Raw genomic sequence first — 57394 nt, 5'->3', positions numbered from 1 at the left:
CTGCTCGTGATTCTCGTGAGCATGGTCGGCAACTGGTTGCTTGTGGCCACCGTGGTCACCAGTCCGTTTATTGCCGTATTCATGACCGTGCTCTACGAGCAGTCGCGCGGCCCGGCGGGGCTGTTCGCTGATCCCAGCTCCCCCTATGCTGGCGTCGCCACCAACGCGACGCAGCCGCAGGGCTACTACCAGCACAATGGCGGGGCCTATCCGGCCTATGGCCAGCCCGGCCAGGATGGCTATCCGCAGCAGGGCTACCCGCAGGGCGGCTACCAGCAGTACCCAGAGCAGGGCTATCCGCAGCAGGGCTACCAGCAGCCGCAGGAGGATTACTCCCAGTACAACGACGGCGCGACCGGCTCGGGGCCGAGCAGCTGGCAGGGCTATAGCTCGCCCGAGCCCACTGCGCAGCCGGAGGCGCACTCGGGATCTGAGTACCAGCATCCGGAGGGAACCTCGGAGTGGCCGGAGCAGCCGGAGAAGCGTGACATGCGCTTCAAGGAGCCCGGAGACGGGGAGGATCCCCGGCCGCAGGGATAAATATCACAGTGTGGGCTTAGCACAGCGTCGCCTACACTAAGGCCTGTGAATACTTCATCATCACGGTTCTCCGCCCGCGCGGACGCCGCACCGCGGCGCCGCACACCACGGCCCAAGCGCAATCGAGCCTGGGTGCCAGATCAGCACGGCGCTTGGGTGATGGTGATTCTTCCCTTCCTCATTGGTGTGTTCCTCGCGGGGGTGCATCCCTTGCATATTCCGCTCGCCATCGCATGGTTGAGCGGATACTTTTGTTTCTTCGCCGCCGGGCTGTTTCTCAAGGTCCGCACCGCTACCCGCGGTGATCGGCGCGCTCAATACGCCACTCCCATGTATGTCTATGGGGCGATTTCGGCGCTCGCATCCCTGATAGTGCTGGTGTTCCAGCCCCAGCTCATTGCCTTCGCGCTGCTCTTCGGCCCGCTCGTGGCTATCGCCGTGTGGGAGGCATGGAATAAACGCGGCCGCTCCTTGGCCTCGGGACTGTCGACGGTCGTGGCCTCGAGCCTGTTGATTCCCGTGGCGTGCGCCATCACTGATCAGCTCGACCGCAGTGTGTGGATCACCACCTTATTGCTGGCCCTGTATTTCGCTGGCACGGTGCCCTTGGTGAAAACACTGATCCGCGACCGCGGCAGCCGCCGCATGCTGGCTATCTCGCTGGGCATGCACGTTGCCGCCGCTGTGGTGGCGGTGGGATTGTTCTTCGCCGGTGAGGCATCGTGGTTCACGGCCATCGTGTTCTGCCTCCTCGTGGTACGAGCAGCCGTGCTGCCCACAATCAACAACCGCCGCATCGCTGAGGGCGAGGCCCCTCTCAGCGCCAAGAAGGTGGGCCGCTGGGAAAGCCTGTGGACACTCCTTGTCACCGTGGCGATACTGCTGCCGGTTTAAGAGCGCAGTACCCGCCGCAGCGTTTTGCCCGCCGCCGATCGGGGAATGGATTCCACAAAGCGCACCTGCCGGATACGTTCGAAAGGGGCGACCCGCTCGGCCACAAAGCGCATGAGCGCTGCCGCTTCCACACCGGAATCATCGGCCACCACACAGGCCACGGGCATCTCCTCGCCATCGTCTCCGACACCGGAGACCACGGCGCAGTCGAGGACCCCAGGGCAGCCCAGGACGATCTCCTCGAGTTTCACCGGTGAGACCTGGAAGCCGTGGGATTTAATGATGTCTTTCAAGCGGTCCACGATAAACACCTCACCGCGATCATTGGCATAAGCCATATCTCCGGTGCGCAGCCAGCCATCGACGAGTGCCCCATAAGAATCGGGCCCCGCCCCGGAATAGCCGCGCATCACCTGCGGCCCAGCAACCCATAGCTCGCCCACCTCGCCGGGCTCACGTTCCTGCAGGCTCAACGGATCAACGATGCGCTGCTGGGTATCGCGCAGCGGCGGGCCGATAGAGTTCAGCGGCGACCCCGCCACGCAGAGGTGCGTCACCGGCGAGGCCTCGGTGAGCCCATAGCCTTGGCGGATCGGCACGCCCGTGCGCTGCATGGCGGCGCGCGCCATGGTGGACGGCAGTGAGGCCGCTCCACTAATCATCTGGGTGCAGTGGGAGAAATCAATCTCGTCCACCACGGGGTGCTGTGCCAAAAGACGCGCCAGGGGAGGGGCGATGAAAGTCGTGTTCACCTGCCAGCGCTCGTGGTTGCGCAGGAATTCCATTGCGGAAAAAGGTGCGGTGACCACGCGGGCACGGCAGTACAGCGGCACGGTGAGCAGCGCCGTGAGCCCATAGATATGGCTCAGCGGCAGCATCGACAGGCAGGTCTCGCCCGCGGCGATGCCCACCCGCTCGGCGAATTGCAGCACATTAGCGCATAGGTTGCCGTGGGTGAGCTCCACGGCCTTCGGCGCCCCCGTCGTGCCCGAGGAAAACGGCAGGCAGGCGAGATCCTGCTCGCGTGCGGCGGCGAAGTTGGCCAGTGCTGTGTGCGGCTGCTCCACGAGGGCGGCGATATCAGCGCCGCTGCGCAGCGCCAGCTGTGCCCCCGCCTCTCGGAGCTGGGCGGCGGCATCCTTGTCGGAGAGATGGGTGCCCAGAGGGGTAGCCACGGCCCCGGCGGCGAGAACAGCGAAGAAGCTCCGGGCGAAGTCGATCCCATTCGGCAGCTGGATGCCCACCACATCCCCCGCACGGACACCGCTGCTCTGGAGCGCGCCGGCAAGGTCGAGAATATCCGCGCGCAGCTGCGGGTAGCTGATACTGCGGTCGGGGTCCACCACGGCGGTATGAGAGGGGAGGGTGGCGTCGAAAAGCAATGCTGCAAGATTCATGAGCGCACCAGCCTCTGCAGCGCCCCGCGCACCACCGCCGGATCGGCGGTTTCCCACATCGGCGGCAGCGAGCGCCGCAGGAAAGAGCCATAGCGTTTGGTCACAAGCCGCTGATCCAGCACGGCCACCACACCGCGGTCGGTGACCGAACGCAGAAGCCGGCCCGCGCCCTGGGCGAGCAAAAGGGCGGCGTGGGTGGCCGCGACCTCCATGAAGCCATTGCGGTGTTCTGCGTCGGCAGCCTCCTTACGAGCCTGCAAGAGTGGATCATCGGGGCGGGGGAAAGGAAGCCGATCAATCATCACCAGCGAGAGCGACCGTCCCGGCACATCGACACCCTGCCACAGGGTGAGAGTGCCAAAAAGACACGTGTTCTCGTGTTTGGCGAACTCGGATACAAGCGCCCCAATGGAGTCATCGCCCTGCAGCAGAATGTCGAAGGGCAGCACAGGGCGCAGTTTTTCGGCCGCTTCGCGGGCGGCCCGCCTCGAGGAGAACAACCCCAGGGTGCGGCCGCCGGCAGCCATGATGAGCTCGCGCATCTCTTCGAGCGTCTGTGGCGATATGCCGTCGCGGCCTGGGGCGGGCAGATGGGTGGCGCAGTAGAGAATGCCCGAGGAGCGGGTATCGAAAGGGGTTCCCGCATCCAAGCTGTCCCAGCTTCCCTGCTTCAGCCCCCAAGAGGCTGCCATCGCGTTGAAGTTGCCGCCCAGCGCCAAGGTGGCGGAGGTGAGCACAACGGTGGAGGTGGCAAATAGCTTCTGCGCCAGCAGCGGCGCCACCGAGAGCGGGGCCACGTTCAGTGAATCGCGCCGAGAGCTGGAGGAAAACCCAGCCGCCTCCGGGGAGGAAGCATAGGGGCGATCGAGCCACACCACATCCTGCTGCCGGGCGGGATTATCGGTATCGAAGACCTCCATGATGCGGTCGATGGCATGCACCAGCTCGCTCACGTGATTGCCCAACGAACGCCGCTCGGCCGCAGTCTCCTGATCTTCGCCCAGCTCGCCGCCTTCGAGAGAGGAGAGCATGCTGCGGCACTGCTTGCGCACGCTCAGCAGCATTCCCGACGCCTCCTCGCTGATCTCTAACCAGCGCCCTGCGTCCTCGGCCTCGAGGGTGCGGTCCCATTCTTCGGCGAGCTCGGTGAGCTTCTGTTCCTTGCCGTCCACGCCCACCTTGCCGGCGCGGGTGGCGGTGAGTTTCAGCGCGGTCGAGGACAACGAGTTCGTGGAGACTGCGGTGATGCGCCCATCGAGTTCGTGGGCCTCGTCGATGATCACCGCATCATGCTCGGGGAGGATATCCACATCGGAGAGCGCATCAATGGCTAAGAGGGCGTGGTTGGTCACCACCACATCCACATCGGAGGCGTGGTGGCGGGCCTGCTCGGCAAAGCAATCCTCGCCGAAGGGGCAGGTGGCCGCGCCCATGCAGTCTTTTGAGCTCACACTCATCAGATTCCACACCCGGTCGCTGACCCCGATGTCGAGATCATCGCGGTCACCGGTCTCAGTCTCATTCGCCCACTCGGTGATGCGGCGCACCTGCTGGCCGAGCTCCGAGAGCTCGGTGGGCTGCTCCTCTGCCTCACCCATCGGCAGGGAGGGGTCCTCGGCATCGAGCTTGTGCAGACAGAGGTAATTATTGCGGCCTTTAAGGATGGCGAAGGTGGGGTCACGCTGCAGCTGGGGGCGTAGGCCCTCGACGAGCGCCGGTAGATCGCGGCCCACGAGCTGCCGCTGCAGGGCGATCGTGGCGGTGGAGACGATGACGGTGGTATCGGTCTCGTGCGCATAGCGAAAGGCCGGTACCAGATAGGCCAAGGATTTGCCGGTGCCGGTGCCGGCTTGGACGGCTAGGTGCCGCTGGCGAAAGAGAGCAGAACTGACCGCGTGGGCCATCTTTTCCTGTCCCTCGCGGCGTGCCCCGCCGAGGTGCTCGACGGCTGCGCTGAGCAGGCCACTGACATCGTCCGTGGGCGAGGCGGTGCTGTCGGGGGAACTCATAACGCTCATAGTAATGAGCGCCCCATGCGGGGTGGAGAGTCAGCTCACCCGAGAACACCGCCGCGCCCGCAGTGGGGCAGCGCGGCCGGTGGTGCGCGCTTAGTTCTCGAAGCCGTAGAAACGGGTATTCACCGCGGGTTCTCCCCGCGAGAGCGCCAGACCCTCCCACGGCAGCGATTCGATTTCTCGCGCCAGATAGTCGCGGGATTCCTTCAGCGTGGGCAGGCCATCAACGATGGCGCCGCCGCGCATCAGCGGCTGAGTCAGCTCCACGTGCTCGAGGCGTCCGGTGGCGGGGGTGTCGTGGTCGAAGGGGTAGATGATCTCCTCCACGGCGGTGCCGGTGGCGCGCCGGGTACGGATGGCACGCTTGGTGCCGCCGTGGGAGCGCTTATTGGAGGAACGCTTGGACACAGGGTGGCCGTCGACCTCCACGAGTTTGTACACCAGACCTGCGGTGGGGGCGCCGGAGCCGGTGACCACCGAAGTGCCCACGCCGAAGACGTCCACGGGATCACCGCGCAGACCGGCGATGGCGAATTCATCCAAGTCGGAGGACACCACGATCTTGGTATCGCTGGCGCCGGCAGCGTCGAGCTGGTCCCGCACCCGTCTGGTGAGCATGCCGAGATCGCCGGAGTCAATGCGCACTCCGCCGAGCTGTGGCCCGGCCACGGCGAGGGCGGTTTCTACGCCCTTGGTGATGTCGAAGGTATCCACCAGCAGGGTGGTGCCCACACCTTGGGCGGCCACTTGCGAGCGGAAGGCCGCTTCTTCATCCGGCTGGCCATTCTCGTCCACGTGCAGGAGCGTCCAGGCGTGCGCGGCAGTGCCGGAGGCCGGCACACCATAGCGGTGGGAGGCCTCCAAGTTCGAGGTGGCGTAGAAGCCGGCCAGATACGCGGCGCGGGTGGCGGTGACGGCCGCATATTCGTGGGTGCGGCGGGAGCCCATCTCGAGGATCGGCCGGCCATCGGCGGCGGTGACCATGCGTGCGGCGGCGGAGGCTACCGCGGAGTCCGCGTTGAGGATGGAGAGAATGACCGTCTCTAAGATCACGCATTCACCAAAGGTGCCGCGCACCGTGAGCACAGGGGAGTGGGGAAAATACAGCGATCCCTCGTGATAGCCGTCGATATCGCCGGAGAAGTGATAGTTCCGCAGATAATCGAGAGTCTCGGCACTGAGGAAGTCGAGGCTGTCGAGCTGCGCTTCGGAAAACACGAAATTGGTCACGGCATCCAGCACACGGGGTGTACCGGCCACCACGCCATAGCGGCGCTCGCTGGGGAGGCGGCGAGAGAAAACTTCAAACGTGCATTGCCGATTCACCGAGCCGTCCTTGATGGCAGCTTCCAGCATGGTCAATTCATACATGTCGGTGAGCAGCGCCGAGGACAGACTTTTCAGGTTCTCGTGTTCTACCATGCCTTTACCATACGCGTTCGTGCAGCGTTTCTCGCTTATCGACGCCGTCTCCTTGTCCGCAGCTCAGCAGCTGCTCAGGCAGAGAAGTCCCGTGGGCGCTGCTTTATGACTACCCTATGGAGTATGGATGCAATGAGTACCCCCTCGGCGCCGATGGCTACGCCTGAGCTCGACGAAGCGATCGACGTGGATGTCACCACCAGCGAGAATCTGCCATGGCTGTGCATCTGCTGGGACGATCCCGTGAATCTGATGAGCTATGTCTCCTATATCTTCCACACGGTATTGGGCTACGACAAGAAACGCGCCAATGAATTAATGATGCAGGTCCACACCGAAGGTAAAGCCGTAGTCTCCTCCGGTGAACGAGACAAAGTCGAAGCCGATGTGAAGAAACTGCACACGGCGGGCCTGTGGGCCACGATGCAGCAGGCAGGCTAAGCCGCACCGTCGTCATCGCGCCGCCGAGAACCGAGTTCGCCTCGTAATTTAAGAGAACAAGAAAGCCGAAATGGAATCCTTCAAGCGCAAGAAAGGGCTGATGCGCAGCCCAAAGTACACCGCCGTGTTTGAGCCACTCGAGCGCGAAGTGCTGGGAAATCTCACCGCCACGGTGTCGGAGGCGCTTATTCAGCGCGCCCAATCCGCGCCGAAGGATGAGCTTGAAGAGCTCGTGGGCATGACAGGCGGGCATAAAGAAGCGCCGAAGGATCCTGGGTTGGCTCGTCTTTTGCCGGATTTTGAGCGCGAAGGCGATGAGGAATTCGAGGGCGATAATTCCCTGCTGCGCTCTTTGCACGAAAACGATATTTGCCGAGACAAACTACGCAACCTGCAAGTTATTAATAGCGCCCTCGGCCCCGATGGTGGTGTGAACGTGACCGTGGACGATAGCGAGGTACACGCTTGGCTATCGGGGTTGAATGATCTGCGCCTCTATATTGCGTCTTCGGAGATGGGTAACTACGAGGGCGCGGAAGAAGAACGCGATCAACTGGTGGAGTGGTTGGGATTCGTCCAAGACTCCCTGCTCCACGCCTATATGAGCTAAGACTGTTCATCCACCCACTGCAAGGAGAGTACGAGCGCCGTGGCCGGCCGATTGTGTGATGTGGCGGGGCTTCGGGCCGCCCACTACAGCGATAGTGATACCGGAGTCACGGTGATCGTGGCCCCCGAGTCCGCCACCGGCGCCGTAGATGTGCGTGGCGGCGGCCCCGGCACCCGCGAAACTGATCTGCTGGCGCCGCATAACACCGTGGAGGCCGTGCACGCAGTCTGCCTGAGTGGGGGTTCGGCCTTTGGTCTGGCCGCGGCAGACGGAGTGATGGCATATCTGGAGGAGCGCTCGCTCGGTTTCCCCGTGCTCGGGGAGGACAGCGAGGGCCCGCGCGTGCCGATCGTTCCCGCAGCGGTCATCTTCGATCTTCTCGTCGGTTCCGCTCAGGCGCGGCCGCGGCCACTCGACGGGTGGATAGCAGCCCATCGGGCACTCAGCGGCACCGAGTTACTCTCGGGCACGGTGGGAGCAGGCACCGCCGCGGCGGCAGGGCGGCTCAAAGGTGGCTTCGGCCAATCCTCCACACAGGTGGGGCAGTATGTGGTGGCAGCAGGCATCGTGGCTAACCCAGTGGGAGATGTCGTCGATAAGCATGGGCGACTCTATGGGGATCCGGACGCCCCCGCCGTCGACTGTGAGGTCTATGCCACCCTGCGCGGTCCGGCCAGCAAGCTCAACACCACGATCGGGGTGGTGGCTACCGACGCGCCGCTCACCAAAGCGCAGGCCACACGGCTGGCGCTGGCCGGCCACGATGGTATCGCCCGCGCCGTGCGCCCCGCCCACTCTCCCCTCGACGGTGACACGCTTTTTGCCCTGGCGACAGGCCCGCGCACCGGAGTGGATGTCGAGCAGTTAACGCAGCTATCCGCCGCGGCCGCCGATGTAGTGGCGGCGGCGATTGTGGACGCGGTGACCTCCGCCGAGTCCACGCATGGAATGCGCGCGTACCGCGATATTCTTCGCTGAGCCCACGTGGTGCCGCCATGGCGCGTGCGTACAATCGTGAGCACACATAATCCGATGCAGCACGAGAGTGAAAAGAGTCGCCCCTCATGCCCCACGGCTATTCGAACTACTCGCACCCGACCTCCTATGGCACGGGCGCTCAGCCCGGCCCAGCGTGGAGCCCGGCGCCGCGGCAGACAGCGCAGCCACCGCAGCGCCGCTCCCGCGGTGGTTTCGGCACCGGCCTGCGGATCGCTCTCGGTTACGTGCTCGTGATCTGGGCGGTGTTCGTCGTGCAGCAGATGGGGATACTCAACCTGTCCTGGTTCGGAATCCATCCCCGCGATACCTCCACGCTATGGCATATCCTCACCTGGTCATTTCTCCACGCCAACCTGGATCACCTCATTGGCAATACGGTGACGGGAGCTCTCTTCGCTTTTTTGGTGGGTGTCACCGGCAGGCGCACCTTCTGGGAAGTCACAGTGATAGCGGCCATCACCGGCGGGCTTGCAGCATGGTTTTTGGGCTATCCCGGCACCAACCACATCGGCGCCTCGGGAGTGATCTATGGCTGGCTCAGCTATCTCATCGTCCGGGGCGTATTCAATCGCTCTCTGCGGCAGATCATTCTCGGCGTGGTGCTGGCCTTTAGCTATTCCGGTTTCGTCTGGGGCGTGATCCCCACAGAAGCCGCGGTGTCGTGGCAGGCGCACCTCGGCGGGGCGCTGGGTGGTGTGCTCGCGGGGGCTGTGATTAGCTCCGACGATCCGGTGAAGAAGATCGCCGCTCGGCCGAACTCGAGTCTCGGCTACTAGCCCCACCACGGGCGGCAGTCTGTCTGCTCCCGCCTTTGAGTGAACTTTCCTCACCCCGCGGTGCACGCATCGCGGGGTGTCTATGTGCTCGCCTTCGCCCGCCACTCTGCGCGTGCCCCACAGCATGATCCGCGCAGCATGATCAGCGGCGAGAGGGGGTTGTGACAGGGGGGAACCGCATACAGTAAATAAGGCAAGGTTAAGACGGCCGATATGGAGGAATGATGGGTTTCTGGGTGATGCTTCTCGCCATCGTGGTGGGTGTTGTTCTCCTCGTGGCCGGAGTGCGACGCCGCACACAGTCGCCGCTGGGTTGGGTACTGGCCGTAGCGGGGCTGGTGTGTATCGGTGCGGGTATCTGGCTGGCGCTACCTCAGTAGCGGCGAGCGCGCGGTGGCCAGCTGCGCAACGCAGCGCCCGCTGTGAATCACGCGCGGCTGTGAATTACGCGCGCTCTGGACCACGCGCGTGGGGCCGCTGCTAGTGTTCCCGCGCCCGCCTCGCTAGGCTTGCGTGCTGTGGGTACCAGTGAGGAACGAGACAGCGCAGAGCAGCTAATGGTGGACAATCCGTGGAACTTCCGCACCGTGGTGGATGAGTTCGGCCACGAGCGAGTGCTGGCGGATCAGACCAGCAATAATGCCCCCATCGGCATCTTCGATTCCGGATTGGGCGGGCTCACTGTGGCGAGGTCCATCGTGGACCAGCTGCCCCATGAATCGATTATCTACATTGGGGACACCAAGAACGCCCCCTATGGCCCGCAACCACTGTCGAAGGTGCGGGATCACTCACAGCGGATCGCCGACGAGCTGGTCCGGCGCGGTTGCAAGATGATCGTGATCGCCTGCAATACCGCCACCTCCGCTTTTGTGCGGGATGCCCGCGAACGCTACGACATTCCCGTGGTGGGCGTGATTCTGCCGGCCGTTCGGCGCGCCGTCTCCACCACGCGCAATAACAAGATTGGTGTTATTGGCACCCAGGGAACCATCACCTCGGGGGCCTATCAGGAGTTTTTCGCCGCCTCGCCCCAGGTGGAGGTCACGGCCACCCCCTGCCCGCAGTTTGTGAACTTCGTCGAACGCGGAATCACCTCGGGGCGCCAGATTTTGGGGGTAGCGGAAGGCTATCTCGCACCGCTGCAGGCCGCGGGCGTCGATACTCTCGTGCTGGGCTGCACCCACTATCCCTTGCTCTCTGGCGTAATCCAGCTGGCCATGGGCGATGATGTGACGCTGGTGTCCAGCGCGGAGGAAACCGCGAAGGATGTGCTGCGGGTACTGAGCCACAGCGACAAGCTGGCCGATCCTGAGCACGCGGTGGAACGCTCCTTCGAATCCACTGGTGACCCCGCTATTTTCGCCATGCTCGCGCAGCGCTTCCTCGGCCCGCATGTGACTGAGGTCCAACACGTACAGGGTCTGTAACTTTTCAAACACCACCGCGGCTTTTTCCACACGACCGCGGGTTTAGTGGCAAAGTGATGGTATGAAGTTGACCATCATTGGATGCACCGGCAGCATGGGCGGCCCTGGGGGGCCGGCGTCGGGATATCTCCTTCAGGGCGAACGCGGACAGTCCATCATCATGGATATCGGCCCCGGTGTGCTGGCCCAGCTGATGCAGATGATCAACCCCTCCGAGGCGCATGTGGTGTTTTCTCACCTGCACGCGGATCATTGCCTCGATTTCCCCTCGCTGCTCGTGTGGCGGCGTTTCCACCCCGAGCTGGCTGCCCAAGGGCGCAATCTGTGCTTCGGCCCCAGCGATGCCGAGCTGCGGCTGGGGCGTATCTCCGCAGATGAGACCGATGGGGTAGACGATATGTCGGATACCTTTGCCTACGCCCCGTGGCGGCTGGGCGAGGCGGAGCATCTCGAGGGCATCACCATTACCCCGTTTGAGGCCATTCACCCGATCGAGGCCTATAGCCTGCGCATTGAGGAAGAGGCCACGGGGACCGTGTTCGCCTACTCCGGCGACACCAGCTTCACCAACTCCACCCTCGAGTGCGCCCGCGGCGCGGATGTCTTTTTCTGCGAGGCGACCTGGGGCTACACCTCGGAAGGCAAGCCGGAGGGGCTGCATATTTCGGGGCGCGAGGCAGGGCTGCTGGCCCGCGAGGCCGGTGTAGGCACCCTAGTGCTCGTCCACATTCCGCCGTGGGGCGATGTGGAGGGCGCGGTGCGCGCCGCCGCCGAAGAGTTCGACGGCCCCATCGTGGTTGGCGCCCCGGGGCAGGTCTATACCGGCTAGGCCCCAACGTCTGAGGGGATGAGGCGCGCCTGCGGTGTACCCTGAAGCCCATGACTACTAGCTTTCAGCGCGCAGATGGGCGCGCCCTCGATGAGATGCGTCCGGTCCGAATCACCCGTGGTTTCACCACCAATCCCGCTGGCAGTGTGCTGGTGGAGTTCGGCAATACTCGCGTGATGTGCACCGCCTCGATCGAGGAATCGGTGCCGCGTTTCAAGCGGGATTCCGGCGAAGGCTGGCTCACCGCCGAATATTCCATGCTTCCCGCCGCCACCCATGACCGCATGCCGCGCGAGTCCATGCGCGGCAAGGTCAAGGGCCGCACCCACGAGATTTCCCGCCTCGTCGGGCGCTCCCTGCGCGCCGCTGTGGATTTGTCCCAGCTGGGCGAGAACACGATCTCCATCGACTGCGATGTGCTCCAGGCCGATGGCGGTACCCGCACCGCCGCAATCACCGGGGCCTATGTGGCGCTTGCCGACGCCATCTCGGTGCTGCGCGAGCGTGGCGTGCTCAGCGGTGACCCGCTGCTGCCGCCCGTGGCCGCTGTCTCGGTGGGCATCATCGATGGCCACGTGTGCCTCGATCTGCCCTATGAGGAGGATTCCCGCGCCGATGTGGACATGAACGTGATCATGACCGAGTCCGGCGAGTTTGTAGAGATCCAGGGAACCGGCGAGCACAACACCTTCAGCCGCGCGGAAGTCACCGCCATTTTGGACATGGCGGAGAAGGGCTGTCGCGAGCTCATCGACGCCCAAAAGCACGCCCTTCAGGCCTAGCAGAGACGATCAAAGGAGTGATGCGATGCTGCTGCATGTAGCTACTCACAACCCCAAGAAACTCGTCGAGCTGCGCCGTGTCTTGGATGTCGCAGGCATTGAGAACTGCGAGCTGGTGACCTCCGAGGACCTGCTTGGTTATGAGGAGCCGGTAGAAGATGGCCGCACCTTTGCCGATAACGCGCTGATCAAAGCCCGCGCCGGGGCCAAGGCCACCGGCGAGGTGACCTTGGCCGATGATTCCGGTTTGTGCGTGAAGGAAATGAACGGCATGCCGGGTGTACTCTCTGCTCGGTGGTCCGGTGAGGGCGATGATGACGCCAACAATGAGCTGCTGTTGAAGCAGATGAAAGACGTTCCCCTGGGGCGCCGCGACGCCAGCTTCGTGTCGGTGTGCGCCATCGTCACCCCAGAGGGTGAGGAGTTCATTGAAAAGGGTGAGTGGGCTGGCCGCCTGCTGCGTAACCCCGTGGGCGAGAACGGCTTCGGCTATGATCCGCTGTTCGTGCCGGCCGAAGAGGATGAGCGCGTGGACGGCACCGATGAGCGCCCCCGCAGCTCCGCCGAGCTGAGTGGCGAAGAAAAGGATGCGCTCTCGCACCGCGGCAAGGCCCTCGAGGCCCTGGTTCCGGCGATTTCCTCGCTCGTGGCCCAGTGGGAGGCCCGCAGCAGCGAGGACTCCGAGGACAATGACGACGACACCTCGAGCTAAACAGCTGTAAAGCACACACCACACCGCCGAGTCCGATCACAGTGATCAGGCTCGGCGGTCGTGCGTGCGGCGGTGCGCTGCCGCGGGGAGGGCGGCGTCGTCAAGCGTGCTGCGCTAGAGCTGGAAGGCCTCGGTGACTTCCTTGCGGCGGCGGGACTCAGCCACAAAGGAGAGGAAGGGGATCGTGCCGGCGAGGGCGGTGAGGATCCAGCGCAATGGCTCCCAGCGGGCCTTCACGCCGAGGTTCAAGGTGGCGATGAGATAGAGCATGTAAAACAGGCCGTGGAGCTGACCAATGATGCGGGTCCACTCCGGCATGTCGATGCCCACCAGATACTCGAGAACCATGCGGGTGGTGAGGATCAACAGCCACACACCGGTGACCCAGGCGGCGATAGAAAAGAGCTTCAGGGCTTGGCGTACCCGCGCCTGACGCTGCGGGGTGGGGGCGGGGCGCTGGGACTGAGAAGAAGAAGTCATGGCTAGGAAGAGCTTTCGTTGGTGTCGGTAGAGGGGGAGCTGGAGCGGCGGCGGTGCTGCTCGTTGAGTGCGTTGAAGGTAGTCACATCCATGCTCGGACGCTGGGGAAGGAAGTCCTCGTCGATCTCGGTCATCTCGCCGCGTTCGGCGATACGCCGATCAACGGGGGAGACCTCCTGGTCATCCTCGAGCAATTCATTCTCGTATTTGAGGTAGCTCCGGTAGGCGTAGACGATAAACGCGCCGAAGAAGGGCCACTGCAGTGCATATCCCAAGTTTTGGAACGTGCCCGAGCCGGACTGAAAACGAGTCCACTGCCAATAGGCCAATCCGAGCGTGGCGGCCACCGCGAGGGCGACGAACACAATCATTCCCACCGACGCGCGCTTGCGGGGCCGTGGTGGTGTGGTTGGCTCACCCTGATTAGTACTCACACCCCTCTACGATACCCAAGATGCTTCACGACGCCGCGCTGTGGGGGCGGTGCGAAGCATGTGGCGAAAACCCCGTGCCAACAGTGTTGTTGGCGATCCCCATAGGCGCTGGATACAATACCCGCAGCGCCGTGTACGCGGTGCGGGCGCCTGTGGCGGAATTGGCAGACGCGCTGGATTTAGGTTCCAGTGTCTTAGGACGTGGGAGTTCAAGTCTCCCCAGGCGCACGAACACCCACCTACAGCAGTAGGTGGGTGTTGGTGTATCTAGGAGAAACTAGAGGGCAGGGGAGAGGCCGGCATCGCTTTGATCGCTGACGCGGTAGAGGTGCTCATTCACAAACTCGCCCACACCCCAGCGGGCCAACTCGCGGCCATAACCGGAGCGGTTAATGCCGCCGAAGGGCAGGTTGGCGGCGGTGACCGAGGATTCGTTGACGAAGGTCATGCCGTCCTCGAGTTGCTGCGCCACTGCATAGGCCTGCTCGAGGTCTGTGCCCCACACCGAGGAGGACAGGCCGTAGTCGGAGTTATTGGCCAGGGCAATGGCCTCGTCCACATTAGCCACCTTGTACACGACGGCGACGGGGCCGAAGATCTCGTTGCAGCCGATCTCCGAGTTGGGGTCGACATCGGTGAGCAGGGTGGGCTCCATGTAGGCGCCGTCGCGATCAATGGCGCCGCCACCGACACGCACCGTGGCGATGCCGTCGCGGGCCGCCTTCTCGAGTCGTTCGACGATCTCATCACGGGCGCCGATAGACGACAGCGGGCCGATATCGGCGTTCTCGTCATCGTAGGAGCCCACCGTCATCGCTGCGATCTTCTTCTCGAGGAACTCGACCGTGCGATCGTAGAAGTCCTCCATCACAATAAGCCGCTTCGGGGCGTTGCAGGCCTGGCCGGTGTTGTACATGCGGATCTTCACAAACTGCTCCAGCACCCAGTCCAGGTTCTGCTCATCCAGGACGATGAAGGGATCATTGCCGCCCAGCTCCAACACGGACTTCTTGTAGTGCTTGCCGGCGGTGGTGGCCACGGCGGAACCGGCAGCCTCCGAACCGGTGAGGGAGACACCCTTGATGCGCTTATCCGCCACGAAGGCATCCATCTGTGAGCCGGAGGCATAGACGTTGATATAGGCATCCTTCGGCAAACCGGCCTCCTCCAGCAGGTCTTGGCAGGCTTGGGAGGACAGCGGGCAGATGGAGGCGTGCTTGAGCACGATGGTGTTGCCCAACAGCAGGTTCGGCGCGGCAAAGCGGGCCACCTGGTAGTAGGGGAAGTTCCACGGCATGACGCCGAGCAGCGGGCCGAGCGGCTCCTTTTTCACCACAGTCTGCTGTGCCCCGGAGGCCGGCAGATACTCGTCGGCGAGCAGCTCGTGGGCGTGCTCGGCGTACCAGCGGTAAATATCGGCCACAAGCTGGATTTCGGCCTTGGCCCAGCGGGTCAGCTTGCCCATCTCTCGACCGATGTGGTCGGCCAGCTCATCGATGCGCTCCTCATAAAGATCGGCGGTGGCGTTCAATACCGCCACACGCTCCTCGATGGAGGTGGTGCGCCACGAGGTATAGGCGGCGGTGGAGCGGGAGAGAATATCATCCCGCTCAGCATCCGTGATGCGGTCAAACTCCTGCTCGGAACGGCCGGTGTTCGGGTTTTCTAATGCGAAAGTACTCATATCGCCCTGTATAGTCCTGCCCACCAGTAGCTGCAATGCTCTGGGCGCACACCACAGAGATATCGGTCTATCAGTGCCTAAGCTCACTCAATAACTGGCCCCACACAAGGGTGGCGGGCAGGTGCGTGCCGGCGCTGTGCGGCGGCTAGCCGGTGTAGCGCAGCCACGCGAGCACAGCCTTGACGCGGCGGTTGTCGTCCTCGGGCTGGAAGCCGAGTTTCATGAACACATTGGCCACATGCTTGCTCACCGCCGAGGGGCTAAGAAACAGGGTCTTTTCCATATCGCGGTTACTCAGGCCCTGAGCCATGAGCGCGAGCACATCTTTCTCCCGCGGGGTGAGGGTGGTGATGCCGCTGCGCTTGGCATTGAGCAAGGTGGCGATCACTTCCTGATCCACCACTGTCTTTCCCGCAGCCACATCCTCGATTGCTCGGACAAACTCCTCCACCTCAGAGACGCGTTCTTTGAGGAGATAGCCGAAGCCGCCGCCGTCCATGAGCTGATCGAGGTAGCTGGCGGCCACATATTGGCTCAGCACAATCACCGGCAGCCCCAGGCGTTCGCGGCGCAGCTCCGAGGCCGCCTTGAGGCCATCGTCGCGCAGCAGCGGCGGCATGCGTACATCCGTGATCACGAGGTCGATATCTGCTCTACGGCCCTGGTCCCGCAGGGCGTCGGCGTCCGCGACGGCGATCACGCTATGGCCCAGGGTGTGCAGGAGTTGTTCGATGCCCGCGCGCAACAGCGTGGAATCCTCGGCGAGAAGAATATGCATGTGGCTACTTCCTTAGTAGTGGCACCGTGAGGTGCAGCAGCGTCCCGGTGTCAGTGGTGCGCAGCGTCACGGTGCCATCGAGCACAGCGGCACGCTCCCGTAGTCCCATGATCCCCGTGCCCGCACTAGCGGTGGGGGAGTCCGCGCTCAGACCGTCGCCATTGTCGCGCACTGTCACGTGCAGTGCAGAGCCTGTGGCGTCGATGCCGATATCGGCGTGGGTGGCGTGACCGTGCCGAGTGGCGTTCGTCAGCCCCTCGCTGATGCAGTGATAGGCCAGCAAAGCCGTGGTCTCATCCAGCGGCGGCACGGCGGCTGTGTCGGTGTGCAGCGTGGTGTCGATGCCGGCGTGGGCGAGTAGTTCCTCCACCGCTGCCACGACGCCGTTATCGTAGAGCACCTGCGGGGCAATGCCGCGCACCGTGGCCCGCAGGGCGGCCAAGGCTTGGGCCGCGTTTTCTTCGGCCTTGCGTATCGCTGGCTCGGGATCCGCGGCGAGGCGAGCCGCCGCGAGATTGAGTTTCAGCGCAGTGAGGTGCTGCTGGGGGCCATCGTGGAGTTCCCTTTCGATGCGGCGTCGTTCGCCCGAGAAAGCGTCGGCAAGCAATGCTCGCGAAGCTTCAACCTCCCGCACGGAGGGAGCGAGGGTGAGTTGGGAGGCCCGCACCGAGAGCCAGGTCATGGCCCAGCTCAGCGCGAGCAGCAGCACCAGCGCCACCGCGACGAAGGAGAAACAGAGCGCCACATTCACCGCGCGATTCGAGCTCTGCCAAGAATTGAACTCGAGCGTATCCACCATGAAGGGCGCGATCGCAACGAAAACAATGAACGAGCCCAGCATGGTCCACAGCATCAAGCTGAGAACAGACACCACGAGCTGCAGAAAAAGATGGAGCACCTGCCGCCAATCGAACCAGCGAGATACCGTGCGCTGGCGAATGGGGCGAGCAAAGATCCGTGCGCCGCAGCGGCCATAGGCATCCACTGGGCGGGCGAGTAGCGGCAGCCACGGCAGCAGCACGAGGGTAACGGCCAGCGCCGGAATGCACGCTAGTGCGAGCAGAATATTCCAACCGACTGAACGCAGAACTGACATAAGTAATAAGCCTAAGCGTTGCAGCCGTGCGAGTAAGTGGAGCTAGCTCCACCATAGATTCGGCAGCCAGTTCCCTCGTGGCAGGCGTGGTGCGCGCGGTGTGATGAGGGCATGTTGACAGCAGAGAACCTCAGCAAGAAGTATGGTCGCCGCCTCGTGTTTCGCGATCTTAGCCTCACGATCGCGCCGGGCGAGTTCGTGGCCATAATGGGGCCCTCGGGCTGCGGTAAGTCCACCTTGCTCAATCTACTCTCGGGGCTGGATAAGCTCAGTTCGGGCACGCTAAACGCGCCGGAGCGCACGGAACGGGCCTTCGTGTTCCAGGACTATAACCTGCTGGAATCGCTTGATGCCCGGACCAATGCGATGCTCACGGCGAAGTTCTCTGGGCGCCCGTGCACTCGCGCGGAGGCGGATCGGGTATTTCACGATCTCGGACTGGATGGGTGCCAGCGCCAGATGCCCGCGGAGCTTTCCGGTGGGCAGCAGCAGCGCGTCGCTGTAGCGCGGGCGTTGCTGGCCACGCCCGCGTTCATCTTCGCCGATGAACCCACCGGGGCGCTGGATGATGCCACTGCCACGACCGTGCTGGAGCACCTGCGGGCCGCTGCGCACAGGGGGGCCACCGTGGTGATGGTGACGCACTCGCATGCCGCCGCCGCAGCCGCGGACCGGATCATAGACATGGAGGCAGACCATGCGCGTATGGCTTAAGGATGTCTGGGCCAACCGCGTGTCGTGGCTGGCGGTGGTGTTAACGCTCGTGGTCTCCGCTGCGAGTTGCGGGCTCGCCCTGACCCTGATTACTGCGGGTGGGGGCGATGCCGGACCGCTGGGAGGGACGATCCTCGCCATGTCCTTGTGCTCCATCGTGTTGGTTGTGTCGATGCAGATGCGGTTGCTTATCGACGAGCACTGGGAGGTGTATCGCAGCTGGCGCTTAGTGGGCATGCCGGGCTGGATGATCGTGGGATTCGCGCTCGGACAGGTGGTGGTTGTGGCACTCGCCTCGAGCTCCTTGGGTCTAGTGCTGGTGCCGCCGCTGCTTAGCCCGACCGAAGAGGCGCTGCGGGCGGATTGCCTCAGCCTCGACGCGCTGGCGTTCAGTAGCACGTCTGCGCTCGCCGCAGTGGCTATCTGTTCGACGGCAGCGGTGCTGGCGGTGCTGTGGCCCGTGCGGCGCATCTTCCGCCCAGTGGTGGTGCGTTCCTCGTGGTGGACAACCCCGGTGGCGGCGCTACTGGTAGCTGCGGTGCTGGCGCCTTCTATAGCCGCCACGATGGAGCCGGATGCTTTTCTCAGCTGGTCTATGGGGCTGATCGTGGTGGTGTCCTTGGTCATGCCGTGGCTGCTGCCGCTGCTGGATCAGTGGACGCGAGTTGTGGGGATTGCAGGGGCGAATGTGCGCAATCGCCGCCGTTTCAGCGCCCCGCAGATCGTGCCCTGGGTGATCTTTGGTGGGCTGATCGTGGTCGTTGGTTCTGGGATGCGGGCGATGATGATGGCCAGTGGGTCCTGGCATGTCTCCTCGTGGGAGGTGTTCGTGGTGCTGCTTGGGCCCTCGATCATTCCGAGCGTGGTGGCGGCACTCGCTATCTCTTTACTCATGCGCCACCGCATTGCGGCGGACGTGCGCGCCCTTCGGCTAGCTGGGGCGCCGCCGCGGGCCCCGCTCACCATTCAAATAGGCGAGGCGTTCGCGCACACCATTACTGCCGCCGCGGTGGTGGCGCTCATGGCTATCTATGTGGTGGTGCGGCTCAACGGGCTACTCGGCGTGGAGGATCCCTTCACGGGGCTGTGGTGGCAGGCATGGCTGGTCATGTTCTTCGTCATGGCAGCGGTGACGACGCTACTCAAAATCGTGCTCGCCCGGCGGGTCATACATCTGTGTATTAGCGAGGACGGCTACGTCTAGCTGTGCCGGATGCCCGCGGCGGAGTGGGTGGGCACGCCGGAACCATAAAGATGACGAAATCCTCATGATTACGTGGTAGGTTATTTTCCCACGAGATACCTGTTTGATCCCAAAAGGCAGTGTGTCCCGCGTAGCACCCTGTTCCCCCAAGTTTGAGAAGAGCCGACGACATAGCATGATCACTCCTAACTCCACCCCCTCTCAGCAGGACAGTTCCCCCACTGCAGGGCCGCGCACCCTCAGTGATCGGCTAGAGAACGAGCGCTTCGCCTTAAGTTTTTCGGGCCAAGGTTTTGACTGGCTGCGCCCCCTCGCCGAGGCCACCGAAGCCGGGGCTGATGAGTCCCGCTTGCGCGGGATAGTCGCCGACGCCGAGCAGCGCCTCAGCGAGCTCAACGAAGAACTCGCCGGTGTGCTCCCCCTCGGTTTCACCCCCTTCCGCTGGGCGGGGCTCGATGATGTTCCTGCCGGATCGGATCACGGATATAGCGCCAACGCGGCGGTGTCCGTGCCGGGCATTGTGCTCGCCCAGATCGCCACTCTCGATGCGCTGGGTGCCCAGGACGTGCCTTGGCAGCGCGCCGAGCTGTCCATCGGCCACTCTCAGGGACACCTCGGCGTGGAATATGCCCGCACCCCCGAGCGCGCCAGCGAGCTGCTGGTGATCGCTCGGCTCATCGGTGCGGCGATTACCCGCACCGCCCAGCGCAGTGGTGTGATCAGCGAAGGGGAGCGTCGCCCGATGCTCGCCATCGGTGGTGTCGAGCGCTCCATCGTGGAAGAGGAGCTGCACGGCACCGAGGCCGTCGTGGGGCTGCATAATGCCCCCGATGCACAGGTAATTGTGGGCACCCCCGCCGAGTTGGAGCTGGTGCAGCAGCGTCTGAGCCGCCGCGCCGAGAAGGAACAGCAGGCGCTGGAGAATAAAGAGCGCGGTGGCTCCGCCCTGCGCCCCACGTTCAGCCCCATTGCTGTGACCGCCGGCTTCCACCACCCGGTCATGGAGGATGCTGTTCAGCTCACCCTCGACTGGGCCCGTCGCCTCGAGGTAGATGAGCAGCTCGCCGAGCGCTGCGCCCGCGCCGTGCTGGTCGATAGCGTGGACTGGCCCCGCGAGCTGCGTCGGGTGCGTGAAGCAGGCGTTTCCTGGCTGCTCGAAATCGGCCCGGGGGAGGGCGTGGCGAAGCTCTCGGCACCGCAACTCGCCGGCACCGGCATCGCTGTGGTGCGCGCCGGCACCGCCGAGGGGCAGGGCCAGCTCTCTGACCCGCATGCTGCTACTCCGCAGGCTGTGGACTACACCGACTTCGCCCCGCGCCTCAGCGCCGATGGCCGCCGCGTTGAAACCGCCTTCACGCGGCTGACCGGTCGCTCGCCGATTCTCTTGGCCGGCATGACCCCCACCACGGTGGATCCGGAGATTGTTGCTGCCGCCGCGAATGCCGGCTATTGGGCAGAACTCGCCGGCGGTGGCCAGGTCACCCCGGAGATCCTAGATGAGAACCTCACCCGTTTGGGCGAGCTGCTCGAGCCGGGAGTCAATGCCCAGTTCAACTCCATGTTCCTCGATCCCTACCTCTGGGGCATGCACATCGGCGGTAAGAAGCTGGTGCGCAAGGCCCGCGCCCATGGCGCCCCGATTGATGGTGTGGTGATCACCGCCGGTATTCCGGAGCGCGAGGAAGCCGTGCAGCTCATCCACGAGCTGCGTGCCGAGGGCATTCCGTGGGTGGCCTTCAAGCCGGGCGCGGTCAAGCACATCAAGCAGGTTTTGGCCATTGCCCGCGAGGTTCCCGAGGTGCCGGTGATCATGCACGTCGAAGGCGGCGTCGCTGGCGGTCACCACTCCTGGGAGTCCCTCGATGACTTGCTGCTCAACACCTATGAGCAGATCCGCCGCCAGCCCAATACCGTGCTGGTTGTCGGCGGCGGTATTGGCACTCCCGAGCGCGCCGCGGATTACATCACCGGCCGCTGGGCCGAGGCCTATGGTCGCGTCGCGATGCCGGTGGACGGCGTGCTCGTCGGCACCGCTGCCATGGCGGCGCGCGAGGCCTGCACCTCCCCGCAGGTGAAGCAGGCTCTGGTGGATACCGCAGGCCCGAATGATTGGGTTCCCGCCGGGTCCGCCAAGGGGGGAATGGCCTCCGGTCGCTCCCAGCTGGGCGCCGATATTCACGAGATTGATAATTCCTTCGCCCGCGCCGGACGTCTGCTCGATGAGGTCGCTGGCGACGCCGAGGCCGTGGCCGCCCGTCGCGAGGAGATCATCACCGCCATCAACGCCACCTGCAAGAAGTACTTCGGCGATCTGGAGGAGATGAGCTACCGCAGTTGGTTGGAGCGCTATCTCGAGCTGTCCGGGCCCGATGGCTCCGGCTGGGTGGATAAAACTTGGCACACCCGCTTCCAGCACATGCTTCAGCGCACCGAGGCGCGCCTGAACCCCGCCGATCATGGCGAGCATCCCTCGCAGCTCTCCCCGCTGGAGCTGGAGGATGACCCGGCCGCCGCCGTGGCTGAGGCCGCCGCGGCCTATGATCTCGACCGCCGCCTCCACCCTGCGGATGTGGATTGGTTCATCGCCGAGCTGCGCACCCCGGGCAAGCCGGTCAACTTCGTGCCCGTGATCGACGAGAACGTCCGCCGCTGGTGGCGTTCCGATTCGCTCTGGCAGGCCCACGACCCGCGCTATAGCGCCGATGAGGTGTGCATCATCCCCGGCCCAGTGGCCGTGGCCGGCATCACCATCAAGGATGAGCCCATTGCCGAGCTGCTCGGCCGTTTCGATGCTGCCGTGGTCGAGGCCGCCCGCGATCGCGAGGCAGCTACCGAAGACACCCCTTCGCGCTTGTCGACGCTGCTCTCCAGCCCCACCACCTACTGGGCAGGCCGCAACGTCTCCTCCATCCTGCACGCGCTTGCCCCCGCTGCCGAGTGGGAGATTCTCTCGGCTGATTCCGCCCGCGAGCCCCGCACGGGTGCCCGCCTGCAGGTGCTCGACGATACGAGCGCTGAGCTGGTCGTCAGCCTCGCCGGCGAACGCCGCTGCGAGGGCCTCGAGCTGCGCGTGAAGCTCGAGCTGCCGCAGGTCGATGGTGCCGCCCCCGTGGTCACCCAGCGTGCCGCGGAAGAGGCGATGGATACCCTCACCGAGATTGCCGCCGGCGGCTCCGTGGCGGAGCTGGTGGAGGGTGCGGCCACCCACGAGTTCACGATCGACGCCGATAGGGCCGCTGACTATCACAACCTCACCAGCGCGGCGCTGCGCGATGTCACCGTGGGCGGTAGCGATTCCCTCGCCCCCGATGTGTTGGTGGGTGCCTGCTGGCCGGCGATCTTCGCCGCTGTGCGCGGCGCCGAGATCCCGGGCCGCCCCGGCGAGCGCGTGGTCGAGGGCATGCTCTCTCTGGTGCACCTCGAGCACCACCTCACCCTGCGGGACGAGCAGGCCTCCACTGCGGCGCTGATCGGGGTGCCGCTGACCGCCACCGCCCATGCCGATGAAGTCAGTGACACCGATATCGGGCGTGTCGTGGTGGTGCGCGTGTCCATCAGCGATGCCGAGGGACGCGTGCGCGCCACATTGACCGAGCGTTTCGCTATCCGTGGCCGCCGTGGCCCTGCGACGGCGCGCACCAATACCTCTGCACTGCCCTCGATCAGCCCCGTGACCCACTCGGCGCGCACCCGCGCGCAGGTGGTGGCACCGGAATCCATGCTGCCCTTCGCCGCCGTGTCTGGGGATCGCAACCCGATCCACGTCTCGAGCACCGCTGCGCATCTGGCAGGGCTGGATGATGTGATCGTGCACGGCATGTGGACCTCCGCGGTGGCGGAGCTGGTTACCGCCGCCGCCTATGCCGACGATGCCGTGCACACCGAGTCGGCCGCGATCACCGAGTTCACCGCCACCATGCTGCGGCCTATTGCCCCCGGTGAGACCGTGGACTTTAAGGTCGAGCGCACCGGTGTGGATAACCGCCCCGGTCGCGGCGAGGTGCGCGAGGTCACTGCCAGCGTCGATGGCGAGACTGTGCTCACCGCAGTAGCCGTGATGGCAACACCGACGACCTTCTACGCCTTCCCCGGCCAAGGAATCCAGCACGAGGGTATGGGCATGGAGGCCTATGCCTCCTCTCGCGAAGCCAAGCAGGTATGGGATCGCGCCGACGCCCACACACGCGCTGCGCTGGGCTTCTCCGTGCTGGAGATCGTGCGCACCAACCCCCGCGAGGTAGTGGTGGGCGGAGAACGCTTCTTCCACCCCGACGGCGTGCTCTTCCTCACCCAGTTCACCCAGGTGGCCATGGCCACCCTTGGTGTGGCACAGGTGGCGCAGATGCGCGAAGCAGGAGTGCTCGACGATACCGCTTTCTTCGCTGGGCACTCCGTGGGCGAGTACAACGCCCTAGCCGCCTACTCGGGGGTGCTGTCCCTAGAATCTGTGGTGGAAATCGTCTACGCCCGCGGGCTGACGATGCACCGGCTCGTAGAGCGCGATGAGCAAGGCGTATCCAACTATGGCCTCGCCGCCCTGCGCCCCAATAAGTTTGGTTTGGCAGCAGATCAGGTGGCCGACTTCGTGGCCGAGGTATCCCACAGCACCGGCGAGTTCCTCGAAATCGCCAATTACAATCTCAAGGGCAAGCAATACGCGGTGGCCGGAACTCGCGCCGGTCTCAAGGCCCTCGCCGCTGCCGCCGAGCAGCGCGCCCCCGGTGCCCGCGGGCTCATCCTCATCCCCGGCATCGATGTGCCCTTCCACTCCTCCGTCCTGCGCGACGGGGTGGATGACTTCCGCGATCACCTCGACAGCCTGCTGCCCGCAGAAATCGACCCCGAGGTGCTGGTGGGACGCTATATCCCGAACTTGGTGGCTCGCCCCTTCGCGATCACCGCGGAGTTCGTGGAGTCTATGCGGGAGGTCGTGGATTCCCCGATCTTGGACCGCTTGCTCGAGCGTTTCGATGCCGCGGTGGCGGAGAACACCGCCGCAGTGGCACGCACCATCCTGATCGAGCTGCTCGCATGGCAGTTCGCCTCCCCAGTGCGCTGGATCGAAACCCAGGACCTCATGCTCGCGGAGCTTGGTGTCGAGCGCTTCGTGGAGATCGGTGTGGCCAACGCGCCCACCCTGGCCAACATCATGGCCCAGACCGCAGCCGTGACCCCCGGTGGGGAAGGGCTGGAGGTGCTCAATATTGAGCGCGATCGCGGCATCGTCTTCGCCGAGGACAGCTTCTCCTTCGCCGCCCCGGAGGAGGAAGAAGCACCCGCCGAGAGCGCCGAGGATATCGAGCCCGCACCCGCAGCCCCGGCCACTCCGCCGGTGGCAGAGCCCGAGCCCGCCCCGGCCCCGGCTCCCGCTGCGGCCGCTGGCGATACCCCGGAGGTGGAGTTCACCCCGGCCCATGCCACCACTGTGCTGCTGAGCTTGTGGACGAAGGTGCAGCCGGGCCAAATCACCGCCACCGACACCATCGAAACCTTGACGGATGGCGTCTCCTCCCGACGCAACCAGCTCTTGCTGGATCTCGGCGTGGAGTTCGGCCTCGGGGCCATCGATGGCGCCGCCGATGCCGAGATCCCGGACCTGCAGGACACCGTGAGCCGCATGGCCAAGGGCTACCAGGCCTTTGGTCCGGTCCTCGGCGATGCCATCAGCGATGGGCTGCGCAAAGTCACCGGCCCTGCGGGCGCGAAGCCCGCGGCTGTCGCCGAGCGCGTGAGCCAGGTATGGCAGCTCGGCGAGGGCTGGCGTCTCCACGCCGAGGCCCAGATGGTGCTCGGTACCCGCGATGGCGACTCCGTGCGGGGTGGCGCGCTGGCAGAGCTCAGCCCCGCCCAGCCCAGCTCGGCCAGCGAGCTGGATCAGCTCATCGATAATGCTGTGCTCGCTGCGGGAGAGCGCCTGGGAGTGAGCGTCGCTAAGCCCGCGGCGGCAGGAGGGGAGCAGACCGCGGTGGATTCCGCCGCCCTCGGCGCCTTCGCGGAGCAGGTCACCGGCAAGGCCGGCGTGCTCGCCGAAACCGCGCGCATGATCCTCAAGCAGCTCGGCCACGATCACGCCCCGCAAACCGTGGGGCTGGATGATCACAGCGCCGACGAGAAGCTCTTCGAGTTGGTCTCGGCGGAGCTCGGCCAGAACTGGCCGCGTATGGTCTCCCGCAATTTCGATCCGCGGCGCGCGGTGCTTCTCGACGACCGCTGGGCCTCGGCGCGCGAGGACATCACCCGCGCCGGGCTGGGCTTGGTGGATCCCGAGAGCATTGACGTCAGTGGCGCAGGCGAAACCGTCGCCGCCCACGCCCGTCACTTCGGGCTCGACTCCCTCGCCCACCAGGCCCTAGAGCAGGGCCGCGGCAGCTTCGCTGAGGACGTGGCTGTGGTCACCGGTTCCTCGCCGCAGTCCATCGCCGCCGCCGTGGTGGGAGAGCTGCTGGCCGAAGGCGCCACCGTGATCACCACCACCTCGAGGCTGAGCCATGAGCGCTTGGAGTTCTACAAGCGGCTCTACGCGGAGCACGCCCGCTTCGGCGCCACCCTGTGGGTGATCCCCGCCAACTTGGCCTCCTATGCGGACCTCGATGCGGTCGTGGAGTGGATCGGCTCCGAACAGCGCGTCACCGTGGGCGCATCCTCCGTGGTGACGAAGCCGGCGCTCGTGCCGAGCCTGATCTTCCCCTTCGCCGCCCCGCCGGTGCAGGGCAGCATCGACGAAGCCGGCCCGCAGGCAGAAAACCAGATGCGTTTGCTCCTGTGGTCGGTGGAACGTCTCATCGCCGGGCTCTCCGCTCTGGGCCGCGATACCCACGTGGGCCAGCGCACCCACGTGGTGCTGCCGGGCTCGCCCAACCGCGGAATCTTCGGCGGCGACGGCGCCTATGGAGAGTCCAAGGCCGCCCTCGACGCCCTGGTGAATCGCTGGAGCGTGGAGGAGAACTTCTCCGCCCGCACCACCCTGGCCCACGCCCTGATCGGCTGGGTGCGCGGCACCGGGTTGATGGGCGCCAATGATCCGCTCGTCGAGCTGGTCGAAGCCAAGGGCGTGCGCACCTACTCCACCGACGAGATTGCCCGCGAACTCATTTCTTTGGCCTCGCAGGAGTCGCGCCAGGCTGCCGCCGATACGCCGCTGCTCGCCGATTTCACCGGTGGGCTCGCCGAGGCGCAGCTCAACCTTGCGGAGCTGGCACGCTCCGCGGCCGGCAACCCCGACGCCGAGCAGCTGCAGGAGGTGGACACCACCCCGCGCTTCCACGCGCTGCCGAATGTGCCGGCACTACCCGCGGCACCGGCCACGGCCGCCGCAGCCTTCCACGGTTCGGTGAGCGCCTCCCTGGAGAACATGGTGGTCATGGTCTCCGCCGCGGAGCTGGGGCCCTATGGCTCCTCGCGTACCCGCTTCGAGGCCGAGCTGAGTGGCGATCTCAGCGCCGCCGGCGTGGTCGAGTTGGCCTGGTCCATGGGGCTGATCTCCTATGAGGACGGCGCTTGGCTCACGGCCGAAGGCGAGGAGATCGCCGAGGACGAGATCTTTGACGCCTATCATGACGAGGTGCTCGGCCGCGTGGGCGTGCGCCAGTACCACGATGATTTCTCCATGGTGTCGAACCTCGCCCCGCAGCTGAGCAAGATCTACCTCGAAGAGGACCTCACCTTCGCCGTGGCGACCCGCGAGGAGGCCGAGGGCTATGCTGCTGAAGACTCCAACACGGTGGTGCGCTTCCATCCAGAAACCGAGGAATGGCTGGTCACCCGACCCGCTGGTTCCGAGGTGCGGGTGCCCACCCGCGCGGTGATGTCGCGCTTCGTGGGCGGGCAGATCCCCGAGGGCTTCGATCCCACGCGCTGGGGCATTCCCGCCGAGATGGTCAATAACCTCGACCGCGTGGCCGTGTGGAACCTCGTGTGCACCGTGGACGCCTTCCTCTCTGCGGGCTTCACTCCCGCCGAGATCCTGGCGCACGTGCACCCGGCGAAGGTCAGCTCCACCCAGGGCACCGGCATGGGCGGCATGTCCTCCATGCGCTCGCTCTACGTGGACGGCTTGCTCAACGAGGCCCGCGCCAACGACATCCTGCAAGAAGCCCTGCCCAATGTGGTGGCGGCACACGTCATGCAGGCCTATGTGGGCGGCTACGGCCAGATGGTGCACCCGGTGGCGGCCTGCGCCACGGCGGCCGTGTCGGTGGAAGAAGGCATGGATAAGATCCGTCTCGGCAAGGCCGATGTGGTGGTCACCGGCGGTATCGATGATCTCTCCGTGGAGGGCATCACCGGCTTCGGCGACATGTCCGCTACCGCTGATTCCCAGGCGATGCGGGATAAGGGCATCGAGGATCGCTACTTCTCCCGCGCGAATGATCGACGCCGCGGTGGGTTCGTGGAATCCGCTGGCGGCGGCACGCTGCTGCTCATGCGCGGCTCGGTGGCCTTGGAGCTGGGTATGCCGGTGCAAGCGGTGGTGGGCTATGCCCAGTCCTTCGCCGATGGCCTGCACACCTCCATCCCCGCGCCGGGGCTCGGTGCTTTGGCCGCGGCCCAAGGTGGCACGCATTCGGCGCTGGCTACCCAGCTGGCCGAGCTGGGCGTGCACGCGGATGACATCCGCGTGGTGTCGAAGCACGACACCTCCACCAACGCCAATGACCCCAACGAGTCTGAGCTGCACGAGCGTATCCAGCAGGCACTTGGTCGCGATGCGGGCAGCCCGCTGTATGTGATCTCGCAGAAGAGTCTCACCGGCCACGCCAAGGGTGGTGCCGCAGCCTTCCAGCTCACCGGCCTCGCCCAGGTGTTGCGCTCCGGTGTGATCCCGGCGAACTTCTCGCTGGACTGCGTGGATCCCGTGCTGGCCGAGCATCCGCACCTTGTGTGGCTGCGCCAGCCGCTCAAGATGCCGGAGCAGGACGTGCTCAAGGCCGGGTTTGTCTCTTCGCTCGGTTTCGGTCACGTCTCGGCGCTGGTGGCCCTGGTCCACCCAGCGGCCTTCTATGAGGCGGTTCGGGCCCAGCGCGGCGAGGACGTGGCAGCAGAGTGGGCCGCACAGGCCGCGGCGCGGGAGCAGGCGGGTGCCGAGCGTATCCTCGCCGGCATCTACGGTGCCGCGCCGCTGTACGAGCGCACCTCCGGCCGCAACCTGGGCGGCGATGGCGATGCCGCCCACGATCGGGAGATCGCCATGCTGCTCGACGCCGACGCCCGGCTCCGCGACGGCCGCTACCGCCTGTCCACCGAGGGCTAAGGCAGTGGACACAGCCCAGCAGCCGAGAGAGATCCCGCACCTGCCGGTGCGTGGGTGCGGGATTGATCTGGTGCACGTGCCGGGTTTTGCCGAGCAGCTCGCCCAGCCAGGTACCCGCTTCGCGCGGGTATTCCACGGCAGTGAGCTGCGCCACGCCCAGCAGCGCGGCCTGACTGGCCTGCCCCGGGCCCGGCATCTCGCGGGGCGATGGGCGGCCAAAGAGGCCTGGATTAAGGCCTGGTCACAAGCGCTGTTTGGGCAGCCTCCCGTGCTGGCGGAACACGAGGTGGATTTCCGCGACATCGTGGTGCAGGCCGATCCCTTCGGCCGAGTCCAGCTCCGGCTGCGTGGCCGGCTGCGAGCCCTAGCCGCAGAAAGTCTCGGGATCAGCGCGGAGCACCTCGATGCTTCCGTGCAGCTGAGTATCAGCCATGATGGCGACTACGCAGTGGCGGTCTGCGTACTCAGCTAGCCCCGCCCCATAGCCGCCCCACGGCCCCGCCCGACGCAGGCGCGGGGAGCGGGGCGGCTAGGCTACAAGCTGTGAGTATCTCGAAAGACTTCGATGACTACCTCGCCGAACACCAGCTCGTTCCCGCGGCGGAGGTCATCCCCGAGCACCCCTGCCAAGATTTTTCCCATAATGAGCACGTGGTGGATGCCCCCACCCCTGGCCGCCGTGCCGCGGCGCCCGCAGCAGAGACCGCCGGGCCCGGAGCAGAATCCTCGCAGTCAGAGGAGCAGGACGCGCTAGACGAGGCGGCCCGCCTCGCCCACGCCATGCTGGGAGAAAACCGCTGGGTGTGAGTAGAACACCTAGCCTTGGGCGACGGAGAAGAGATAGGCAATGAGCATGCGCTTGATCTCTTCCACCGTGGTGAGATAGGTCTCCGGCGAGGCGGTGGCATCGCGCACCGCGAAATTAAGCAGCGAGGTGGCGGTGTGCACCAAAATCCCGGCGTGCTTGCGGCGCTCGGCAAGTGGCAGCGTCGGGGCGAGGGGGATGAGTACCTCCGCCAGTAAATCCAAGAGCTCCGATTCGGTGGCCGCACCCGTGGCGCGGGTGGCTGGGGTGGACTGGATGGCATGCCACACCGCCCGCCGGGAGGGATCCGCTTTCCACAATTGGGCGAGGTGGTCGATGAAGTTATCCAGAAAATCCGGCCACTGAATTGACGGATCGCGGCTGGGCCATTTCTTCAGCTCGGCCACGATCACCGCGGTGTCTTGGCGATCCAGCTCGCAGATCATCACATACTTATTGGCAAAGAACTGATACAGCGTGCCAATGGGCACCTCAGCCCGCTTGGCCACCTCGTCGAAGGTGAAGGATTCAAACCCGTGATCGACGAGGACGCTGCGCGCCGCCTCCAGCATGCGGGCGAATTTCTCCCGACTGCGTTGCTGGGCTGGGCGGCGGCGTGGAACCAGAATGGCAGTATCGCCATCGTCGGCGTCGGAGGCATCGCTGCGCTGCTGCGCTGCGGAGTCAGAGTGCTGCATCAAAGAAGGCTCGGACGCGGTGGAGCGCGTCTGGGTGGAGCCGGTGTGATCGGAGGTTCTAGCCATGGTAGCTACCGAGTCTATCGAATCAGAACGCCCCTGTGAACACGGTTTATCCTCGTGCCGCCCAGCTATCTGGGCGGCTAGAGCACGTCGCGCAGAATCCGATCGACGTGGCCTTTGGCGCGCACATTGTACTGGGCGCTGGCGATGCGTCCGTGCTCGTCGACCAAGAAGGTGGAGCGAATCACGCCGTGGACTACCTTGCCGTAGTTCTTCTTCTCACCGAAGGCGCCCCACTGTGTCATCACCTCTTTATCGGGATCGGAGAGCAGCGTGAAGGTGAGCCCGTGATCGGCGCGGAAGGCCGCGAGCTTATCCGGGCTATCAGGGGAGATGCCCACCACAGCCACGCCGAGATCATTGAGCCGGGCTAGGTTGTCACGAAAATCGCAGGCTTCGGTGGTGCAGCCGGGGGTGTTGGCGCGCGGGTAGAAATAAACCAGAACGCGCTGCCCACGGAAGTCCGCCAAGCTGACTGTCTCGTTGGCGTCGTTAAGCAAAGTGATAGCGGGGGCGGTATCGCCCTCGCTGAGACGAATGGAAGCGGGTTGAGTCATGGCTCTAGGGTAAGCGAGGGCTCGTCATTTCTGCAGTGCGGTAGGCATGCCGACTAGAAACCACAGCGTGGTTTTAGGTAGGCTCATGCAGGTAAACGCCGCACCCTACGGGGCGCACAGTACATGGATAAAACTAGCTAGGGGAGTATCGACAACAGTGGCACGCAATATTGAGGACATTCAGCGCGACATCGAGCGCACTCGCAAGAACCTGGCGAACACCCTCGATGAGCTTGCCGAGCGCAGCCAGCCCAAGAACATCGTGAACGATGCGAAGAAGGAAGCCACCAACAAGCTGCAGGACCCGAAGGTGCAGAAGATTCTGGCTGGCGTGGGCGCGGTTGTTGTGGGGGCAGTCGTCGTTGGCGTGCTGCGTTCCCGCAAGCGCAACAAGGATCTCAAGGAGATTCAGAAGCTGCTCGCTTCCCGTTAATCTTAATCGCTTTTCGCTTTTCGACGCCCCGCCGCGCCGATTATCCCCGAGGGGAGTCGGTGTGGCGCGGGCTTTTTAAGTCCGGCAACGCTGAATATATGAGACCCCAATGAGTAGCAGTGACCGTCCAGAGCGGCTGACCGTCACATCCCGCCACTACAACGTGGTTGGCCTAATCGGGGTGGCCCTATTTTTCGCCGCCGCCTATACGCCTTCACTGCTGCCCCGTACGTGGTATTACCAAGGAATTGTCTCTGGGGTAACCGCGAATATCGGCTACTGCGTGGGCATGGGTGTGAGTCAGCTGGGGTGGATGCTGTTGTGTCGTCTCGGCCCGCGCGCGGCGCGCCTGCTGCTATCCGATCGTCAGCGCCGGATGATCGACTATATCGGCATCGTGGTGCTTGCTCTCGTGGCGCTCGGGGTGGTGTGGGCATCGCTGTCGTGGCAGGAGCAGCTCGCCACTGCGCAAGGGCTGCCCACACCGCACCTCACCCACTTTTTGCCGCTCTCCGCAGCCCTCGGATTGGCCCTGTGCTTTGGGCTGATCTGGCTGTGGCGGCTGCTGGCGGCGTGGGCGGAGTCCACGGCAGAGGTGCTTGAACATCGCGGCCTGGCGCCTGGGATCGCGGCCGTAGTGTCCAACGTGTTCGTAGTGGTGATCATGGTGGCCAGTGTGGGAATTATCATCCCCAATACAGGCCTAACCATCATCGAGCGCCAAGCCGCCGATCGCAATGCCACCTATCGCGAGGACATCGCCCCACCCACGGTGGCGTATCGCTCGGCTGGACCCGGCAGCGAGATCTCATGGGAGGGCCTCGGCTATGAGGGCTCGCGCTTCATCGCCGATGGCGCCACCAAAGAGCGGCTGGAAGCGGTGACGCGGCGCCCCGCCCGCGAGCCTATCCGCCTCTACGCAGGGGTGGGCAATGGCGCGGATATGCAGGAGCGCGTCGATAAGCTCGTGGGGGAACTCGATCGTACCGGGGCGGCCGACCGGCAGGCATTGCTCATCCTCCCAGTCACCGGCACGGGGTGGGCCAATCCGGTGGCGGCCCAGGCCTTCGAGCTGCTTTTTGCTGGCGATACCGCCATTGCCAGTGCCCAATTCGGCGTGCTGCCCTCTGCGGTGTCTTTCCTCAGCGACTCGGGGGCGGCTGCGGAAGCAGGGCGCGAGTTGATCCACACGGTGGCGCAATGGTGGTCTGCGTTGTCCGCTGGGAACCGGCCCCAGCTCTATCTCTACGGCGAGTCCCTCGGCACCACGGGCGTGGAGGCGGCACTGGAGTCCTTGCGCGCTCTGAATGTAGAACCCGATGGTGTGTTCATGGTGGGCCCGCCGCGCAGCAATGAGCTGCACCGCTGGCTCACCACCAATCGCGAACCGGGCAGTCCCGAATACCAGCCGCGCATGCCTGAGTCGAGTGCCGTGCGCTTTGCCGCCACCGGCCGCCACGCGCGGCAGCTGGGAGCAGATCCCCGCTGGGGCGAGCATCGACTGCTCTATCTGCAGCACGCTACCGACCCAGTGGTGTGGTGGGAGCCGAATCTGCTGTGGAAGCGCCCCGACTGGCTCGTCGAGCCGCTTGGCCCGGGCCGGGCCCCACAGATGACGTGGTATCCCGTGATCACCTTTTGGCAGGTAAGCGCTGATCTAGGTGGGGCGGCGGACGTGCCGGATGGCTTCGGGCACAATTACGCCACGGAGCTTCTCGACGGCTGGATTGCTGTCACACACAGTTCGCTCTCCAGCGATGCGGATGCTGAGGCGCTGCGCGCGGAACTGGATGTGCTGCTGCAGCGCCAAGGCCCGGAAAAGGGGCACATCAACGAACTCACGGAGAAGTAGGGGCTAGGCACCATTGCTCGGTGTAGGGCGAGGACTAGGGTTTTATATATGAATTCCTCAGCGCGCACTGTAGTCCCTCGGTCCCTCATTGTCGCCTTCTGGGGCACCGGAATCTCTTTGCTGGCCTCGATCGTGATCATGGTGATGCTCTACATAGTGGCCTCGAGCACGGCAGAAGCTCCTATGTTCATCTCAGTCATCATGTTGAACCTCAGTGCCTTCGTGGCGTTCATTGCCGCTAGCCTAGCCGCCGCGCAACACCCAGGACCAGTACGTACCCACGCGACCGTTCTCCTCGCGTCCATCGTGGTTGGCCGGATTATTCTCGCCATCGGCGGCGGAATGGTCGAAACCACGGGGGCGCTTGCCACCTTCCAGATCATCAGCATCGTGCTCCTGCTTGGAGCCATGGTCTACGTTGGGCTCGGAATGAAGAAGGGCTTCGCTGCGGCGTAGAGAGGCTGCCGCAGACGGTGGTGACGAGGCGTGCCGCCGGTACAGCCCGCGCCGAATAGCGAGAAACCCAGTCGGGAGCGCTCCCGACTGGGGTGAAGTGTGTGCCCACTTGGTATGTGGATACTGTGGGTAAACCTCAGGGTTACTTATCGCATGCGATGCCGTCGTTGTCTCGATCGAGCCCGGGGCGATAGCCTGGCTGGCCGGCATAGATGGGGGCTACGCCAGCGGCTCGGGCTGCGTCACAGTTCGGGTAGTAGTCGTTGGCGGGAGCTGGCGCGGGAGCTGGTGCGGGAGCTGGTGCGGGAGCCGGCGCGGGGGCTGGTGCGGGAGCCGGCGCGGGAGCAGGGTTGGGCGACGTGGTTGGAGCACGTTCAGGCTCGGGTTCCGGCGTGGGGACAATATTCGCCTGCGACGGCTCATCCCGCTGGGGCTGAGTTGTGCTATTTGAGGTGCTGCTACGCCGCTCAGGCTCAGGGGACTCTTTCTTGTGGCTCGTGCTGGTGCTAGTGGTAGTAGAGCGCTCAGTCCTAGTAGGTGTAGTGGTGCTAGTCGTTGTCTTGCTCGTGGTGCTAGTCGTCGCCTTGCTTGTGCTGGTGGTTGAGCCGTCTGAAGACCCCTTCTTGTCCGAGGAAGGCAAAACCGCCCCTCCTGCGGCAAGCAGCACGACGCTAGATAAAGCAATGATCACCCATTTACGGGGAGCTTTAGTTACTGGCTCAGACGCCCCCTGTAGGAGTTGGCGGTCTCCCCCAGTGAGGTATCCGGCAAGTTGCCGGTCTAGCTCTACCTGCTGTTGGAGCTTCCTATCGCGGGATTGGTAGTAAAACCACGCTGCGCCGGGGAGGATGATAGCGATGGAGATAAATAGGCCGCCGATAAATGATCGCGCTCCGCTGGTGATGCTGAGAAAGTTGGCGAGAAATAGGAGACCACCGATGATGAGGGATGCGGTGGCAAGAACCTTTGGGATTCTGTTTGTGGTGCGGGTGCTGTTCACGTGGGGTCCTTGGGTAGCGTGATGAGGTAGAGATGGTTGGTTATCGGAGGCGCTGCGGCTGTACAGGCGTGTGGTGATGCTCGCTACACGCTGAGGCGGTACGTGCCTCGCGTCTGTGATGTTATATTCCCGTGTGCCGTAGGTCCTTGGTTTTGGTGAGATTGCGACGGCGTTAGCCCCTACAGGGGGCATGCGTTGAAGTACCTACAACCCCAGGGCAGAGATACAACAATCCTCTCTAGGCGTGATAACCGCCTAGAGAGGATGTAAAGAAAAAGTGCGCCATCAGGGACTCGAACCCCGAACCCGCTGATTAAGAGTCAGCTGCTCTGCCAATTGAGCTAATGGCGCATGCTCTGCGTCCCTGCCGTGGTGGCCGGTGCGCTGTGCAACGAGATGTTATATTACAAACAGTTTCACACCTTGTAAAATCGCCAGCTCAAGGGCTATTTAAGAGCTTCGTGGGTCGCGTGTGGCTGCGTGGTGTGAGACGGGGTGTGTCGCTGCGTTGTAGGGATGATGGGCGGCGCTCCTCGCCGGAATGATGGTGTCGCGGCAGCTGCCTAGCAAGGTCCGGGGGAGGGGCTCGATTTTTGACACACAGTGTCGACAACATGGTGTGTGACATGCGATAAGCAACAGTTTGGTCACGGTTTTGGGAAGCGGTTTTTCCGGCGCGGTCCGAGCGCGCGGGGCGTGTAGAATCCACCGAGACTATGGTTTATCGACGGAGTGAAATGTTTAGCACAGGGCGGTTCTCTTTTAGTGGTCTGACGGGCGAGGTCAGCGGGGGTTATACAGCTCAGCCTCGGCTGCTGCGAGCCGTGATGGCGCTGCTCGTGTCGTGTTCTTTGGTTCTTGCTGGATGCACGATTGGTGACGGCAACACGGAAGAAGAGGCCGCTGGGAAGACCAAGATAGAGAAGGTTCGCGAGGAGGAAACTCCGAAGCTGAATGTTGGCGATGAGGCCACGGATGTCAATCCCACGGATCCCATCGAGGTCACTGTGGAGCACACCACGCTGACGTCGGTGACGATGACGAACGAGGCCGGCAAGGTGGTCGAAGCCGAGATCAGCGATAACGGTAAGAAGTGGCATGTCACAGAGCCACTGGGCTATTACCGCACCTACACCGTGGATGCGCAGGCCGAGAACGGCCAGTCCCTCGAGGCAAGTTTCACCACGGTCGCACCCGATGGCCGGGCGGCTGTCTACTTGGGGCCGCTGGATGGGTCGGTAGTGGGCGTGGGCCAGACCATCTCTTTCCGTTTTAACGCCCCGATTTCTGATCGCCAGGCCGCCCAAGACGCTATTACCGTAAGCACTACCCCTGAGGTAGAGGGCGCATTCTATTGGCTGAATAATTCGGAGATGCGCTGGCGTCCGGCCGAGTTCTGGCCCAGCGGCACCGAGGTTAAGGTGAAGGCCGATATCTATGGCGTCGATTTGGGCAACGGCATGTACGGCAACGCCGATAATGAAATCTCATTCAGCATTGGTGATGAGATCATCAGCACCGTCGATGACTCGACCAAGACGATGACGGTGACCAAGAACGGTGAGGTGCTCAAGACGATGCCCGTCTCCTTGGGTGATGCCGATTTCCCCACGCCGAATGGTATCTACATGATTGGTGATCAGAACCCCTCGATGATCATGGATTCTTCTACCTTCGGCCTAGCCGTGGATAGCCCCCGCGGTTATCGACAGAAGGTGGACTGGGCCACCCAGATGTCCTGGTCGGGAATCTATGTGCACTCCGCGCCGTGGTCCATGTGGGCCCAGGGCAGCACGAATACGTCCCACGGCTGTGTGAACGTCTCTCCGGACAACGCCAAGTGGTTCCAAGAGCTCGTCAAGCGCGGCGATGTGGTGAAGGTGAAAAACACCATCGGCGGTGAGCTCTCCGGCTTTGACGGTCTCGGCGACTGGAATATCCCTTGGGAAACATGGAAGAAAGGCAACGCGGACGAAACCTCCTCGTGGTAGACCCTTTCCCCTAGCGCCGGAGACCAACGGCCCAGCCACCTACGCGATGGCTGGGCCGTTGTCGTGTGTATGCCGTTAGAGTGCTGGATCGGCGCTGGGTAGCTCCCATGCGGCGGAGAGGATCTCCATGGAGTGCAGCATCGCCGCATGCGACGGCGACTGCAGCGAGATCATGAGCTCATCAGCGCCGGTGCGCTCCGCGAACTCCGAGAGATAGCTGCGCACCTCGGGCTTCGTACCGATCGCGGTATAGCGCATCATGGTGCTCACCTGCTGGCCTGCATAGGAGTGCAGCAAGGCGTCGAGCTGTTTTTCGCTGATCTCGCGGCCCCGGGCGGCCAGTGATTTCACCCGACTGCGCCGCACCTGCTCCCAGTCCTCCTGGGCTTGGGCTGTGGTATCGGCGGCCGTCACATTCACCGCGGCGATCACATAGGGGTCGGGATTACCGGCGCTCGGCTGGTAGCGCTCGCGGTAGACGGCGATGGCCTCATCGAGGTGCTGCGGCGCGAAGTGTGAGGCGAAGGCATAGGGCAGGCCGAGTTGTGCGGCCAGCTGGGCGCCAAAGAGGGAGGAGCCGAGAATATACAGCGGCACCTCAGTGGCGGCGCCGGGAATGGCCTGCACGCCAGGGATCCGGCTCTCCCCGGAGAGATACCCCTGCAATTCGGCGACATCCTCGGGGAAGCGCTCGGCGGCGCGAGGGGAGCGTCGTAAAGCCTGCACAGTGCGCTGATCGGTGCCAGGGGCACGGCCCAAGCCCAGCCCGATACGGCCGGGATACATCTCCTCTAAGGCCCCGAATTGTTCGGCGATCACCAGTGGCGCGTGATTCGGCAGCATCACTCCGCCCGCCCCCAGTTTGATGGTGGAGGTGTGCGCGCCCACGTGGGCGATCAGCACGGCCGGGGCGGAGGACGCGATACGCGGCATATTGTGGTGCTCCGCGTACCAGATGCGTTCATAGCCGAGTGTCTCTGCGCGCTGCGCAAGCCGTACCGAGCGCGAGAAACTATCGCGAGGCCGTTCCCCGTCGTAGACGAGGGCGAAATCGATGAGCGACAGCGGAATCATGCGTGCCTTTCTCATACGGGAGTAGTGCTTTCACCCACTGTAGAGAAAAGGCCCACACGTGGTGGGCCTGAGTCTCAGCTTATCGACGCCACGCTGCAGGCGTGCGGCGCGAGGGCTTTAGGATTTCGCTGAATCGGGGGTGTCCGTATCGCGTAGCTGCTCGGCGTCCTCTTCGCTGAAGTCCACGGAATCATCCTGCACCAGCGAATCGGTCACTTCCTCCTGCACCGCATTGGAGAGGTAGTCATCGGAGATCTGGGAATCACCCATCAGCTTCTCCATTTCCGCTGCGTGATCGTCGGTGAATTCCTTATCTGGGTGGTGCTTACGGTAGGCGAGGTCGCGAATCTTATTACGGCGCTTCGACTCCGAGGCGATCTTGCGGCGATCGCGGATGTAGAAAATGATCAGCACGGCGATGAGCAGCAGGCCGAGGTAGCCGAGAATCGGGTACACCTTCGCCATCAGGGAACCGAAACCGATGAAGGAGATGGCGTAGCCCACCAAGGTGGTGATGATGAAGTAGAGGCGGAACTTAGACTGCTTGCCCGCGGATAGGCGGCGGCCCAGGGCGTAGAACATGCCGATAGCGGAGTTATAGATCATCGCGTAGACGATGAACACCGCGATAATGGCCATCACCGGGTGGATCTCCTCGAAGAGAGTGAGGTTGGGCACCGAGGAGCCCTCCACCTTGTCAGCGCCGAGGAAGAGCGTCACCGAGATCATCACCAGCAGCACCGTATAGGCGATACCGCCCACGAGCCCGCCGAGGGAGGATTCGCGTGGGTCGAGGTAGCTGCCGCCGATCACGAGCACCATGGAGATCGCCATGATTTCCACCAAGCCTGCGTAGTTAATGGCCGAGAGCCACCACGGACTGATGGGGGATTCGGCCTGCACGGCCACATCGTTGAGGCTGGACAGATCGTCCGGCAGGTTGAACATCATGTAGGTGAAGGCGATGATCACCGCGATGATCATGGCCGGGGTGAGCGCGCCAATCACGTTCGACACCTTGTTGATGTCGAGGAAGCCCGAGGCAATCACCAGCGCCAGCATGACGGTGGAGCCCACCCAAGTCGGCCAGCCGAACTGCTGGTTGAAGGTGGAACCCGCACCGGCGAGCATCACGAATCCCAAGCTGAAGAGGGTGATCATCACCGAGACATCCATGAAGCGGGCCACCCACTTCTTGGAGATGTCTTGGAATACCTCGTTGTGCTCGTCGGCCAGAAAATAGCTGCCCAGCTGGAGCGAGAGCATGCCGCCGATGGAGATGAGCAGCCCGGCCAGCACGGCGCCGGCGATGCCGATGGAGCCGTGGGAGACGAAGTATTGGATCGTTTCCTGGCCGGTGGCGAAACCGGCGCCCACGAGCAAGCCAATGAAGGCAAGCGTGATGGATATGACGCGTTTAAGCATGAATGTGTTCAGTCCTTAAAGAAAGCGGAAGTACAAGGCGCGGTGGCATGCGCCCTGCTCAGCAATAGCAGGGTGCAGTGCACGAGACTCACTAAGACTCAAGAAACCGGTCTCAGCATGCAACCCAGAAACTGTCTTGAGCAGCCAAAACGCAAATAGTTGTTATCTGATTGTTATTAAAGCGGAGGAAACTGTGACGTGCGTTTCTTATTAGTTTTGCGCAGCTAATACGGGGGATTGTGCTGCTCTTCAGCGTACCCGCGTAGGCGCATATGCCGGCGGTTACGCCGGGGCGAGTGGATTCTTTGTCGGGCAGGGGAGGGGGCATGGCAGGACTGCTGTGCGCGGGTTCAGTGGCAGAGACCGCTAGGGGTGAGTGTCCCGCCGAGGGGCAGTAGGTAATCAGGCACAATTGCACTATGTCCTCGGATCTTTCGTCTCCTTCATCCAAGCATGGCCAGTGCACACAACTGACAGGACGGGTATATGACGTTCGGGAGCTGGACTCAATCGCGATCATTCTCGTGGGGGAGTCGAGTCTCAGGGGGCTTTATCGCCTGGGGTTTGCCGATGGCAGCGTCTACGTTGGGCAATCCGTGAATGTGGTCTCTCGCTTTCGCTCCCACCGCAGGCGGTGGAATGACATCGTGACTTTCGAGTTTTTCCCGCTGCCGGAAGGCGATCTAGACGACCCAGAGAGGGCCCTTATTGCTGATAGTGAAAGGGCATCATCGGTCCGGAATGTTCGGGATACGCAACGGCCCCACGGTGGTGCCGATGTTGAGTTCACCTCTATAGAGGGGGGCACCACGGTTCTGCCGTGGGATAGAGAGAAGCGAGTGCGTCCGGGGGAAAACGTCATCGGCAGGGATAGCAAAAAATTCTTAGAACTCGCGAGGATGGTCGAATATGAGGTGCTCCGAGATCTCCTCGGATGGTTCATCTACGAGGCACTGCCTGACCCCTACAACACGCACAGACACCTCTGGATAGTGTCATGCTTGCCAGCGACGAATCGCTCTCAATCACACCGAAGGCTGCTGGTGGTGAGTGCGGGAAACCTCGAGATCTTCGTTGTTTGCCAACATATGGTCGCTGGCGTAGCTGAGATCGAGCTGTTCATTAACACTGCGAGAGTCGATGGTGAGCTGGCCTCACTCCAAGATCCGGAGGGACGATGGTATGTCGAAAACAGTGCCTATCCTCTTTCTGAGGTCACGCGCTGGCATTTCACAATGGAGGGGCTCGAAGACATCCTCACTGGGCTCGTTGATTTCCCGCACACCGAGCCGCTCCTGAATAGCGCATATCAGTTGAATGTTCGTCTGATGCGGCAAGGGGGAACGATGTTCGGGCGTTTTCACAATGAATTGCTCGCCAGCGATCTTCTAGCCGCTTCGCTGAAGTGGGGTAACGACGAGTGGCGGGCAGCCATTCGTATAGGGGAGGAGGCTGCCCACTGAGAGGTCCACAGTCGACACGAACCAGTGCTTCGGGTGTACTCAGTATGTAAGGGGGTCGGTCGAGAGTGCTGGTCGCAGGTATGAGCGCGCCCCATTGTGTGGATGGACGTCATGCAGGTTGTCGGCCGCCCGTTGTGCGTGCCTGTTGGCAGTGGCGCCTTCTCTTCGAGAAGCAGGCCTAAGACTTGCTCGGGGGCGCCGGGTGAGGCAATAAAATAAGCCCCCGGACCCTGTTTCCAAGGCCGGGGGCTCATCGTCGGGGTGGCTGACGGGACTCGAACCCGCGACACCCAGGATCACAACCTGGTGCTCTACCAGCTGAACTACAGCCACCATCGCTGCCGTTTTCTGCAGCGAGAGTTATAGTAGCGCACCGCATAAGAAAAGCAAAAACTGCAGCTGGTATGGGTAATTGCTGGCGCGCAAGCAGTGGGGATGTGGCGCTCTCACTTGACGTAGGATGACTCAGTGATACGGTAACCCTGCTGAGAACCTACGGGTGCGCATGCTCTCACCATTCTCCGCGCGTGGGCGGGGAAGCGGGGAGTGTCGCACGCCCACGCCGTTTCTCTCCTCATATTCTTTTGGGCCCGCTGTCGTGGGCCCCCGCGCTCCCCAAGGACCCCTCGTGTTCGATTATCTCGCCGCCAATCCATTGATTGCGCTGATGGCGATACTTGCCCTCGGCTATCTTCTGGGCAAAGTGAACGTGGCCGGCATATCGCTCGGCTCCGCCGCCGTGTTGTTTGTCTCCATTGCTTTCTCCGCAGTCGAGCCGGAGATCCAGCTTCCGCCGCTGCTGTACACCTTCGGCCTAGCGCTATTTGTGTATGCCATCGGCCTGAGCTTCGGCGCGCAGTTCTTCGCGGAATTCCGCTCCCGTGGCTGGAAGATCAGTGCCCTGGCAGCCCTCGTGCTCACCGGTGTGATCGTGTTGGCCTATGTCGGCGTGAAGTTCCTAGGGCTCGACGCCGCCCAAGGCGCCGGCAGCATGACGGGCGCAGTCACCTCCACTCCTGGTATGGCAGCCATCGTGGAAACCATGAAGGCCTCGGGTATCACTGATCCCGAAGCGCTGGCGCTGCCAGTGATCGGCTACTCGCTGGCCTATCCGGGTGGTGTTCTGGGCCTGATCCTAGTGGCCGCCGTGGGAGCGAAGCTGCGCAAGGTGGACCACGTCGCAGACGCCAAAGAAGCCGGTGTGATCACCGAGGACCTCCACCTCACCGGCCTCGAGCTCGGCCCCATAGAACCTGGCACGGTCGCAGAGGTGCTGCGCCCCACGGGTGCTGAGGTGGTGGCTACCCGTCTGATCCACCACGAGGATCCGGAGCATCAAACCCTCATCACCGCGGATACCGAGGTCTCGAGCGGCGATGTGCTGCTAATCCACGGCACGCAGGAGGAGCTCCGGCGGGCCACGCACATCCTGGGCCGCGAGGTGCATTTCCCTATCGATGACCACAATCTCGATTACCGCCGCTTCTCTGTGTCTAATCCGCAGATCGTGGGCCGCACTATCGACGAGCTCGGCCTCGCGGAGAAGCGTTTTCTCATCGCGCGGGTGCGTCGCGGTGACTCCGACTTCATCCCCACGCCCACGACCCGTTTGGAATACTCAGACAAGGTGCGGGTAGTCACCCCGACCCACAAGATGGCCGAGGCGAGGACGTTCTTCGGTGATAGCGAGAACGCCCTGGGCAACTTTGATTTCTTCCCCTTCTTCTTGGGGCTGCTCGCCGGACTTCTGGTGGGCATGATTCCGATCCCGATGCCGGGCGGGCTGACTCTCTCCCTGGGCTTCGGTGGCGGCCCCATCCTCGTGGGACTGATCTTGGGCTGGCGTGGCCGCACCGGCCGGTTGCAGTGGATCGTGCCCTTCCAGGCCAACAAGATCTTCATCAATATCGGCTTGGCGCTCTTCCTCGCCGGGGTGGGCACCACCGCCGGAGCCGGCTTCGCCGCGGCGCTCTCTGATGTTGAATCCTTGCTCTACGTGGGCTTCGGTCTTGTTCTCACGCTGGTTGCAGCGATCGCCATGGCTGTTCTTGGCGCGTGGGTGCTGGGGGCGAAATGGGATGAAACCATGGGCATGGCCGGTGGCATCTCCACCAATCCTGCGATTATCGCCTATCTGAATGCGCAGACCGGCACCGATCTCGCCGCGCGGGGCTATGCCACGGTGTATCCGGTGGGCATGATCGGCAAGATCATTGGCGCCCAAGTGCTCTTCCTGCTGCTCGTCTAGGCCCACGGCAAACACGCATAACGCCCGCTCCCTTCACACTGGGTAGCGGGCGTTGGTGGTTTTACTGTCCGAGATGCTCCCGGTAGCGGTCGACGGCCTGAGCGGCGGCGTCGCCGCAGTTCTCCGATGTGGGGCTGGGATCGGCTACGAAGAGAGCGCGGCGATAGTAGTCGAGTTCGCGGATCGATTCCACGATATCCGCCAGCGCGCGGTGGGCGAGGCCCTTGTCCGGCTGGTGGTAGTACACCCGCGGCTGCCAGCGCCGTGCCAGCTCCTTGATGGAGGAGACATCCACCATGCGGTAGTGCAGCGCCGCATCGAGGGCCGGCATACGCGCCTTGATGAAGGCGCGGTCGGTGGCGATGGAGTTACCGGCCAAGGGGGCGGGGTGCTCGGGATCGCAGTGCTCCGCGATGAGCTCCAGCACCATCCGCTCCGCCTCGGCGAGGCTGATAGTGGAGGCTGTGATCTCCTCGGTCAGCCCGCTGGAGGCGTGCATATTCGCCACAAAATCATCCATCTGGGCCAGTTCTTCTTCGCTGGCGTGCACCACGATGTCCACACCCTCGCCGAGGATATTCAGCTGGGCGTCGGTGACCACGGCGGCGATCTCCACGATCACATGTCGCGCGGGGTCCAGACCCGTCATCTCCAGATCGATCCACACGAGGCGATCATATTTTGCGGGTAGCTGCGGCTCAGACATGGTCACGGAGGGTGCTTTCTAGGGTTGAGAGGAACAACAATGGTTAACCCATTCGAGCATAGAAGGAACCCATCAGTGGCGCGAGTAGGCCCGTCGGTGCCACCTTGGACACCGCATTCATGACCTTCGATAGCGGCCCCGGCACCACGCGGCGCCGGTTATTGGCCAAAGCCTCGAGGGTTTCTTTCGAACAGGATTCATAGGTGGTCCACAGGAAGTCGGGCACCACCTTGTCCACGATGGACTTCTCCTCCTCGGCGATCTCCGCCTCGCGCACCGGCCCAGGAGCCAGCAGGGTGCAGTGCACCCCGGTCTTGCGCAGCTCATAGTGCAGCGCCTCGGTAAAGGCATTCACGCCCGCCTTGGTAAAGACGTAGGTGGCGTTATTCGGGATCGGCACATTACCGGCCGCCGAGCCAACATTGAGGATCGCGCCCTCGCCCCGCTGGAGCATGCCCGCCAGCACAGCATGGGTGAGCTCGAATACGGCCCGAGCGTTGAGCTCGAACTGATCCTGCTCGTAGTTCCAGTCCTGATCGCGGAAGGCTCCGAAGCTGGCGATGCCGGCGGAGTTGATGATGATGGAAATCTCGCGCTGGGCCAGCTCATCCACCAGCTCGGCGCGGGCGTTGGCACGGGCCAAATCAACAGCGCGCACCTCCACTTCCACGCCATGCTTATCGACGAGTTCTGCCGCCAGATCCTGCAGCACGGCCTCGCGGCGTGCAACAAGAATGAGGTTATGGCCCGCTGCGGCGAGATCCCGGGCAATCGCGCGGCCGATACCCTGGCTGGCGCCGGTAACTACGGCTCGCTGCTGGGGTTGGGGGAGAGGAAGAGACATGATGAGGTGATGAATCCTAATTAGTTGGAGTTGGCGGCGCGGTAGGAGGCGAGCACGTCGCTGCCAATAACAATATCTCCGAGCCCGGAGCCCAGGTTCTGTGCCACCACGATGCCCTTGGGGCGATCGCCGTTCAGCAGATCGCCGGTAGCGCCGGTGGCCTTGGGGTAGTCCTCGGCGATCTTCGCGGGGCGCAGTGCCTCGTACTGGATGGGGTCATCGGCGACAAGAGTGCTGGCGGCGGCCAGTTCCTTGCCCACCACGGTGCCATAGTCCAGCGGCAGCAGGGTCACATCATCGCGCACTTGTGCGGAGGTGATCTCCTGGCCCGGTACCCGCATGGCGAGGCCGGTGATAATCACCCCGGCGTCGCGGATCGCACCGTCGCGATCCAAGGTGGGCTTCAAGGTGATGCCGGGAGTGTGCTCGGCGGCCCATTCCATCAGCGCATCGAGGGAGGAGGAGCTACGACCCCACACGGTCATCTCCTCATAACCGAGTCCCTCGAGAATCTGGGCATGCGAGCGGGCCTGCACCCCGGTGCCGAGGAAGGTCACATCACGGCGCTCCCCGCCGTCGATAGCGAGGCTGGCGCCGGTGACGGCGGCGGTACGGAAAGCGGTCAGCGGGGCAGCGTCGAGAATGGCGAGGGTGGAGCCATCATCCGGATCGGAGAGCAGCACGCTGCCCTGGACGAAGGGCAGGCCCTTCTCCGGGTTGTTCGGGGTGAGTGTCACCCACTTGGTGCCAAAAAGATTGCGATCTGGCCAGGCAGCGGGCATCGAGTTGGAATAGGAGCGGCCCTCGCCGGCGCTCACTTGAATCTTCGGCACGGTGTTGGCCGAGCCATCAGCGATGGCGATCAATGCCTCTTTAATGGACTCCACGGCTGCGGCGGGGCTGGGCAAATGGGCTTCGACTGTGTCGTGATCAATAATGAGCATGCCGTCGAGCTTACTAAAACACTCTGGCCACCAAGGTGACACATGTCTCAGCCTGCGGGAATGCGCTGTGCACCCCCGCGTGTGAGGGGATGGGACGTCGGGAAGCGGACAGTACTTCTCGAGGACATCGCGGATCGCCCAGAAAAAGTACCCCCGGCAGGACTCGAACCCGCGACACATGGGGTAGAAACCCACTGCTCTAATCCACTGAGCTACGGAGGTATATCGCTGCACGGGGCGCCAAGAAGGCGCGTGCACAGCGATGCCTACGTATGTTAGTCACCGCGCTGATCAGCGCGCAAAAGGCGGGACCGGGACGCGGCCTAGAAGATGCTGCGGGGAATTGAGGACATGGTCAGTTAACGATCCTCGGGCTGGCGGCTATCCTAAGAACATGGCTGAAGCGACGAGCATCTCCGCTGGTACAACCGCACCGGCACCCTCGGCCCCTACCTCCCCGGCGCGCCCGAGCACGGCGCTCTACGTGCTATTTTTCACTACAGCAGGACTGGTTGCGGGCCTCATTTCTTGGCAATTCCTGAGTGCCTCCCTAGCGGCGCTGGGTATTCCCGACCCCGGCCCGGCCACCACCGCTGGGCTGCCCTTTTTGCGCGCCGGGGGAATGATGCTGGCCGCGCTTGCTGTGGGCTCTTTTTATTTCAGCTCTTTTCTTACTCCGCCGCGTACCCAGCACGTCAGCGAGATGTACGTGGACAAACGCCGGCTTGCGGCGGCGGAGCAGCGCTCCCAAGCGAGCGGCTATGGCTATGAGTTTCACCGCGAATCAGAACTGGCCACCCGGCTGCGGGTAGCGGAACTCGGCGTGGATGGCTCCTTGGCCAGCCGCACCGGTGCGGTGGCGGCGCTGTGCTTCGGCATGATCGCGGTGGCGATGGTGCCGATGTATCTCTCGGATGTCTCCGGCGAATCGCTGTGGCAGGCGATGAAGCCGGGGAATTGGTCCATCGCGATCTCCCAAGTTTCTACCTCCTTGGCCTGGATCGTGGTGGCCTGCGTCGCTCTAGTCGTCGGGTTGGGGGCGCTCTTGAGCAAGAAGTGGATTATGCAGCCAGTGTGGCTGCTGCTGTCGGTGCTCATGATCGTCCCGCTGGGTATGGAGGGGCACTCTGCCAGCGGCGGTAATCACGACTACGGCACGAACTCCTATCTGTGGCACCTGCTGTTCATGGTGCTGTGGGTTGGTGGGCTCATGGCGCTTATCGCACACGGCCGCCGTCGGGGTACCCACCTCGATATTGCTATTCGACGCTATTCACCGCTCGCGCTGGTGGCTGTTATCGGTATGACGCTGTCCGGTCTACTCAACGCCGCCGTGCGTATCGACTTCTCGGACTGGCTCACCTCCGGCTATGGTCTGTTGATTACCGCCAAGGCTGTGGGCGTGGTGGTGCTCGCCCTCTTCGGCTTCGCCCACCGCCGCATCGCCATCCCGCGGCTGGAGCGCGACCCGAATGATCACCGCACCTTCCGCCGCATCGCCATCGTGGAGGTGCTGGTGATGGGCGCGGTCACCGGCGTCGCCGTGTCGCTGGGCCGCACCCCGCCGCCCCCGCCGCTGGTGGCAGACATCAACACCATGGATATCCAGCTGGGCTACAAGCTCTACGAGGAGCCCACCATCTGGAATGTGTGGACGATGTGGCGGTTCGATATCGCCTTCGCCACCTTCGGGCTGATCCTCGCGGGACTGTATATATACGGCCTCATCAAGCTGCGCCGCAAGGGCGAGAGCTGGCCGGTTCGCCGCAGCGCTTGGTTCCTGCTCGGCTGCGCCACCCTAGTGATCACCATGAGCTCGGGTATCGGCATGAATATCCCGGCCACCTTCTCGATGCACATGGTCGGGCACATGATCCTGTCTATGACCATCCCCGTGTTCTGGGTGCTGGGCCATCCGCTGCAGCTGGCGTTGAAAGCCAATGAGCCGTCGACAAGCGATGTGCCGGGGCTCTATGAATTCGCGGAGATTGCCCTCGATAACCCCGTGCTGCGGGTAGTGGTGCACCCAGTGTTTAACACCGTGCAGTTCCTCGTGATCTTCTATCTGATGTATCTGGTGCCGAGTCTGTACGAGGTGGCGATTTCCGAGCACGCCGGACACCTGAGCATGAATGTGCTGTTTTTGTGGTCGGGCTACATGTATTACTGGGACATCATGGCCACCGACCCGCTGCCGGTGCAGCGCTCGCCGATGTCGAAGACGGCGTGGCTGACGTTTTCGCTTCCTTTCCACATGTACTTCGCGGTCTATCTCATGCAGACCCAGCAGGTAATGGGCGAGGAGTTCTACAGCACCCTTGGTTTGCCCTGGGAGGTGGACCTGCTCTGGGATCAGACCGTAGGCGGCGGCATTGCCTGGGCATCTGGCGCATTCCCACTGGTGATCGTCTACATTGTGGTGCTGCGCAAGTGGCTGACCGCGGATCGCCGCGAGTCCCGCGCCTATGACACGCAGGCGGATGCTACCGACGATGAGCAGCTCGAGGCCTATAACCAGTGGCTACAGCAGGTCAGCCGCGGCGAGGACAGGCAAGACGACTACCACAATAAGGACATTTCGCGGCCGCGCCGCCGCTAACGCTGGGTCTGTGTATATGGCCTGTGGATAACCTCAGCCCCGTGGGGGTGGGCGAGGCGGTTATCCACAGGCCCGTGTGCTCTCTCGGGCCGGCAGTCGGATGGATGGGCCACTCTGGTGATCGCACGCAACATAGAACACCAGAAAGGACCGTGCAGCTATGCCAATGATCCAAACCACTCTGATGGGCAATCTCGGCACCGAGCCCGAATACCGGCTATTTCCCAGCGGCAAGGAACTCACGAAGTTTCGCGTCTGCTCCTCCAAATCCCGCCAAAATGAGCAGGGAGATTGGGAGCAAGTCAGCGAGCTGTGGGTGGATGTCGAATGCTGGGGCAGGATCGCCTCCCCGGCCGCACACGCCTTGCGCTGCGGCATGAGCGTGATTCTTGTCGGCCACTTCTATACCGACGTCTGGGAGGTGGAAGACAATGGGGTGACCTCCAAGCGCAGCCAGGTCAAGTTTAAGGCCCAATTTATCGGCAGCGATGTCACCCGCTCGCTGCTGCGCGTGGGGGCGGGCAGCGAAGATAGTGCGGCGGATACCGCCGCGGATAATCGCGCCGCTGCCGCGAAAGCGCTGGGGGAGGAGGTCGAATCCGTGCCCTTCTAACCCCGTAGTGCAATGTAGGTGCCCGCGCTGGAACTCATGTACCCTTTAAGGCGGCTAGCAGCGTTTTAGCCCTGCCCTCTGCTCGGGCTGGGGCGGCTGCTCATTACTTAACGTGCACGTCATATTTAATAGGGAGTTACATAAGTTGGGCGAGTTTATCTACACCATGAAAAACGTCCGTAAGGCCCATGGTGACAAGGTCATTCTGGACAATGTCACCATGGCCTTTTATCCGGGCGCGAAGATCGGTGTCGTTGGTCCAAACGGCGCCGGTAAGTCCTCGATTCTGAAGATTATGGCCGGGCTGGACCAGCCCTCCAATGGCGAGGCCTTCCTGGATTCCGGAGCCACCGTCGGCATCCTGCAGCAGGAGCCGCCGCTGAATGAGGAGAAGACCGTCCGCGAGAACGTGGAAGAGGGCCTGGGCGGCATCTTCGAAAAGAAGCAGCGCTTCGAGGCCATCGCCGAGGAGATGGCCACCAATTACACCGATGAGCTCATGGAAGAGATGGGCAAGCTCCAAGAGGAGCTGGATGCCGCTGACGCCTGGGAAGTGGACTCCAAAATCGAGCAGGCCATGGAGGCCCTGCGCTGCCCGCCGTCCGATGAGCCCGTCAACCACCTCTCTGGTGGTGAGCGCCGCCGCGTGGCCCTGGCCAAGCTGCTGCTCTCCGAGCCGGATCTGTTGCTGCTGGACGAGCCCACTAACCACCTGGACGCCGAGTCCGTGCTGTGGCTGGAGAAGCACCTGGCGGACTACCCCGGCGCCGTGCTGGCCGTGACCCACGATCGTTACTTCCTCGATCACGTGGCCGGCTGGATCTGCGAGGTCGACCGCGGCAAGCTCTACCCCTACGAGGGCAACTACTCCACCTATCTGGAGAAGAAGGCCGAGCGCCTCGAGGTAGCCGGCAAGAAGGACGCTAAGCTGCGCAAGCGCCTCAAGGACGAGCTGGCATGGGTTCGCTCCGGCGCCAAGGCCCGCCAGGCCAAGAACAAGGCCCGTCTGGAGCGCTACGAGGAGATGGCCAAGGAAGCCGAGCAGTACAAGAAGCTCGACTTTGAAGAGATTCAGATCCCCACCCCGCCGCGCTTGGGTAACCAGGTGGTGGAGGTGCACAACCTCACCAAAGGCTTCGATGGCCGCACCCTGATTAAGGATCTCTCCTTCACTTTGCCGCGCAACGGCATCGTGGGCGTGATCGGCCCTAATGGTGTGGGTAAGTCCACGCTGTTTAAAACCATTGTTGGTCTCGAGGAGCCGGACTCCGGCGAGGTCAAGGTGGGCCAGACCGTGCAGCTGTCCTATGTGGACCAAAACCGCGAGAATATCGACGGCGAAAAGACCGTCTGGGAGGTTGTCTCCGATGGCCTCGACTACATTCACGTCGGCCAAAACGAGATGCCCTCTCGTGCCTACCTGTCTGCGTTCGGTTTCAAGGGGCCGGACCAGCAGAAGCCGGCCAAGGTGCTCTCCGGTGGTGAGCGCAACCGCCTGAACCTTGCCCTGACCCTGAAGCAGGGCGGCAACTTGATCCTGCTGGACGAGCCGACCAACGACCTCGATGTGGAAACTCTGAGCTCGCTGGAAAACGCGCTGCAGAAATTCCCTGGTTGTGCCGTGGTGATCTCCCACGACCGCTGGTTCTTGGACCGCACCTGTACCCACATCCTGGCTTGGGAAGGCAATATCGCCGAGGGCCAGTGGTTCTGGTTCGAAGGCAACTTCGAGGACTATGAGAAGAATAAGGTGGAGCGCCTCGGCCAAGAGGCCGCACGCCCCTCGCGTGTGACCCACCGCAAGCTCTCTCGCTAGACACTAAGTCGGAGCACCCGCCCCCCACAGCGGGGCCGGTGCGCCGCGAAAGAACACCACCGCCGCCGAGCTGGATATCAGCTCAGCGGCGGTGGTTGTTGTCTAGAGACGAGAGCTATTTAGCGCACTTGGCGTACCTCAAACTGCATGCGCGGGTGCGCGAAGGCATCCTGGGTTTCGATGAGCTTCAGCTCACGGCTGCCCGCGGTGTAGGTCGCCTCCACCAGGTCGAAAATGGAGGAGGTGGTGGCGGCGAGTGCAGCGGCGGCGTCGCGGCCCTCGGTGTAGTGGCCGGTGAAGAGCGCGGCGGTGACATCGCCGGAGCCGTTGATCTTAATCGGCAGCTTCGGGGTGGTGACCAGCCAGGCGCCCTTCTCATCGACGGCCAGCATCTCCACGGTGCCCTCCTCGCGGTCGGGGCGCTCCACGGAGGTCACGAGTGCCGCCGAGGGGCCAAGATCGAAAGCGGCGTCCACGGCGGCGAGGGTGGAATCCAGATCGGAGACCTCGCGGTCCACCAAGTAGCCCAGTTCGAACTGGTTGGGCACGATCACATCGGCTTGTGGCACCACCTTGTCGCGCAGTAGCGGTGGGATGGCGTCGGAGACGAAGCACCCTGACTTGGCATTGCCCATCACCGGATCGCACACATAGATGGCGTTCGGGTTGTGTTTTTTCACTCGCGCCACCGCGTCGAGGATCGCATCCGCGATGTCGGGGCCGCCCTGGTAGCCAGACAATACGGCATCCACCGAACCCAGCACCTCGCGCTCCTCGAGGCCGGTGACGATGTCTGTGACATCAGAGGCGGGCATCAGCGGTCCGCGCCAGGCGCCATAGCCGGTGTGGTTGGAAAACTCCACGGTGTTGATAGCCCACACCTCGTGGCCCATGCGCTGGAGGGGGAACACGGCAGCGGAATTGCCGACGTGCCCGTAGGTGACGTGCGATTGGATTGACAGGATGTTCATGCTCTCTATTGTGCTCGAGAACGTGAGGGAAAAGAAAAATGGGTGCGCCCACACCACGGGCTGCGAGGTGGGACGCGCAACGGCGAAGATCGCCGAGCCGGTGGTGCCGCTGTCAATCGTGGGTGCCAATCCCGTGCACGGGCGCGCCCGCACTGGCACAATGGCCTAAGTACGCACCTGAGCGAACGCATTGTATGTGAGAAGGTAACCACGATGACCGAAACTGCCGCCCATGTGGAAAGCTCCACGCCCGGCCCCATTCATTCCTGCGCCATTCCGGTGCGCTGGACAGACTTTGACCGCTTCGGGCACATGAGCAACTCCATCTATGTGGAGATTGCTCAGGAGGCGCGGATGCGTTTTGCTATCGACGAGTTCGTGCCCCGCGGCCTCGAGATCCCCACCGTGTTCGTGCGTCGCCTTGATGCCGACTATCTCGCCCCGGTGCTTACCGACACCACCGCAGTGACCGTGGATACCCAAGTCATTAGCATCGGCCACACCTCCTTTACCTCGCGGCAGAAGCTGAAGGATCGCCACGGCAAGATTTGCTGCATTATCGAAGTCGTGCAGATCGCGATGGACCTGCACACCTCGAGCCCGCGTCCTATTAGCGAGCGGGAGATCTCGGTGCTCACCCGCGCCGAGGAGACCAAGGCGATCTCGGACGGCAGTAACTAGAGCGGCGAGGTTGTGGTGCAGTTTTCCTCAGGACAGCAGGGGATCCTCGCGCTGATCACGCGCGCCCTCGCGCTCGATAGTGCCGCCCATATCCGCATCGCTCGCCGCTCCGGCGGGCTTGAGTGCTTTGTGCACACCCCCTTTTCGGTGCTCGCAGGGCGGCGCGCGGAAGGGACTATCGACAGCGATGGGGCCGTGTATCGGGCCCAGGATCTACTCACCTTCGATGGCTCGGGGTTGCACCCCCAGCCCAGCCCCGCCCCCGGCGGCGCGCTGTCCTGGCCGGGTGCCCTACCCCCAGAAGACGGGTGGGAGCTCATCGAATCCATTCCAGGAGCCGCGGTGCGGCAGCTCGTGGATGCGGGGCGCGGCTTGGCGAAGCAATTTTCTACCGCCATGGGGCCGCCAGTGTCCCTGCTCAACTCCACAGTGATCAGCTGTAGCGCCGGCGAGATCACGGTGGAGGTGCCGATGCGCGCGGTGTTCGCGCTCAACGCCTTCGCCTTTATCCCCACAGATACCTCCGAGCCCAGTCATAATCGTTTGTTGGTGTCGCGCTCGGGCAGGTGGGTGCGTATCGACGCCTACTACGGCTCGGTGTGGTACCGGGCCGGTGCGGACTCCCTCACCAGCCTGCTCTAGGTGTGATTGACCAGCATATAGGCCACCCGCACCATGTGCTCCCACACCGCGGCACGGTGGGCGTCGGAAAGCTGCTCGGGGGATAGCTCATCCATGGAGGCTTTCATCAGCTCCAGCCAGCGCTCGGCGGCGGCCGCATCAATCTGAAAAGGCGCATGGCGCATACGAAGCCGCGGATGCCCCCGTTGGGCGGAATACTCGCTGGGTCCGCCCCAGAATTGGATGAGAAACATTTTTAGCCGCCACTCGGCTCCCGCCATGTCCTCGGCTGGGTACATGGGCCCGAGGATGTCATCCTCCTTCACGCGGGCATAAAAGCCGGCGACTAAACGATCGAAGGTGTCCTCGCCGAGCTCCTCAAAGACGCTGCGCGGTTCAGTCATGTCTATCCATTTTAGGCGCTCGGAGAGCCGCAGGCGATGCGTAGCAGCGAGCGCGCCACCCGGTCGCTTTCCTGGAGCATAGTGGGGTCGGTACGCGGCATCGGCGAGATCGTGGTGTCGGCGAGAAACGCCCCCAAGGGAATGCCCACCGCATGCAGCCGGGGATCGGCCTTTCCCTCGCTACCGAGAACACGGCCAGTATGGGGATCGACTTCCCACGAGCGCGAGGCGCTGCCATCGTCAAAACGGAAGAGCCGAGCCCTCGCGCCCACTGAGCGCACCAAAGGCGAGGCGGATCTGCCCATATCGGGGTTGCGCACGAAGGCATCGAGAAGCACTCGGGCCTCGCGGGCGTCGCGGGTGGTGGGAGAGGACATACGAAAGCCGGTCTCGGTGGTGCTCACCTGTGGGGTGGCGCCGAGAAACTCCACGAGGCCGGCGTCGATAAGCGCCAGCAACTGCCGGGTGCGAAACAGCGGCGGCCCCGATCCCGCCATCTGGCCCAGAGCCATGAATTCGCGGAGGCTGGTGGTGCGCGAGGCGTGGGTGTAGCGGCCGTGTTCGCCGAGAATGCCCACGGCCTTGCGGGAGGCGGCCAGGGCCCACATGCCATTTTTGAAGGCGGATTCACGGGCGCGTTCAGCCTCGTGGATATCGCCGCTGAGTCCTGCGGCGATGTGCTCGGTCAGGGCGGGCGGATCCATGCGGAGCCCCGCCAATGGCTGGGAGTAGGCGAAGGGGTCGAAGGGGCGAGAGGTGGCGTCAAGAAGCGGTGCGATCTGATCCGGCAAAAGCCGAGGATCGGTGGTGCTATCGATGAGCTGGAGAATTTCCTCCACACGGGCAGGGCGGCTGGTGAGGTAGTAGGCCTCGTGGGCATCGCGCAATAGTGCGGGCAGGACCTCGGTGCCGAAATCGATGCAGCCCAAACCGGTGCGTTCCGATAGCTCGGCGATCACGGCGCGAGTGCGGGGATTATGTGGCGCAGGGGGTAGGGAGTGGTACTCCGATTTCGGCAGATAGGGATAGCCGCGGCCACTGGCCACCACCACCTGCGGTTCCTGGCCGCTCGGCTCATAGCGCAGCCCCGAACGCCGGTAGGTATCAGAGATGAAGCGGCCGCCGCGCCCCTCGGTGAGTAGCAGGAGGGAATCGAAGAAGCTCATGCCTAACCCCCGCACCAGCACGGTCTCGCCGGCGACGATGGGGGAGAGATCCTGATCAATGGGGTTGCCCGGGGCGATCCACTGGCCGCTCGCTTGGGCGAGGGCCTCCTCCTCGGCGGAGGGAGCTGGGGTGTCCCAGCCGAGGGCCAACACGGTGGCATCGGCCAGCAGGGTGGTGCCATCGGCGAGTGTTATCAGATCTTGGGAGCCCTGCGGCTCGATGGCGGTGGCGGTATGGGGGTGCTCGCGCACAGTCATCGTCTCTGGCAGGGTGTCGCGCAGCTGCTGGTAGACGGCACGGAGATACTCGCCGTAGAGGGCGCGGCTGGGATTGGACTCCGGTTTGGTGGCGCGCATCTCCTCCCAGAACTCGCTCGCCCGCGCGTCTGGGTCCTGCAGCTGTGCGCGGATCCACTCATACATGGTGGGGCCGGTGCGTGGCGGAATGCCGACGCTGGCGCCAGGGTCGGGGTAGAGGGTGACAGCATCGGCAAGGGTGTTCATGCACATGGTCCGCGGCTGGTCGGTGCGCCATACCTGCCCCGCCCCGATCTGGTGGGGGTCGAGGAGATGCACCGTCAAGGGGGTGGGCTGATCGCTGTGGCGCTGAGCCGTGGATAGCCGCTCAAGCAGGGAGATCCCGCGGGGTCCTGCTCCGATGATGGCGATGCTGCGGGGGTGAGCGTGAGCCGAGTGTGAAATACCCATAATAGACAGATTAGTCCTTTATAAATAGAATGGCCAGTCTAATATCGTGCTGTGCGCGCCGCGGCGGGGCTGAGGGGCCGCGTCTGGCGGGCACCTGCTGTTGTGTTTATCGCATAGGAAGGCTCCGTCCATGACACTCTCACGACGCCCTCATCTCGCCCCGCTTCTTGCCGCGCTCGCGATTCCCATGCTGATGCTCGCCAGCTGTGCCGCGCCCCTCAAAGCCAACCCCGATGATCGCGCCGCCGCCGCGGAGCTGACCTATGCCGATTCGGCCCCGTGGACCAGCCTCTACCCGCCGACCGCGGGCTTCTACCCCAATGGGGGCATCGTGGGAAACATCACCGATCGCCTCTTATGGCAAGACCCCGAGACCCTCGAGCTGCACCCGTGGATCGCCACGGAGCTGCCCGAGATCAACGAGGATGCCACCGAATACACCTTCCGGCTACGTGAGGGCGTGACCTACTCCGATGGCAGCGCCCTCGACGCCGCGAATGTGGTGGCCAACTTTGATCTCTTCGGGCGCGGCGACGCCGAGCGCACCCTGCCGCCCAGCGAGCAGATCAACAACTATGAGCGCGGCGAGGTGCTCGATGAGCACACCGTGCGCTTCCACTTCTCCGCCCCCGCGCCGGGCTTCGCGCAAGCCACCTCCACCCTGAATGCTGGGTTATTGTCGACTGCCACGCTGCGTCGCGACGCCGAGGGCTTCGGCCCCGGCAATGCGGTAAACGTGGTGGCCAGCGGCCCCTTCGTGATCGAGGAGGAGGAACTGGGCACCCAGATCCGGCTGGTGCGGCGCGAGGACTATGACTGGGGCCCGCCGGCGGCCTCCCATCACGGCCCGGCGAAGCTCACCACCCTCACCATCGTCACCGCCCCAGAGGACTCGGTGCGCACCGGTGCTCTGCTCGCTGGCCAGGCCGACGTGATTCGCCAGGTGGAAGCACCCGATGAGCGCCGCTTTCGGGAGCTGGGTGTGCGCATCCATGCCGGCGGCACCGGCGGGATGAATAACTCCATCAACTTTCACTTCGCCCACCCCTATCTCGCGGATCAGCGGGTCCGCGAGGCGCTCATCAAGGGCGTGAACCGAGAGGAAATCCTCGACACCTTGTTCACCGACTCCTACCCGCTGGCCACCTCCACGCTTTCGAGCGAGGCGCGCGGCTATGAGGATCAATCCGAGCACTATGTCTACGACCCCGAGGCCGCGCGGCAGCTGCTCGACGAGGCCGGCTGGCAGCTGCCCGCAGGCGCGGGCCCAGGCGCCATCCGGGAGAAGGACGGCGAGCGCCTGAGCCTCACGGTCAACGAGGCGGTGCCGCAGCCACGCTCGAAGGAGATTGTGACCATGATGCAGGCACAGCTGCGCCGCATCGGGGTAGACCTGCAGCTCTACCCGGGAGACTATGCCGCCCAAACCGCCGCGGCCAAGGACATCGAGAAGATTCAATTGGCCCATCACATTGTGGGCCGTGCCGATGCGGACGTGGTGACCTCCCTCTGGCATTCGGAGAAACGCAATGTTTTGCTCAATGGCGATACAGATACGGGAGAGATCCACGATCCCGAACTTGAACGACTGATGAACGCCATCTCTGGCACCGCGGACCCTGTCGCCCGAGAGCGTGTGGTGCGGGAAAGCCAGAACTATGTGTCGGACAAAGCCTATGCCTTGCCGCTTTTTGAGGAACCCCAAGTGTTTGCCCTAGGCGATAACGTGCGGGATTTCCACACCGGCCCCACCGCCCGCCCGTGGTTCTATGCCACCAGCCTGAGCGCCGCGAAGGAGAACTAGATATGACTCGGTCTGCTGTGTTGTCGCGCATCCTCCAAGCCTTCACCGTGATACTGCTGGTGTTCATCGCCGCCTTCGTGCTGCTCGCCGCCTTGCCCGGCGATGCGGTCGAAGCCCGCTATGCCAGCCCCGAGCTCGGTCTCTCGCCGCAACAGGTGGAGGAGATTCGCCGCTCCTATGGCGCGGATAAGCCCCTGGTGGTGCAGTTCTTCGTGCTCCTCGGTGGCTATCTCACAGGAAACTTCGGTACCTCGGTGGCCCAAGGCAGTGCCGTGTCCACTCTCTTGGGCGAGGCTCTTCCGCACACGCTGGCTCTGGCTGTCAGTGGCTTTCTCCTCGGCGTGGTGCTGGCGGTCCTCATAGCCACCGCCGCCACCTTCGGACCCTTCCGCTGGCTGCGGGCGCTGGCCGGATCGCTGCCGCCACTTTTTGCTTCTACCCCTACCTTCTTCGTCGGCATCGTGCTCATCCAGTTGCTGAGTTTCCGCTTCGCCATCATCCCCGTGATCGGCGGCTCCGCCCTGCATGAGCTGGTGTTGCCGGTGATCACCCTCTCGATTCCGGTGGCTGCGCCCCTCGCGCAGGTGCTCATCCGTTCCATCGATGACGTGGAGGCCAGCCCCTTTGTCACCGTGTTGCGGGCCCGCGGCGCCACCGAACGGTGGGTGCTGTGGCGCGGCATCATGCGCAATGCGCTGCTTCCCACCCTCACTATCGCCGGCATGATCTTCGGCGAACTCATCGGCGGCTCGGTGGTGACCGAGGCCGTCTTCGGCCGAGCCGGGATCGGGGCGCTCACCGTGAACGCGGTATCCAATCGCGACACCCCTGTACTCATGGCCATCGTGGTGCTCGCCGCGGCACTGTTCGTGCTGATCAACCTCATCGTGGATTTGTGCTACCCGCTGCTTGATCCACGCCTGCGCACGGTGCGCACTGCCCGCACCGGCCCCGCCGCCGAGCCC

The 57394-nt window shown here is 63.7% G+C and carries 49 protein-coding genes and 4 tRNA genes (1 of these 53 cut by a window edge); 31 read left to right on the top strand and 22 right to left on the bottom strand.

Going from position 1 to position 57394, the window contains the following annotated elements:
- Together GBB11_RS03265 and GBB11_RS03260 are read left to right on the top strand one after the other, a co-directional pair.
- Positions 1-540 carry the 3' portion of a hypothetical protein gene (locus tag GBB11_RS03265; protein ID WP_151549898.1) on the top strand. It extends 621 nt beyond the left edge of the window, so the window shows 540 of its 1161 coding nt (coding positions 622-1161); the start codon falls outside the window, past its left edge; the stop codon is at positions 538-540.
- A 45-nt stretch (positions 541-585) separates the two neighbouring features.
- Complete coding sequence (locus tag GBB11_RS03260; RefSeq protein WP_151549899.1) at positions 586-1434, top strand: YwiC-like family protein; 849 nt, start codon at positions 586-588, stop codon at positions 1432-1434.
- Here GBB11_RS03260 and GBB11_RS03255 read toward each other — a convergent pair.
- From GBB11_RS03255 to GBB11_RS03245, 3 genes are all read right to left on the bottom strand, one after another.
- Positions 1431-2831: a class I adenylate-forming enzyme family protein gene (locus GBB11_RS03255; protein WP_151549900.1), complete on the bottom strand. Its 1401-nt coding sequence runs from the start codon at positions 2829-2831 to the stop codon at positions 1431-1433. The genes GBB11_RS03260 and GBB11_RS03255 overlap by 4 nt on opposite strands.
- On the bottom strand, positions 2828-4840 hold the full coding sequence (locus GBB11_RS03250; RefSeq protein ID WP_151549901.1) for an ATP-dependent DNA helicase: 2013 nt from the start codon (positions 4838-4840) through the stop codon (positions 2828-2830). Before GBB11_RS03250 ends, GBB11_RS03255 begins: the two co-directional genes overlap by 4 nt.
- Positions 4841-4939: 99 nt before the next feature.
- On the bottom strand, positions 4940-6268 hold the full coding sequence (locus GBB11_RS03245) for a nicotinate phosphoribosyltransferase (RefSeq protein ID WP_151549902.1): 1329 nt from the start codon (positions 6266-6268) through the stop codon (positions 4940-4942).
- 132 nt (positions 6269-6400) lie between these two features.
- Between GBB11_RS03245 and clpS the strand changes: the two genes are divergently transcribed.
- The 9 genes from clpS to rdgB all read left to right on the top strand — a co-directional run bounded on the left by clpS (position 6401) and on the right by rdgB (position 12847).
- Positions 6401-6709 (top strand): ATP-dependent Clp protease adapter ClpS, encoded by a 309-nt coding sequence (gene clpS / locus GBB11_RS03240; protein ID WP_151529773.1) that lies wholly within the window; start codon positions 6401-6403, stop codon positions 6707-6709.
- 70 nt (positions 6710-6779) lie between these two features.
- Entirely contained in the window at positions 6780-7319 is a 540-nt protein-coding gene (locus GBB11_RS03235) for a DUF2017 domain-containing protein (protein ID WP_151529772.1), read from the top strand.
- A gap of 39 nt (positions 7320-7358) precedes the next feature.
- On the top strand, positions 7359-8297 hold the full coding sequence (locus GBB11_RS03230) for a P1 family peptidase (protein ID WP_225979245.1): 939 nt from the start codon (positions 7359-7361) through the stop codon (positions 8295-8297).
- 86 nt (positions 8298-8383) lie between these two features.
- The gene (locus GBB11_RS03225) at positions 8384-9094 is read left to right on the top strand and encodes a rhomboid family intramembrane serine protease (RefSeq protein WP_151549903.1); all 711 of its coding nucleotides are present in this window, start codon (positions 8384-8386) and stop codon (positions 9092-9094) included.
- 221 nt (positions 9095-9315) lie between these two features.
- Entirely contained in the window at positions 9316-9474 is a 159-nt protein-coding gene (locus GBB11_RS10805; RefSeq protein WP_192795928.1) for a hypothetical protein, read from the top strand.
- Between the two features lie 177 nt (positions 9475-9651).
- On the top strand, positions 9652-10524 hold the full coding sequence (gene murI / locus GBB11_RS03220) for a glutamate racemase (RefSeq protein ID WP_225976625.1): 873 nt from the start codon (positions 9652-9654) through the stop codon (positions 10522-10524).
- Positions 10525-10585: 61 nt separating this feature from the next.
- On the top strand, positions 10586-11353 hold the full coding sequence (locus GBB11_RS03215) for an MBL fold metallo-hydrolase (RefSeq protein ID WP_151529770.1): 768 nt from the start codon (positions 10586-10588) through the stop codon (positions 11351-11353).
- Positions 11354-11403: 50 nt separating this feature from the next.
- On the top strand, positions 11404-12135 hold the full coding sequence (rph, locus tag GBB11_RS03210; protein ID WP_151529769.1) for a ribonuclease PH: 732 nt from the start codon (positions 11404-11406) through the stop codon (positions 12133-12135).
- A 25-nt stretch (positions 12136-12160) separates the two neighbouring features.
- Entirely contained in the window at positions 12161-12847 is a 687-nt protein-coding gene (gene rdgB / locus GBB11_RS03205; RefSeq protein ID WP_151549904.1) for an RdgB/HAM1 family non-canonical purine NTP pyrophosphatase, read from the top strand.
- 114 nt (positions 12848-12961) lie between these two features.
- On the opposite strand, the gene GBB11_RS03200 is transcribed toward rdgB, so the two are convergent.
- Both GBB11_RS03200 and GBB11_RS03195 read right to left on the bottom strand, forming a co-directional pair.
- The gene (locus GBB11_RS03200) at positions 12962-13327 is read right to left on the bottom strand and encodes a DUF3817 domain-containing protein (protein WP_151529767.1); all 366 of its coding nucleotides are present in this window, start codon (positions 13325-13327) and stop codon (positions 12962-12964) included.
- A gap of 2 nt (positions 13328-13329) precedes the next feature.
- Positions 13330-13698 (bottom strand): hypothetical protein, encoded by a 369-nt coding sequence (locus GBB11_RS03195; RefSeq protein WP_151529867.1) that lies wholly within the window; start codon positions 13696-13698, stop codon positions 13330-13332.
- 209 nt (positions 13699-13907) lie between these two features.
- Here GBB11_RS03195 and GBB11_RS03190 point away from each other — a divergent pair.
- Positions 13908-13989: transfer RNA gene (locus GBB11_RS03190), tRNA-Leu, on the top strand.
- Positions 13990-14038: 49 nt separating this feature from the next.
- On the opposite strand, the gene GBB11_RS03185 is transcribed toward GBB11_RS03190, so the two are convergent.
- The 3 genes from GBB11_RS03185 to GBB11_RS03175 all read right to left on the bottom strand — a co-directional run bounded on the left by GBB11_RS03185 (position 14039) and on the right by GBB11_RS03175 (position 17319).
- A complete protein-coding gene (locus GBB11_RS03185) occupies positions 14039-15445 on the bottom strand; it encodes an NAD-dependent succinate-semialdehyde dehydrogenase (protein WP_151549905.1) in 1407 nt (468 codons plus the stop codon).
- Positions 15446-15590: 145 nt separating this feature from the next.
- Positions 15591-16223, bottom strand: a complete 633-nt coding sequence (locus GBB11_RS03180; RefSeq protein ID WP_151549906.1) for a response regulator transcription factor — start codon at positions 16221-16223, stop codon at positions 15591-15593.
- Positions 16224-16227: 4 nt separating this feature from the next.
- Positions 16228-17319: a sensor histidine kinase gene (locus GBB11_RS03175; protein ID WP_151549907.1), complete on the bottom strand. Its 1092-nt coding sequence runs from the start codon at positions 17317-17319 to the stop codon at positions 16228-16230.
- A gap of 111 nt (positions 17320-17430) precedes the next feature.
- Between GBB11_RS03175 and GBB11_RS03170 the strand changes: the two genes are divergently transcribed.
- The 5 genes from GBB11_RS03170 (at position 17431) to GBB11_RS03150 (ending at position 29294) form a co-directional block, all read left to right on the top strand.
- Positions 17431-18033 carry an ABC transporter ATP-binding protein gene (locus tag GBB11_RS03170; RefSeq protein ID WP_151549908.1) on the top strand — a complete coding sequence of 201 codons (603 nt, stop codon included), beginning with the start codon at positions 17431-17433 and terminating at the stop codon, positions 18031-18033.
- Complete coding sequence (locus GBB11_RS03165; protein ID WP_151549909.1) at positions 18017-19237, top strand: ABC transporter permease; 1221 nt, start codon at positions 18017-18019, stop codon at positions 19235-19237. The genes GBB11_RS03170 and GBB11_RS03165 overlap by 17 nt, the downstream gene beginning before the upstream one ends.
- 175 nt (positions 19238-19412) lie before the next feature.
- Complete coding sequence (locus tag GBB11_RS03160; protein ID WP_151549910.1) at positions 19413-28487, top strand: type I polyketide synthase; 9075 nt, start codon at positions 19413-19415, stop codon at positions 28485-28487.
- A gap of 46 nt (positions 28488-28533) precedes the next feature.
- A complete protein-coding gene (locus GBB11_RS03155; protein WP_192796373.1) occupies positions 28534-28959 on the top strand; it encodes a holo-ACP synthase in 426 nt (141 codons plus the stop codon).
- Positions 28960-29030: 71 nt separating this feature from the next.
- Positions 29031-29294 carry a hypothetical protein gene (locus tag GBB11_RS03150; RefSeq protein ID WP_151549912.1) on the top strand — a complete coding sequence of 88 codons (264 nt, stop codon included), beginning with the start codon at positions 29031-29033 and terminating at the stop codon, positions 29292-29294.
- Positions 29295-29303: 9 nt separating this feature from the next.
- Here the strand turns inward: GBB11_RS03150 and GBB11_RS03145 are convergent, their stop codons facing one another.
- Both GBB11_RS03145 and bcp read right to left on the bottom strand, forming a co-directional pair.
- A complete protein-coding gene (locus GBB11_RS03145) occupies positions 29304-29990 on the bottom strand; it encodes a TetR family transcriptional regulator (RefSeq protein WP_370513518.1) in 687 nt (228 codons plus the stop codon).
- A 143-nt stretch (positions 29991-30133) separates the two neighbouring features.
- Entirely contained in the window at positions 30134-30610 is a 477-nt protein-coding gene (gene bcp, locus GBB11_RS03140) for a thioredoxin-dependent thiol peroxidase (RefSeq protein ID WP_151549913.1), read from the bottom strand.
- Between the two features lie 157 nt (positions 30611-30767).
- Between bcp and GBB11_RS03135 the strand changes: the two genes are divergently transcribed.
- The 3 genes from GBB11_RS03135 to GBB11_RS03125 all read left to right on the top strand — a co-directional run bounded on the left by GBB11_RS03135 (position 30768) and on the right by GBB11_RS03125 (position 33351).
- Positions 30768-31043: a DUF3618 domain-containing protein gene (locus GBB11_RS03135; RefSeq protein ID WP_151529758.1), complete on the top strand. Its 276-nt coding sequence runs from the start codon at positions 30768-30770 to the stop codon at positions 31041-31043.
- Positions 31044-31152: 109 nt separating this feature from the next.
- Positions 31153-32895 (top strand): alpha/beta hydrolase, encoded by a 1743-nt coding sequence (locus GBB11_RS03130; protein ID WP_151549914.1) that lies wholly within the window; start codon positions 31153-31155, stop codon positions 32893-32895.
- A 48-nt stretch (positions 32896-32943) separates the two neighbouring features.
- Positions 32944-33351: a hypothetical protein gene (locus tag GBB11_RS03125; RefSeq protein WP_151549915.1), complete on the top strand. Its 408-nt coding sequence runs from the start codon at positions 32944-32946 to the stop codon at positions 33349-33351.
- Positions 33352-33493: 142 nt separating this feature from the next.
- Here the strand turns inward: GBB11_RS03125 and GBB11_RS03120 are convergent, their stop codons facing one another.
- Both GBB11_RS03120 and GBB11_RS03115 read right to left on the bottom strand, forming a co-directional pair.
- Positions 33494-34543, bottom strand: a complete 1050-nt coding sequence (locus GBB11_RS03120) for an excalibur calcium-binding domain-containing protein (RefSeq protein WP_151549916.1) — start codon at positions 34541-34543, stop codon at positions 33494-33496.
- A gap of 86 nt (positions 34544-34629) precedes the next feature.
- A tRNA-Lys gene (locus GBB11_RS03115) sits at positions 34630-34702 on the bottom strand.
- A gap of 386 nt (positions 34703-35088) precedes the next feature.
- Here GBB11_RS03115 and GBB11_RS03110 point away from each other — a divergent pair.
- On the top strand, positions 35089-36342 hold the full coding sequence (locus GBB11_RS03110) for an Ig-like domain-containing protein (RefSeq protein WP_151549938.1): 1254 nt from the start codon (positions 35089-35091) through the stop codon (positions 36340-36342).
- Between the two features lie 75 nt (positions 36343-36417).
- Here GBB11_RS03110 and GBB11_RS03105 read toward each other — a convergent pair whose 3' ends face one another.
- Positions 36418-37416: an LLM class flavin-dependent oxidoreductase gene (locus tag GBB11_RS03105; RefSeq protein WP_151549917.1), complete on the bottom strand. Its 999-nt coding sequence runs from the start codon at positions 37414-37416 to the stop codon at positions 36418-36420.
- Between the two features lie 117 nt (positions 37417-37533).
- The gene (locus GBB11_RS03100) at positions 37534-38841 is read right to left on the bottom strand and encodes a hypothetical protein (protein WP_151549918.1); all 1308 of its coding nucleotides are present in this window, start codon (positions 38839-38841) and stop codon (positions 37534-37536) included.
- A 647-nt stretch (positions 38842-39488) separates the two neighbouring features.
- Between GBB11_RS03100 and GBB11_RS03095 the strand changes: the two genes are divergently transcribed.
- On the top strand, positions 39489-40304 hold the full coding sequence (locus GBB11_RS03095) for a GIY-YIG nuclease family protein (protein WP_225979246.1): 816 nt from the start codon (positions 39489-39491) through the stop codon (positions 40302-40304).
- A 260-nt stretch (positions 40305-40564) separates the two neighbouring features.
- On the opposite strand, the gene GBB11_RS03090 is transcribed toward GBB11_RS03095, so the two are convergent.
- A tRNA-His gene (locus GBB11_RS03090) sits at positions 40565-40637 on the bottom strand.
- Positions 40638-40932: 295 nt separating this feature from the next.
- Between GBB11_RS03090 and GBB11_RS03085 the strand changes: the two genes are divergently transcribed.
- Positions 40933-42552, top strand: coding sequence for an aspartate:alanine exchanger family transporter (locus GBB11_RS03085; protein ID WP_151549920.1), 1620 nt, complete (start codon positions 40933-40935; stop codon positions 42550-42552).
- A gap of 61 nt (positions 42553-42613) precedes the next feature.
- Here the strand turns inward: GBB11_RS03085 and orn are convergent, their stop codons facing one another.
- The 4 genes from orn to GBB11_RS03065 form a co-directional block, all read right to left on the bottom strand.
- Entirely contained in the window at positions 42614-43258 is a 645-nt protein-coding gene (gene orn / locus GBB11_RS03080; protein WP_151549921.1) for an oligoribonuclease, read from the bottom strand.
- 43 nt (positions 43259-43301) lie between these two features.
- Entirely contained in the window at positions 43302-44102 is an 801-nt protein-coding gene (gene cmrA / locus GBB11_RS03075) for a mycolate reductase (RefSeq protein ID WP_151549922.1), read from the bottom strand.
- Between the two features lie 20 nt (positions 44103-44122).
- Positions 44123-45046: an ornithine cyclodeaminase gene (locus tag GBB11_RS03070; RefSeq protein ID WP_151549923.1), complete on the bottom strand. Its 924-nt coding sequence runs from the start codon at positions 45044-45046 to the stop codon at positions 44123-44125.
- 148 nt (positions 45047-45194) lie between these two features.
- A tRNA-Arg gene (locus GBB11_RS03065) sits at positions 45195-45268 on the bottom strand.
- Between the two features lie 172 nt (positions 45269-45440).
- Here GBB11_RS03065 and GBB11_RS03060 point away from each other — a divergent pair.
- From GBB11_RS03060 to ettA, 3 genes are all read left to right on the top strand, one after another.
- Positions 45441-47645: a cytochrome c oxidase assembly protein gene (locus GBB11_RS03060; RefSeq protein WP_225979247.1), complete on the top strand. Its 2205-nt coding sequence runs from the start codon at positions 45441-45443 to the stop codon at positions 47643-47645.
- A 160-nt stretch (positions 47646-47805) separates the two neighbouring features.
- Complete coding sequence (locus GBB11_RS03055) at positions 47806-48258, top strand: single-stranded DNA-binding protein (RefSeq protein ID WP_151549924.1); 453 nt, start codon at positions 47806-47808, stop codon at positions 48256-48258.
- Positions 48259-48403: 145 nt separating this feature from the next.
- The gene (gene ettA / locus GBB11_RS03050) at positions 48404-50074 is read left to right on the top strand and encodes an energy-dependent translational throttle protein EttA (RefSeq protein WP_151529746.1); all 1671 of its coding nucleotides are present in this window, start codon (positions 48404-48406) and stop codon (positions 50072-50074) included.
- Positions 50075-50193: 119 nt separating this feature from the next.
- Here ettA and pdxY read toward each other — a convergent pair whose 3' ends face one another.
- Complete coding sequence (gene pdxY, locus GBB11_RS03045) at positions 50194-51045, bottom strand: pyridoxal kinase PdxY (RefSeq protein WP_151549925.1); 852 nt, start codon at positions 51043-51045, stop codon at positions 50194-50196.
- Here pdxY and GBB11_RS10800 point away from each other — a divergent pair.
- Genes GBB11_RS10800 through GBB11_RS03035 form a run of 3 tightly spaced genes read left to right on the top strand, consistent with a single transcriptional unit; the run spans position 51044 to position 52368 of the window.
- Positions 51044-51214: a hypothetical protein gene (locus tag GBB11_RS10800; protein ID WP_192796401.1), complete on the top strand. Its 171-nt coding sequence runs from the start codon at positions 51044-51046 to the stop codon at positions 51212-51214. The two genes, pdxY and GBB11_RS10800, sit on opposite strands and share 2 nt — an antisense overlap.
- 44 nt (positions 51215-51258) lie before the next feature.
- Positions 51259-51726 carry a thioesterase family protein gene (locus tag GBB11_RS03040; protein ID WP_151529744.1) on the top strand — a complete coding sequence of 156 codons (468 nt, stop codon included), beginning with the start codon at positions 51259-51261 and terminating at the stop codon, positions 51724-51726.
- 12 nt (positions 51727-51738) lie between these two features.
- Positions 51739-52368 (top strand): hypothetical protein, encoded by a 630-nt coding sequence (locus GBB11_RS03035; protein ID WP_151582266.1) that lies wholly within the window; start codon positions 51739-51741, stop codon positions 52366-52368.
- Here the strand turns inward: GBB11_RS03035 and GBB11_RS03030 are convergent.
- Together GBB11_RS03030 and GBB11_RS03025 are read right to left on the bottom strand one after the other, a co-directional pair.
- Positions 52365-52751, bottom strand: coding sequence for a globin (locus GBB11_RS03030; protein WP_151549927.1), 387 nt, complete (start codon positions 52749-52751; stop codon positions 52365-52367). The two genes, GBB11_RS03035 and GBB11_RS03030, sit on opposite strands and share 4 nt — an antisense overlap.
- Before the next feature lie 11 nt (positions 52752-52762).
- The gene (locus GBB11_RS03025) at positions 52763-54625 is read right to left on the bottom strand and encodes an FAD/NAD(P)-binding domain-containing protein (RefSeq protein ID WP_151549928.1); all 1863 of its coding nucleotides are present in this window, start codon (positions 54623-54625) and stop codon (positions 52763-52765) included.
- Positions 54626-54755: 130 nt separating this feature from the next.
- Between GBB11_RS03025 and GBB11_RS03020 the strand changes: the two genes are divergently transcribed.
- Positions 54756-56429: a TIGR04028 family ABC transporter substrate-binding protein gene (locus tag GBB11_RS03020; protein WP_151549929.1), complete on the top strand. Its 1674-nt coding sequence runs from the start codon at positions 54756-54758 to the stop codon at positions 56427-56429.
- Between the two features lie 2 nt (positions 56430-56431).
- Positions 56432-57394, top strand: a 963-nt coding sequence (locus tag GBB11_RS03015) for an ABC transporter permease (RefSeq protein WP_151582264.1), incomplete at its 3' end; no start/stop codon positions are given.

The sequence above is a fragment of the Corynebacterium sp. 74A genome (genome assembly GCF_008930665.1).
GTDB lineage: Bacteria > Actinomycetota > Actinomycetes > Mycobacteriales > Mycobacteriaceae > Corynebacterium > Corynebacterium megadyptis.
This window is presented reverse-complemented; position numbering and strand designations above follow the sequence as displayed.

Excerpts from the sequence above, each read along its gene's own strand:
- GBB11_RS03255 (WP_151549900.1), bottom strand. The coding sequence starts at position 2,831 with ATGAATCTTGCAGCATTGCTTTTCGACGCCACCCTCCCCTCTCATACC.
- GBB11_RS03250 (WP_151549901.1), bottom strand. The coding sequence starts at position 4,840 with ATGAGTTCCCCCGACAGCACCGCCTCGCCCACGGACGATGTCAGTGGC.
- GBB11_RS03245 (WP_151549902.1), bottom strand. The coding sequence starts at position 6,268 with ATGGTAGAACACGAGAACCTGAAAAGTCTGTCCTCGGCGCTGCTCACC.
- clpS (WP_151529773.1), top strand. The coding sequence starts at position 6,401 with ATGAGTACCCCCTCGGCGCCGATGGCTACGCCTGAGCTCGACGAAGCG.
- GBB11_RS03235 (WP_151529772.1), top strand. The coding sequence starts at position 6,780 with ATGGAATCCTTCAAGCGCAAGAAAGGGCTGATGCGCAGCCCAAAGTAC.
- GBB11_RS03225 (WP_151549903.1), top strand. The coding sequence starts at position 8,384 with ATGCCCCACGGCTATTCGAACTACTCGCACCCGACCTCCTATGGCACG.
- GBB11_RS10805 (WP_192795928.1), top strand. The coding sequence starts at position 9,316 with ATGATGGGTTTCTGGGTGATGCTTCTCGCCATCGTGGTGGGTGTTGTT.
- murI (WP_225976625.1), top strand. The coding sequence starts at position 9,652 with ATGGTGGACAATCCGTGGAACTTCCGCACCGTGGTGGATGAGTTCGGC.
- GBB11_RS03215 (WP_151529770.1), top strand. The coding sequence starts at position 10,586 with ATGAAGTTGACCATCATTGGATGCACCGGCAGCATGGGCGGCCCTGGG.
- rph (WP_151529769.1), top strand. The coding sequence starts at position 11,404 with ATGACTACTAGCTTTCAGCGCGCAGATGGGCGCGCCCTCGATGAGATG.
- rdgB (WP_151549904.1), top strand. The coding sequence starts at position 12,161 with ATGCTGCTGCATGTAGCTACTCACAACCCCAAGAAACTCGTCGAGCTG.
- GBB11_RS03200 (WP_151529767.1), bottom strand. The coding sequence starts at position 13,327 with ATGACTTCTTCTTCTCAGTCCCAGCGCCCCGCCCCCACCCCGCAGCGT.
- GBB11_RS03195 (WP_151529867.1), bottom strand. The coding sequence starts at position 13,698 with ATGATTGTGTTCGTCGCCCTCGCGGTGGCCGCCACGCTCGGATTGGCC.
- GBB11_RS03185 (WP_151549905.1), bottom strand. The coding sequence starts at position 15,445 with ATGAGTACTTTCGCATTAGAAAACCCGAACACCGGCCGTTCCGAGCAG.
- GBB11_RS03180 (WP_151549906.1), bottom strand. The coding sequence starts at position 16,223 with ATGCATATTCTTCTCGCCGAGGATTCCACGCTGTTGCGCGCGGGCATC.
- GBB11_RS03175 (WP_151549907.1), bottom strand. The coding sequence starts at position 17,319 with ATGTCAGTTCTGCGTTCAGTCGGTTGGAATATTCTGCTCGCACTAGCG.
- GBB11_RS03170 (WP_151549908.1), top strand. The coding sequence starts at position 17,431 with ATGTTGACAGCAGAGAACCTCAGCAAGAAGTATGGTCGCCGCCTCGTG.
- GBB11_RS03165 (WP_151549909.1), top strand. The coding sequence starts at position 18,017 with ATGCGCGTATGGCTTAAGGATGTCTGGGCCAACCGCGTGTCGTGGCTG.
- GBB11_RS03160 (WP_151549910.1), top strand. The coding sequence starts at position 19,413 with ATGATCACTCCTAACTCCACCCCCTCTCAGCAGGACAGTTCCCCCACT.
- GBB11_RS03145 (WP_370513518.1), bottom strand. The coding sequence starts at position 29,990 with ATGCAGCACTCTGACTCCGCAGCGCAGCAGCGCAGCGATGCCTCCGAC.
- bcp (WP_151549913.1), bottom strand. The coding sequence starts at position 30,610 with ATGACTCAACCCGCTTCCATTCGTCTCAGCGAGGGCGATACCGCCCCC.
- GBB11_RS03130 (WP_151549914.1), top strand. The coding sequence starts at position 31,153 with ATGAGTAGCAGTGACCGTCCAGAGCGGCTGACCGTCACATCCCGCCAC.
- GBB11_RS03125 (WP_151549915.1), top strand. The coding sequence starts at position 32,944 with ATGAATTCCTCAGCGCGCACTGTAGTCCCTCGGTCCCTCATTGTCGCC.
- GBB11_RS03120 (WP_151549916.1), bottom strand. The coding sequence starts at position 34,543 with ATGCCCCCTGTAGGGGCTAACGCCGTCGCAATCTCACCAAAACCAAGG.
- GBB11_RS03110 (WP_151549938.1), top strand. The coding sequence starts at position 35,089 with ATGTTTAGCACAGGGCGGTTCTCTTTTAGTGGTCTGACGGGCGAGGTC.
- GBB11_RS03105 (WP_151549917.1), bottom strand. The coding sequence starts at position 37,416 with ATGATTCCGCTGTCGCTCATCGATTTCGCCCTCGTCTACGACGGGGAA.
- GBB11_RS03100 (WP_151549918.1), bottom strand. The coding sequence starts at position 38,841 with ATGCTTAAACGCGTCATATCCATCACGCTTGCCTTCATTGGCTTGCTC.
- orn (WP_151549921.1), bottom strand. The coding sequence starts at position 43,258 with ATGTCTGAGCCGCAGCTACCCGCAAAATATGATCGCCTCGTGTGGATC.
- cmrA (WP_151549922.1), bottom strand. The coding sequence starts at position 44,102 with ATGTCTCTTCCTCTCCCCCAACCCCAGCAGCGAGCCGTAGTTACCGGC.
- GBB11_RS03070 (WP_151549923.1), bottom strand. The coding sequence starts at position 45,046 with ATGCTCATTATTGATCACGACACAGTCGAAGCCCATTTGCCCAGCCCC.
- GBB11_RS03060 (WP_225979247.1), top strand. The coding sequence starts at position 45,441 with ATGGCTGAAGCGACGAGCATCTCCGCTGGTACAACCGCACCGGCACCC.
- GBB11_RS03055 (WP_151549924.1), top strand. The coding sequence starts at position 47,806 with ATGCCAATGATCCAAACCACTCTGATGGGCAATCTCGGCACCGAGCCC.
- GBB11_RS10800 (WP_192796401.1), top strand. The coding sequence starts at position 51,044 with ATGCTCTCTATTGTGCTCGAGAACGTGAGGGAAAAGAAAAATGGGTGC.
- pdxY (WP_151549925.1), bottom strand. The coding sequence starts at position 51,045 with ATGAACATCCTGTCAATCCAATCGCACGTCACCTACGGGCACGTCGGC.
- GBB11_RS03040 (WP_151529744.1), top strand. The coding sequence starts at position 51,259 with ATGACCGAAACTGCCGCCCATGTGGAAAGCTCCACGCCCGGCCCCATT.
- GBB11_RS03030 (WP_151549927.1), bottom strand. The coding sequence starts at position 52,751 with ATGACTGAACCGCGCAGCGTCTTTGAGGAGCTCGGCGAGGACACCTTC.
- GBB11_RS03025 (WP_151549928.1), bottom strand. The coding sequence starts at position 54,625 with ATGGGTATTTCACACTCGGCTCACGCTCACCCCCGCAGCATCGCCATC.
- GBB11_RS03020 (WP_151549929.1), top strand. The coding sequence starts at position 54,756 with ATGACACTCTCACGACGCCCTCATCTCGCCCCGCTTCTTGCCGCGCTC.